Genomic DNA, 55,802 nt, shown 5'->3' with positions numbered 1-55,802 from the left:
CCAGGATGGACTCCAGCTCCCTGATGGCCACGGTGATGGTGGTCTGCGTGACGTAAGCCTTGGCAGCGGCCGCCGAGAACTGACCCGTTTCAGCCGCCGCCAGAAAATAGCTTATTTGCTTGAAGCTTATCTGCATTAATAATTTTCATCCAATAGCTGACTATTTTCCATTTTATGAAAATCCAGAGTCTTCATACAGTCGGCTTTAACTTTCGCCAAGATGCGCTTGCGATTGTATGAATAAAATTCAGCCACTACGGGAAAACCCTAGGAATCTCATGACCACGACCCCCTCTCCCGCATTGCTCCAGCCCTCGCCCGACGTGCTTGCCATGATCGAGCGGCTGATTGCGTTTCCGACGGTTTCCCGCGACTCCAACCTCGGCATGATCGAATGGATACGCGACTATCTGGCCGGACTCGGCGTCACGTCGCGCCTGACCTATGACGCGGCCGGCAAGAAAGCCAATTTGTTCGCCACGCTTGGAGAAGGCCGCAAGCCGGGGCTGATTTTGTCCGGTCACACCGATGTCGTGCCGGTCGACGGCCAGGCATGGGACACCGACCCCTTCAAAGCCACCATCAAGGAGGGCTTGCTCTATGGCCGCGGGTCTTGCGACATGAAAAGCTACATCGCCACCGCATTGGCACTGGCCCCCCGGTTTTTGGCCGCCAAGATGGATGCGCCGCTGCATCTGGCCTTTTCCTATGACGAGGAAGTCGGCTGCATCGGCGTGAAAAGCCTGATTGCCGATCTGCAGGACCTGAACCTGAAAACCGCCGGCTGCATTGTCGGCGAGCCGACCTCCATGCAGCCCGTCATTGCACACAAGGGAACCCATCGTTTTCGCTGCTGCGTCACGGGTCGGGAAGCCCATTCCAGCTACACCAATCTGGGCGTCAATGCAATTGAATACGCCGCGCGCATCATTGTCTATATCCGGCAAATGGCGGACCGCTTTGCGCAGCTTGAAACGCGCGATTACGGATTCACCGTGCCGTACACCACGATGCAAACCGGCCTGATTCGCGGCGGCCTGGCGTCCAACATCGTGCCCAAAGAATGCATTTTCGAATTCGAGGCGCGCACCATGCCGGGCACCGACGCCACCCACCTGCTGCAGGAAGTCGAGAGTTACGCCGCCAGGCTGCTGCCCGAAATGCTGCTGGTCGAACCCAACGCAAAAATTGCCTTTGAACGGCTGGCCTCTGCGCCCGGCCTGAGCACCCAAGAGCATGAAGCGATTGTCCAGCTGGCCATCGCCTTGTCGCGCAACAAGGCCACCGGTGCGGTCTCGTATGGCACCGAAGCCGGGCTGTTTCAGGGTGCTGGCATTCCAACCGTGGTGTGCGGTCCCGGCAGCATCGAGCAAGCCCACCGGCCCAACGAGTTTGTGCCTCTGGAACAAGTGGCGCAATGCGAGGCTTTTCTGCTTCGCCTGCTCGACCCTGTGCCCGCCTTCCCGCAATAAACAATCAGCCAGACAGACAGATCACCCGCCATGCCTGGCCGGCTTTTTTCCCAGCGCAATTCAGCGCTGCCGGCCGTGTTCGCATGACCCATGCGGTGCAACCCTAAAAGGATTTATCCATGAGCCAGACCTTGTCTCCGAACCTACACGCCAGCCGCACCGGGCAAAGTGCCGCTGCCGAAGCACCCTACAAGCAGCATCCGCAAACCTGGCGGGCAGTGATCTCGTCGTCAATCGGCAATGCGCTGGAATGGTTCGATGTGCTGATTTACAGCGCCATGGCGGTGACCATCGCCAAGCTGTTTTTCCCGACCGAGAACCAGACCGTTTCGCTGATGATCACCTTCGCCACGTTTGGCGTTTCGTTTTTCATGCGCCCGCTGGGCGCCATCGTCATCGGTTCGTACTCGGACCGCGTGGGCCGAAAGGCCGCCTTGACGCTGTCCATCCTGCTGATGATGATCGGCACGCTGATGATCGCCATCATGCCGACCTACGCGCACATCGGTTTGTGGGCACCGGCCGGCATTGTCATCGCGCGCTTGCTGCAAGGCTTTTCGGCCGGTGGCGAATTTGGCAGCTCGACCGCGTTTTTGGTCGAGCATGCGCCACACCGCCGCGGATTCTTTTCCAGCTGGCAGGTGGCCAGCCAGGGGCTGAGCATCGTCATGGCTGCCGTGTTCGGGGCTGTTCTTTCTTCGCAGCTCAGCACCGACCAGCTCGAATCGTGGGGCTGGCGCATTCCGTTCATCTTTGGCCTGCTGATCGGGCCTGCCGGCTACTACATCCGCAAGAACCTTGAAGAATCGCCAGAGTTTTCCCAGGCCGAAGCCACCAGCACGCCGTTGAGCGACATCATGCGCGATCAGAAAATGCGTTTGTTCATCGGCTCAGGCAGCGTCATCATGGCCACCGTGTCGGTTTACCTGGTGGTCTACATGCCGACCTACGCCGTCAAGCAACTGGGCATGACCTCGACCGCCGCCTTCAGCGCCACCATTCTGGCGGGCCTGATGATGATGTTTTTGTCACCGGTGGTCGGTCACCTGTCTGACAAATACGGCCGCACCCCCTTCATGCTCTGCAGCAGCGTGTTGTTTGTCTTGCTGACCTACCCGCTGTTTGCCTGGCTCTCGCTTAACCCGAGCTTTGTCAACCTGTTGCTGGTGCAGGGCGTCGTCGGCTTTTTGATGACCATGTATTTTGCCGCCATGCCCGCCTTGCTGTCAGACATCTTTCCGGTGCAGACACGCGGCACCGGCATGTCATTGAGCTACAACATCGGCGTGATGCTTTTCGGCGGCTTTGCGGCCCTGACCATCACCTGGCTGATCGCGGTCACAGGCAACAAACTGGCGGTGACGTTCTATGTCATTTTTGGCGCCGTCCTGAGCGTGATTGCCACCTTGGCCGCTCGCTACAAGCTGAACATGCGTTGAGGGTTTTGGGCGCCTCGTTGCGCTTTGGAATGTCAAAAGGAGCGCAGGGTTCATTTGAACCCTGCGCTCCTTTTTTTTCAGGCGTGCCGAATGAAGATGTTTCTTCAAAGGCCTGGGTCACAAAGGTGCGCAGGCGATGGGGGTATCGACGGAATCATCAAGGAAGACCGTTTTGGCTTGCTTGCTTACTTCCGTCCAGTCTGCCGCCAGCAAGCTGTTCCAGTGTGATTTAAAATGACTAGACAGGTGACTAGTTAAAGCAAGAGGTATTCTTATGAACAGATGGCCCGTTCAAGATGCAAAAGCGCGTTTTAGTGAATTCCTCGATGCTTGTCTGGCAGAGGGGCCGCAGATGGTTACCCGCCGGGGGGCTGAAGCGGCTGTGCTGGTGCCGGCGGCTGAGTGGAAGCGCTTGCAGTCGGCTGCCCGGCCGTCACTGAAAGAGTTGCTTTTGTCGGACGCTGCGCGCACTGAGGTTCTGGTGCCTCCACGTGGTTCTGCCCGTGGGCGGCGGGTTGCGGCGCTCGGATAAGCGCCGTGTATTTGCTGGACGCGAACGTTATTTCCGAACTGCGCCGCCCCAGGCCGCACGGCGCGGTGCTGGCGTGGTTTGAGTCGGTCGATGACCGGGATCTGCACATTTCAGCGGTCAGCCTTGGCGAGATTCAGGCGGGCATTGAACTCACGCGCGATCAGGACGCGGCCAAGGCGGCGGAGATAGAGCAGTGGGCCGATCAGGTGGCCGCGTCTTATAACGTGCTGCCGATGGATGCAGCCACCTTTCGCCACTGGGCAAAGCTCATGCACCGGCGCTCTGACACCCTGTATGAAGACGCCATGATCGCTGCAACGGCGATTCGCCATCAATTGAAAGTGGTGACGCGCAACACCGCTGACTTTTCCGACTTCGGTGTCGCGCTTTTCAACCCGTTTGAAACCGTTTTGCTAAAGAGATAAGCCCTCCTTAGCTTGTATAGACGTGACGATGACGCACCGCCTTGGGCGGCATCGTCGCGTCAAGCTTTTAGGCGCTGATGCGCAGCGCCTCGCCTTCGATTTACCCGCCTCCCTATGATCCTTCCGTTAAGGAAACAATAATGAACAAACTGACCCTGCATCCGTTGAACGACCAGGTGGTGCGTGTGCTGTCCAGCCAGGGCGAATGCGTGGGAAACCTCAAGCTGATCGGCGCTGTGTGGAAGTTCAAGGCCATCGGTTACGACGCCAGCGGCGCGGTGATTCCGGGGGGAGGCCCGCTGACCGACCGGCACAACACGCGCTTTGCGGCGCTGGATGAAGCTGTGGTCAGCGCCGCGTTGACAGGCTTGGGCTAACTGACTGGCTCGCTGGACGTTTTTCGATTTCTATTGTGTCGTTGCGGGCTTGACCGGCAATCCATGAACCCGCTGGGGGGAAAGGCATGGATCCCGGGTCGAGCCCGGGATGACAGAGGAGGAGGGGATGACAGGGGAAGAGGGGATCACAGGGGAAGAGGGGATCACAGAGGAATCGGGACAACACAGGGGGGGGTGACAACACACGAGGCGGAGATGGCACAGGAAGCCGGAGATGGCAGAGTAGGCTGGAATGACACAGTCGGCCTGGGCGGCAGACAAAGCCGCGATGACACATGGCGCCGGGATGACGCGGAAAGCGAGCATGCCAGAGGCGCCGAAGACCACGGTGGCACCCGCCATGGCGCGGTAACCTGAAAAGTGATCTGGGCAGTTACGGATTTTTAACCAAATAGGCTGTTTGCGCAATACCAGTATGCGCAAGCAGCTATGCTTTCAGGAGTATTTATCCGTCAGCGCGGAACCGTGAAGGCCAGCGGTCCGCCGTCGCACAGGCCGTCTGACAGCACCAGAAGTTTGTAGGCCGTGGGTGTTTCTTCCAGCACGGTGATGGCCTCGGGCTTGAGTTCCTTGTCGCATTGGCGCAGCTTGACGCCGCTCAAGTCGAGCGCCGCCAGCATCCTGGGTTGCACCACGCCGGCCGCCGCCTTGCCGTCCCACCATGCGACTGTCCAGCCTGCGCCTTGGTTCGCGCGGCTGTCGTCGGGCCCGGCGAGCAGCAACATGCCGGTCTTGACGGCCACCATGTCGCGGATGCCCCGGTGGGGGCCCAGCGCCAGGCGGGTGACCGTGGGCTTGGCGTCGCTGGCTGGCTGAGGGCTGAACAGTGCCTCGGCGTTCACGGCCAGCACGCGGGCCACGCCGTCCAGTACCGGGCCGCGAAAACCGAAATACAGCTGCCCGCCCTGTACCGCCATGCCTTCGATGTTCACGCCTTGCTGGCCGGCCAGTGTGGGTGCTTTGTCAGGCGGCTCGTCGCCCAGGCATTTGCGCTCGCCCACATACGGCGCCAGTTCGGGCTGTGCCTGCATCAGCGGCCACAGCCTGCCGCTGTCGGCATGCTCCACCAGCGCCCCGGTTGGGGAGCGCAAGGCGCGGCCCGTGGCCGGGTCCAGCCTGAAGCGGATCACGTGGCGGCTGCCGGGGTTGCTGGCGCAGTCGCCGCGCTTGGCGGAGTGCGAGCCGGCGACGTAAAAATAACGGCCGTCGGTGGCGGCGGCTTCGGCGTCCAGCTCCTCGGTGGTATCGCGCAGCAACACGGGCTCAAGGTCGATGCGCAAGGCTGGCGGGTCGATGGTGGCGTAACGCGCTTCGGCGCCTTCGTCAAACGCCAGCAGGCAGATGCGTTGCTGCGCGGCGTTCAGGTTGCAGGCAATGCCGCTGACGGACTGGCGGGTTTTTTGCAGCGGCTTCTTTTTCAGGTCAAAGTGAAAACCGGCGCCGCTGTCCCACGGTCCGCTGTCGGGCCGAACGCTGGGCGGCGCTGGCTGCGCAAGCACGCTGGCGCCGAGGCCAAGGCTCATGCTTATCAATAGCAGCAACTGAAACCATCGGGCCCTTGGTCGTGTCATGTTCATCGCGGCACTGTAGCGCAGTGCCGCGACTGCGTTCCCTGTACGTGGCGCATTGGTGCCTCAATGCCTGCGATAGCGTGACTTTTTTGGCAAGCCGCAAAGTCCCTTTGGCCTTCCCTTGTTTTCACCTGCCAGTAAGGTGGCGGGCCTGTCCATATTCAAAAAAAAGGAAACCACCGTGACGCCTTCAACCATTCCTGCCTTTGGCCTGGGCACGTTTCGCCTGAAAGACCAGGTCGTGATCGACTCCGTCAGCACCGCGCTTGAACTGGGTTACCGCGCCATCGACACCGCGCAGATCTACCGCAATGAAGCCGAGGTCGGCCAGGCGATTGCCGCCAGCGGTGTGCCGCGCAGCGACCTGTTCATCACGACCAAGGTCTGGACCGACAACTTTGCGGAAAAACGGGTGATTTCCAGCCTCAAGGAGAGTCTGGCCAGGCTGCGCATGGACCAGGTTGACCTGACATTGATCCACTGGCCGGCTCCTGGCCAGCCAGTGCCGCTGGAAGAAACCCTGGGTGCGCTGATGCAGGCCAAGGCACAGGGGCTGAGCCGGCTGATTGGCGTGTCCAACTTCAATATCGATTACCTGCAACGGGCCATCAACGCAGTGGGTGCCGACAACATCGCCACCAACCAGATCGAGTTGAGCCCTTATCTGCATAACCGCAAGGTCGTGGACTTTGCGCGCAGCCAGGGCATTCACATCACGTCGTACATGACGCTCGCCTATGGCAAGGTGCTGCAGGACCCGGTACTGGAGAAAATTGCGAAGCCGCACGGCGCAAGCGTTGCGCAGGTCGCGCTGGCCTGGGCCATGCAGCTGGGGTTCGCGGTGATTCCCTCGTCGACACAACGCGCCAACCTGCAAAGCAACCTGCAGGCGCAACAGCTTGAACTCACAGAGGACGAAATGGCGCAGATCGCTGCGCTGGACCGGGGCGGCCGCGAGGTAGATCCCAAAGCCCTGGCGCCCGTCTGGGACTGACGCAGAGAACGCTGGGTGGCGCCCTGTTCAGGGCCCGGCCAGCGACAGCGTCAGGCCGATGACCGCGGCGACGGCCACCACGGCGGTCACGCTGGCCAGCGCCAGCAGCCGCAGCCGGTTGACCTCGGCGCGCCGGATGAGCTGGGTGTTTTGTTCGGCCAGCGACTTGATGAGTTCCGACGAGGCGAGCATCTGTTCGTGCAGGTCCTGGGTGGCGTTTTCCAGCGTCAGCACACGCGCCTGGAGGGCGGCAATGGCCTGGCCTTCCGGTGAAGGCGGCACGCCGGTACCCGTGGTTTCGGCCGAAGGCGGCGTTTTATTGCCGACGGTCTGCCAGAGTTTTTTGGCCCCGTCAGCCACCTTGGGCGCGTTCTTGATCACGTCCGTCCAGGGAACCAGTTGCAACACCGCCAGCCAGCCAACCGCCATACGCGCCTTTTTTGAATTTCGGCACGGGTGATGGTCATCCGTGCCGGCCCGCAGGGGCGCAACCAGTTTACTTGCACCCGCCGCGCGCATCGGACGCTTGTGCAGACTGCGGCAGCGAATGGAGGCCAGATTTTCAGGTGCTGGCGACCGCTCGTGCGTCAGCCAGCCCGCGCTGAACGCCCTGCTGCCCTTTTTTTCAAGTCAAACAGGCGTTTGGCCCTTGATGGATAAGTGCAAGCCGCTACCGCAAGCATGGCAACCGGAGTCGCTCAGGCCTTGAGTTTCCAGCCGGTGCGGAAAATCCACCAGATCGTGCCCAGGCACAGCGCCAGAAAGCTCAGGATGGCGGCCACGCTGATGCCCACGTTGACATCGGCCACGCCGTAAAAGCTCCACCGAAAGCCGCTGATCAGGTAGACCACCGGGTTGAACAGGGCGACTTTTTGCCACAGCGGCGGCAGCATGTTGATCGAGTAAAACGCGCCGCCCAGAAAGGTCAGTGGCGTGACCACCATCAGCGGCACGATCTGCAGCTTCTGGAAGTTGTCGGCCCACAGCCCGATGATGAAACCGAACAGGCTGAAGGTCACGGCGGTCAGCAGCAAAAAGCACAGCATCCAGAACGGGTGCGCAATGCTGTAGGGCACAAACAGGCGCGCCGTCGCCAAGATCAACAGGCCCAGCAGCACCGACTTGCTCGCCGCCGCGCCGACATAGCCCATCACCACCTCCATCGCCGACACCGGCGCTGACAGCAATTCGTAAATCGTGCCCGACCACTTCGGCATGTAGATGCCGAAGGCCGAGTTGGAGATGCTTTCGTTCAGCAGCGACAGCATGATCAGGCCGGGAATGATGAAGGCGCCGTAGCTGATGCCGTCGATGTCGCCCATGCGCGAGCCAATGGCCGCGCCGAACACGACGAAATACAGCGATGTCGAGACCACCGGCGCGATGATCGACTGCGCCAGCGTGCGCAGGGTGCGCGCCATTTCAAACCGGTAGATCGCCCGGATGCCGTGCCAGTTCATGCCATCTCCTTGTTGCTGTTGTCGATGGTTGGCGGTTTGTCCGCATGCACCAGGCTGACAAAAATGTCTTCCAGCGAACTTTCGCTCGAATGCAGGTCCTTGAAGTCGATGCCGAGTGCGGCCAGCTGCTTGAGCAGCTCGCCGATGCCGGTTTCCTCTTGCTGGGTGTCGAAGGTGTAGACCAGCGTCTGGCCGCCCTCGGTCAGCTCCAGCGGCAGACCGGCCAGTGCCTCGGGCAGGGTTTGCAGCGGCGCGCGCAGTTGCAGCGTCAACTGCTTCTTGCCGAGTTTGCGCATCAGCACCGCCTTGTCTTCCACCACGATCAGCTCGCCCTTGTTGATGACGCCGATGCGGTCGGCCATTTCCTCGGCTTCCTCGATGTAGTGCGTGGTCAGGATGATGGTGACGCCGCTTTCGCGCAGGTTGCGCACCATCTGCCACATGCCCTGGCGCAGCTCGACATCGACGCCGGCGGTGGGTTCGTCGAGAAACAAGATTTGCGGCTCGTGCGACAGCGCCTTGGCAATCAGCACCCGGCGCTTCATGCCGCCCGACAGCGTCATGATCTTGCTGTCCTTCTTGTCCCACAGCGACAGGTCGCGCAACACCTTTTCAATGTGCGCCGGGTTTGCCGGCTTGCCAAACAGCCCCCGGCTGAAACTGACGGTGGACCAGACGGTTTCAAACGAGTCGGTCGAGAGCTCCTGCGGCACCAGCCCGATCTTGGCGCGCGCGGCGCGGTAGTCGCGAACAATGTCGTGTCCGTCGGCGGTCACGCTGCCCGAACTCAGGTTGACGATGCCGCAGACGATGTTGATCAGCGTCGTCTTGCCGGCGCCGTTGGGGCCCAGCAGCGCAAAAATCTCGCCGCGCCGGATGTCAAGATCGACCGACTTGAGGGCTTGATACCCCGAGGCATACACCTTGCTCAGCTTTTGAATGGAAATAATCGTTTGCACAGGGAATTCTTATAAAAAAAGGCCGGTAGCGCAATAACCACGGGCGCTGGCAGCTATTGAAAATGGAGCATCTGCAGAACGCGGCGCGGCACTTGCCAATGTACCGCCGGGCGCATGGCAGTCATCAGGGCTTACCGGGACTGCGTGCGGCGACAGGGTGTGCGAGTTTAGCGGTCGCCTGTTTTTGCACTTTTCCCCAACCGTGATCACATGGCGGGGGCAGGGCGTTTGGCCATCGTCGGCGAACCCGTGACTTCCGTGTTAAACATCTGCGGTTTCCCCTGCCGCACGGCGATGGTGCGGCGCTGCATCAGACATGCCGATGCACGCGCGCCCTGGCCTCTTCGCGCGGCAGGTGTTCGGCGCGCTCATGCAGCGCCTGCATGATGCGGCATTGCGGCCCGGTGCCGTCGCAGCGGGCGCGCAGGTCCTGCAGGTCTTGCTGCAGCGCCTGCAGTTCGGCCAGCCGCTCGCCGACATGCGTGATGTGCGATTCGAGCGTGGCATTGGCGGCGACGCAGTCGGCTTTTTCTGCCAGGTCCAGGTTCAGCAGCGTCCGGACTTCTCCCAGTGACATGTCCATGGCCCGGCACAGCCGGATGAACCTGAGCTGGTGAATGTCGCCGCTTGAATAGCCCCGGTAGCTGTTGGCCGCGCGCGTGCCGGGCGCCAGCAGGCCTTCCTTTTCATAAAAACGGATGTTGGCGGTGCTGACGCCGCTCAGCGCGGCGGCTTTCCCGATCAGGTGCAGGGGTTTTTCAACAGGCATGGCTTGACCTTCAAGTGGCTTCATGGTTTGTAATGGTCGCACAGGAAAGAAAACCATGAACGATTGCTGCGATCACACCGAAAAAAACAACGATATTCCCTCGGCCGCCACAGGGCCCGTGCCCGCAGGCGTCAAACGCTTTCGCATTCCGTCGATGGACTGCCCGGTGGAAGAAAACGACATCCGCCGCGTGCTGGAGCCCATCAAGGGCATCCGCTCGCTGAATTTTCAGCTGGTGGCGCGAACGCTGGCCATTGATGCGCCGGACGACGCCTTGCAGGCGGCTGTCGCGGCGATTGGCCAGGCGGGTTACAAGCTGCAGCCGTTTGCCACCGCCGCAGCCGCTGGCGGCGCGCATGGCGGTCACGACGACCACGCCGGGCATGACCACGAACACGACCATGGCAGCGTGCCTTCGGGCCTGCCCCGGCTGGTCGGCGCGCTGGTGCTGGCGGGCGTGGCCGAGGCCATCAGCTTTCTGGCGCCCGAAGGCCTGCCGTGGACGCTGGCCGGCATGGCCGTGGCGCTGGCCGCCATTTACCTGGCGGGGCTGGAGGTTTACCAAAAAGGGCTCACCGCCCTGTTCAAGCGCCGGCTCAACATCAATGCGCTGATGACGGTGGCCGTGACCGGCGCCTTCCTGATCGGCCAGTGGCCCGAGGCGGCGATGGTGATGGCGCTGTATTCCATCGCCGAGCTGATCGAGGCCATGGCGGTGGACCGCGCCCGCAACGCCATCAAGGGCCTGATGGCGCTGGCCCCCGAAGACGCCGACATGCGCCAGCCCGGCGGCGGCTGGCAGACCGTGGCATTGAATGACGTGCCGCTGGGCGCCACGGTGCGCGTCCGGCCGGGCGGCCGCATTCCGCTGGACGGCACCGTCACGGCCGGTGCCAGCGCGGTGAACCAGGCGCCGGTCACTGGGGAGAGCCTGCCGGTCGACAAGGCCGTGGGCGACAGCGTGTTCGGCGGCACCATCAACGCAACCGGCGAACTGGAGCTGACAGTGACCGCCGCGGCGCAGGACAGCACGCTGGCGCGCATCATCCATGCCGTCGAGCAGGCGCAGGGCAAGCGCGCGCCCACGCAAACGCTGATCGACCGCTTCGCCGCCGTCTATACGCCGACCGTGTTCGTGATGGCGCTGGCGGTGGCGCTGCTCACGCCGCTGCTGCTCGACTGGACCTGGCTGGAGGCGCTGTACAAGGCGCTGGTGCTGCTGGTCATTGCCTGCCCGTGCGCGCTGGTGGTGTCCACGCCGGTGACGGTGGTCAGCGGCCTGGCAACGGCGGCGCGGCGCGGCATTTTGATCAAGGGCGGCACCTACCTGGAAGAGGCGCGCCGCCTCAAAGCCGTGGCGCTCGACAAGACCGGCACCCTCACCCAGGGCACGCCGTCGCTGGTCGACTGGCAGGCCTGGGGCGACGCCGACCGGGCGGAAGTCGGCGCTATCGCCGCCCGCCTGGCCGACCGCTCCGACCATCCGGTGTCCAGGGCGATTTTCCAGGGGCTGGCCGACAGCCGCAGTGAATATGGTGCGCCGGTCGAAGCGTTTGGCGCGGTGGCGGGGCGCGGCGTGCAGGGAAGCGTTGATGGCCACCTTTATGTGCTGGGCAACCACCGGATGATGGAAGAACGCGGGCAATGCGCGCCCGCGCTGCAAGCGGCGCTGGCGGTGCATGAAGCGCAGGGCCGCACGGTCACGCTGCTGGCCGGGGCGCAAGGCGTGCTGGGCTTTTTTGCGGTGGCCGACACCATCCGGGACGGCTCGCGCGAAGCGGTGGCCGAATTGAAGGCGCTGGGCGTGGTGACGGTGATGCTGACCGGCGACAACGCCGCCACTGCCCGGGCCATTGCCGCGCAGGCCGGCATCGACGACGTGCGCGGCAACCTCTTGCCCGAGGACAAGCTCACCGCCATCCGCCAGCTGCAAACCCAGTACGGCCCGACCGGCATGACGGGCGACGGCATCAACGACGCCCCGGCGCTGGCGCAGGCCGACATCGGCTTTGCCATGGGCGGCGCGGGTACCGACATCGCCATCGAGGCGGCCGACGTGGTCATCATGAACGACAGCCTGCGGCGCATTGCCGAGACCATTCGCCTGTCGCGGCGCACGCATGCCGTGCTGTGGCAGAACATCACGCTGGCGCTCGGCATCAAGGCGGTGTTTTTCGTGCTGGCCGTGTTTGGCAGCGCGACCATGTGGATGGCGGTGTTCGCCGACATGGGGGCGAGTTTGCTGGTGGTGGCCAACGGCCTGCGGTTGCTGCGCCGCTAGTGCGGTTTCGTTTTAACCAGAAAGGGAACTGAGAACGACCAGGTCGGTCTGAGGCTGATTTGAAGGTCATTCATCATGTCTTGGCGAAATGGACAAGCCTACGCACAGGATTTACGCGACCGGGTGCTGGCCACGCCAGGCGTGCTGCGCGAGGTCGCCGAGCGCTTCGGCGTGAGCCAAGCTTATGTGTGCCGGGCGCGGGCATGTCGCGAAAAGCCCGGCCAGAGCCATCCGGGCGCGCAGTGCAATTACCGGCCGTTGCGCGAGCAGGTCGCCAAAGCGTCAGCGCACACGCTACGCGAGTTGTGTCAGTGGGTGCAGACCGAGCACGGCATTCAGGTGGGCATCACGACGATGTTCAAGACCCTGGGCCGGTTCGGGCTGACGCTAAAAAAAATCACCTTGCACGCGTCCGAGCAAACGCGGCCCGACGTCGCGCAAGCCCGCCAGGACTGGAGCGCCCGACAACCGGACCTGCCTGCCGCTCGGCTGATCTTCCTTGACGAGACGTGGGCGACCACGCGCATGGCCCCGACGCCAGCGCTGCCGGGGCTTTGCCCCGGCGGGCCACTGACGCACCACCACGTTTGTCTGCGCGCTCAGTACCCGGGGTCTGCGCGCGCCCCTCGTACTCGACGGCCCCATCAATGGGCCTGCCTTTCGCGCCTGGGTGGAGCAGTTTTGGTGCCCGAGCTGCGCCCCAGCGATATCGTGGTGATGGACAACCACAGCGCCCATCAAGTCGCTGGCATCCAGGCGGCCATCGAGCGCGCGGGTGCGACGGTGAGGTACCTCCCGCCCTACAGCCCGGACTTCAATCCGATTGAGCAGGTCTTTGCCAAACTCAAGGCGATGCTGCGAAAGACCCAGGCTCGAACGGTAGATGCCCTCTGGAGCGTCATTGGCCAGTTGCTGGACCGCTTTGACAGTGCTGAGTGCGAGTGCTACGTTCGCCACTGCGGCTTTTGCCGGTCAGAGTGAAACCGCTCTAGCGGGCGGGCCGCTGGGCGGGCGATCGCCGCAGACCATGAAACGCAGTTTTTGCTATTGGATCAATAGCTGCCTGCACATATCAGGTCAGCGCAAGAGACCCTTTTCTCTTAAAAATCCCGCAAGGCCCGCGCTCACGTCACCTTGACGGCCCGGCCGATGAACTGGATCGGACCGGTGGGACGGTTGGTCGGCGAGCCATTAACGGGCTCCAGCGTCAGTTCAAACAGCTGGTTAGGCTGCAACGGCGGCAGCTTGTCCAGCGGTATGCGCACGGTTTCTCCGGGCTTGACCAGACCCAGCGACACAGGGCCTTTCCAGTTGTCGGCCTTGGTCCAGAACTGCAGTGATTTTTCAGCCGGTACGTCGCTCTGTCCCAGCGGAATCAGGCTCAGCGATTTCGGGCTGCTGGCCTGAACCACCCAGCCCGGCGCCTTGTCCTGCGGCGCCACCAGCACGACCAGGTACTGCGGCGCGGCAGGCGGCAACGCGTCCAGACGCGTGACCAGCACGAAGGCCAATACCGCAGCCACGGCGAAACCGCTGCCAGCCAGGCCGCGCCAAAGTTTCACGCTGTGCCACCAGCCGGCTTCCTGCAAACGCCGGGAGCGGCCGGGCGGGTTAGCGGCGGCGAGCGGTGGCAACGGTACGGCATTGGCGTCAATGGCCTCAAGGCTGGCTTCAATCCGGCCCCACAGCCGAGCAGAAGGCTCTACCGGATCAGCCAATGCCGCCAGTGGCAACAACTGTTCGTGCCAGCGCTGCACGGCTTGGCGCAGGTCTGCGTCGCCGGGCAGGCGTTGCTCGACGTCCCGGCGACGCGCGGCCGACAAGGTGCCCAGCACATACTCGCCAGCCAGTTCATCACGATCAAGCGGATTCATACAAAGCCCCTGCGCACCAAGCACTCAGGAATTTGCGTTGGAATAGACGAACAGTTCATGCCATGCACTCCCGCAGGCTGCCCATGCCGCGCTTGATCCAGGCCTTGACGGTGCCGAGCGGCGTCTGGGTGCGTTCGGCAATTTCGCCATGCGAGCAGCCATCGACATAGGCATACAAAATGCAGTTTCGGCGCGCCGGCTCCAACCGCGACAGACAATCGTTCAGCCGGCCCAGGCTGACGTGCATTTCAAACGCATCGGCCAATTGATGATGCGCCTGCATTGAAGTTTGCGCATCGAGCGCTTCGGCGGTTTCCTCGTCGACCGACACTTCGCGCGCGCCGTTACGCACGCTGTTGAGGGCCAGATTGCGCGTCACGCTGTAGATCCAGCCACGGCCCGAACCGAGCGTGGCGTCGAAGCTGGCAGCCTTGGTCCAGATGGCCACGAAGGCATCATGCAGCACGTCTTCCGCCTGTTGGCGCTGGCGCACGATGCGCAGCGCCACGCCGAGCAAATAGCGACTTTCGTGCCGGTAGATGTCCTGCAATGCCTGGCGGTCGCCCCGGGCGCAGTTGCGCAAGCACTGCTCGTAATCAAAGGAAGCGGGGGTGTCGGGCGCAATTGTCACAGGCGGGCTCGCGGTCGGCGTTGACAAGGAATGAAACGGCTGCAGCTGCCTCTTAAGACGCCCGCCGCGACAAATTTTCGTTCGATGTTAGCCGACGCACAAAACGGCGCCCTGCAGCAGCATTCAGGCCGCTTTCCAGAAAATGTAGTCAGCCTGGTACTGCACGATTTCCCGGGCACCCTTGCTGGCGGGGCTGCATGCGCTGGCGGGTGCCACGCCCCCTTTGATGGCGACGCGCTGGATGTGCGTCACGCCGGTCATCGCACCTGAGCCCATCGCTGGATTCGCCTTGACCAACTGGTAAGGAATATTGCCAGCCCCGGCAGGCGCAACCGCCAGTTGCGTGGCGGTCAACTTCGAGCCGTCCATCGACTCCCAGGTGGCAGGCGGGCCGTAGTACTTGCCAACCTGCTTGCCGTTGCGGTCATTGAGCGCCGCATTCGGGCCGACAAATACCCACTCGGTCATGCCGGGGGCGTTGGCCTTGTCGCGGCACTCGTAAGTAATCTCGCCCACGCCCACAGTTTCCATCGCCACCTTGTGGCCGGCCGGCACCTTGACCGCGTCCGGCAGGCTGTCCTGCATGAACATGGACGACGCCATCGGCTTCATCGGGGCCATGGAACCGCAGGCGCCCAGCAGCACAATGGCGGAAACAGCGGCAAGAGACAAGGCAAAGCGTTGGGTTGACATGGTGATTCTCCAAAAATGTTGAGCAGTTAACACAGTTTTCAGCAGCTTTTCTGCGCTGCTACAGGTACTACACGCCAGCCACTGTTTTGGATGCAGTGGTGCTGAAGTATTTTTTTGAAGAAGATGTTTGGAAGGCAGGATGACCGAAAGAGGGCAGCGTCAAACTACTATCAATTCAGTAGCTGCTCACGCAGGAAAATATTGCGCAAAAGGCTTGTTTGATATAGAAATTCGCTTGCAGGTCAGCGCGGATGGGCGCCTGCGAGAAATGCAAGTTACCGGACTTCCTCGGGAAACCTGTTGTTTGGCGTACTCGCAACGATGCATCGAACATGCTCCAGTTCAGCGATCAGCTCGTCCATTCCGGCCAGGAAATCGTCGCGGCTGGCATGCGGAAAATTGTTGACCAGCGCCGACGAATGTTGGGCCAGTTCCTGCGCCTCGGCCTGGCGTGCCCAGCGCCGAACCTCGCAGTAGGCCAGCAAGGCAAGCCGCCCCAGGTCGCCTTTCCTGCGCGCGAACCGCAGGTCGCCCAGGATGTCTTCGAGTCCATTTTGAAGGGATAAGGAAGAAACGTTCATGTTGCACTGCAGCATGGATCGTTTAACTTACTCGAAACTTACGCGTCAGACATCATTTGACTTTACAAGGCTTGCAAGCCAGCGGATGCCAACCCGCGTTAAAAATGATGACTGCGCTGTTTCGCCTTGCATTCCCCACCGCGCGGCTTGGCGATGAAAGGCCAGCCCGATACAGACAGCATGACAACGCATCAGACACTGTGGCGCCGCAGTCACGGTGCCCCATGCATAAGCCATGTGCACCTTATGGATTCATGGATGGTGCGGGTGACCCGCTCAGGACGATCTCATTAGACTCTCGCGCTTTACCCCCTTTTTGAAAATTCCATGGAACTACTTTCCGACCCGAACATCTGGATCGCTTTTTTTATGCTCGCGGCCCTGGAGATTGTTCTGGGCATCGACAACATCATCTTCATCAGCATTCTGGTGGGCCGCCTGCCCCCTGAAAAGCGGGATGTGGCGCGCCGCCTGGGGCTGGGCTTTGCCATGGTCTCGCGCATTGGGCTGCTGTTCAGCCTGGCCTGGGTGATGACGCTGACCACGACGCTTTTTACCGTGCTGGGCCAGGAAATCAGCGGCCGCGACCTGATCCTGCTCGGCGGCGGGTTGTTCCTGCTGTACAAGGCGTCGCACGAGATTTTCCAGGAAGTCGAAGCGCGTGAGTCCGACGCGGTCAGCGCTGGGGTTGACAAGGTCAAGGCCGGCGCCACCTTGTTCTGGGGAACGATCGTGCAGATCGGCATCGTGGACATTGTGTTTTCGCTGGACTCGGTGATCACTGCTGTCGGCATGGTCGACAACATCAGCGTGATGGTGGCCGCCGTCGTCGCGTCCGTGGCCGTGATGATGTTTGCGGCCAAGCCGATCGGCGAATTTGTCGACCGGCACCCGTCCATCAAGGTGCTGGCACTGGCTTTTCTGACCATGGTGGGAACGCTGCTGGTCGCCGAAGCCTTCGACGTGCATGTGCCGAAGGCTTACGTTTATGTGGCCATGCTGTTTTCCCTGAGCGTCGAGGCGCTCAACATCCGGTCGCGCACCAAGCGTCTGGCCAAGGCACAGGCCGCAACGCCTGCAGCTGGCAGCGTCGTTGGTTCGTAACGGGGTCACGTCTGAGGGCGCAGCCTCGGCAAACTTGCATCGTACGCAAGCATGAGGGCTTTTTGTGCAGGTAGTGCTGCCTTTACCGGCAGGCAGTCTACGGTTTGACGCTTTCAAAACGTCCAGGCCGCCCTTCCCCGCATGACGTTTTTTCAGACCAGCGCAACGGTCAGTCTTTCAATCACTGCGCGGGTGTCCGGCCGCACGCCACGCCACCATTCAAAGGCTTCGGCTGCCTGCTCGGCGAGCATGCCGACGCCATCGGCCAGTTGCTGCACACCGGCGTTTTGCGCCAGGCGCAGGAAGGGCGTCAGTCCCTTGCCGTAGGCCAGTTCATAAGCCAGGCAACCGGGCGCGAAGACGCTGGCGGGCACCGGCGGCATTTCGGCGAGCAGGCTGGCCGAGGTGGCATTGAACACCAGGTCAAAGGCCTGCCTCTCCAGGTCTTGGTACGTACAACCGCGCACCGGGCCAGCGCTTGACGCCATGGCGATCCGCACCAGTTCCTGCGCCTTGCCCAGGCTGCGGTTGGCAATCACCAGCTGGGCAGGCTGCTGCGCCAAAAAAGGCAGCAATGCGCCCCGGGCGGCACCGCCCGCGCCGAGCATCAGCACGCGCTTGCCCCTGAGCGGGGTGTTCAGGTTGTGCACCACGTCGCGCACCAGACCGATGCCGTCGAAGTTCTCGGCCAGCACCCGGTCGCCGTCAAACTTCAGGGCATTGGCCGCGCCCGCCAGCTCGGCCCGCTCCGAGCGCTCGGTGGCGTAGGCAAAGGCGTCGAGCTTGAACGGCGTCGTGATGTTCAGGCCCCGTCCGCCGGCAGCACGGAATGCATCGACCGCACCGGCGAACCCGCCCAGCGCGCCTTCGATGGCGGTGTACTGCATGTCCTGGCCGGTGGTCAGCGCAAACAGGCCGTGGATCAGTGGTGATTTGCTCTGGTGAATGGGGTTGCCGATCACGGCGTAGCGGTCTGTCATGCCTGGGGCTCCGGATAAAGCACACCGTCCCGCTCCGTGGCGTCGATGTGGCTGGCACCAAATGCTACACGCTCGGGGAGGTGTTGCAGCCGGGCAAGCGGAACAGCGGCGGCAGGCCTGCTTTTTCTTGAATCTGCGTAACTACTTGCCTTGCTGCAGGTCAACGGCTTTACCGTTATTTGGTGTTGTCCTTGCTTTGCTTTGCTTTGCTTTGCTTTGCTTTGCGATGCGATGCGATGCGATGCGATGCGATGCGCGATGCGCGATGCGCGATGCGCGATGTGCGGGGCTGGGTTCCTTTTTGCGGGCTTCTCTGGAGTTTTTTGGTGTAGAGCGCCTTCCCGGCGGGGGGTAACTTTCTTTTCTGGCAAAAAAGAAAGTCACCAAAGAAAGTTGCCTTGGGGGAGGGAGCGGATCAGAGCTGAACGCTCTGACGGGCCATTGCTTCGCTCGGCCCTTGGCACCTGGATCTCAGGGTGGTTAGCAATGTCGGAGGTTTGCTGGTTCTACCGCTCGTTCGCTAACAGCTTCACGCTCTGCTTGATCGGCTCCTTTGTGCTTCAAGCATTTCTGGCAGATGCTTGTCCTGTCTTTTTTTAGTCAGGGCAGGCCGGGGGCTGATAGCGGACAGTGAAAAGTGCAATGGTGGTTCGACACCCGACAGCTGTGAAAGAAAAAAATAGCGCAGCCGACAGCAAATATGAAATAGCCGAAAGCGACGCGCGTAGCGCAAGCCAAGCAAGCCAAGGCGATAAAGCAGACAAAGCAGACAAAGCAGATAAAGCAGAGCGTGAAGCTGTTGGCGAACAAGCGGTAGAACCAGCCAGCCACCGGCATGGGCGACTGGCTGCCGATCAGAGAACCCAGGGCCCAGCGAAGCGATGGCCCGTCAGAGCGTTCAGCTCTAACCCGCTCCCAGGCAACTTTCTTTGGTGACTTTCTTTTTTGCCAGAAAAGAAAGTTACCCTCCGCCGGGAAGGCGCTCACCCCTCAAACCACAAAAGAAACTGCCCAAAGCCAAAAAAACAGAAAACGCAGCGATCAAAACAGCAGCGTTAGCAGTTACGATTTTTTTTCCAAAAAATGCTTTCTGCGCAAGCTGCGAATGCACGATAAGCTATCGAATCAATAGCAAGTCATAGGTGCCTGGACCCTGCATGTCGCCCTGCGCCGGGATCAGCCCGCCAGCCCGCGCTCAATGCCCTTGATGCAGGCCACCAGCGTCCGGTTGACCGGCGTCGGCACGCCGACCTTTTCGCCCTGGCGCACCACCGCGCCGTTGATGAAATCGATCTCGGTGACCGAGCCTTTTTCCAGGCTTTGCAGCATCGACGGCTTGAACTCGAAGGGCAGGCCGGCGCCGGCCATGTGCCAGGCATCGACCGGCTCGGCAATGCCCAGCGTGATGCCGCTGGCCCGGGCGACGGCCATCGCCTCGGCCACGGCCGCCACGCCGCAGGCCTGCAGCTCGGGCGACTGGTACAGCAAGCCATAGGGCAGGCGGCTGATGGCGCTCAACGCGCCTGTTGCCACATTCACCAGCAGCTTGTCCCAGATGCTGTCCATGATGTGGTCGCTGACAGTGGTGTCCAGCCCGGCCGCGTTGAACAGCGCGGCAATGCGCAACACCCGTTCCGACACGCCGCCGTCCGGCTCGCCTATCAGCGTCAGTTTGTTCACCGTGCCGGCAATCACATGGCCGGGCGCGAGTTGTGTGCCGCCGACATAGGTCTTGCCGGCCAGCAGCCGCTGCCGGCCGACGATGCCGGCCAGCACGTCTTCATGCCCCAGGCCGTTTTGCAGCGACAGCACCGTGGTGCCGGGCGCCAGCAGCGACATGGCCGCCTGCATCGCCTCGGCGGTATGGAAGGACTTGACCAGCACGATCACCAGCTCCACCGTGCCCACCGGCTGGGCCGTGGTGGCTGCGCGCACGGCTACGGTGCGGTCCACGCCGCCGGTGCGCAGGATCAGCCCGCGACGCGTCATGGCCTCGACCTGGTCCGCATGGCGGTTGATCAGCCAGACCTCATGGCCCGCTTCGGTCAGCACGCCGCCCATGGCACAACCCAATGCCCCCGCGCCCAGAATTCCAATTTTCACAGCTTGCTCCTTGCCAATAAGTGAAGGGATTCTGGCGCAGCCTGGTCATGGCGTCCATGCAATGGCAGCCATGTGAGTCATTCAGTTTTTCTTTGTCTTTGATGACAAGGCTCGTGAAAATCAGGATGCATGTAAGCTATTGCTACTGAATTAATAGCTGCCAACGAAGCCGGGATAAGCGCCTGAAGCCTGTTTCACGCCAAAAGCTAGTTGGGCACGCTGCCCTGGTCCGGCGCGTCAGGCCGATGCATGGCCAGCTTGCGGGTCTGCTCGATGCAGTAATCCAGCAAGGCTTCGAGTTCGGTTGATTTGTCGAAAACCGCATCGGCTCCCAGCGCCACCGACTGCATCCGTATTTCGGGCGTGGCGTAATTGGTCAGGATCACGACCTTCTGGAAAGGCGCGCGCTGGCGGCATGCGGCCAACACCCCCAAGCCACTTCCCTGCTTCAGAAAGAGGTCGACGATGGCCAGATGCCAGTCCGAATGGCGACCAAGCCACTGGCTGGCTTCGTTCTGGGTGGCCGCATGCGCGGTAACTTTCAGCTGCGCTATTTCGCCAAGGGTTTCGATCAGGTTGGTGCGAATGGTGGGGTTGTCTTCAACCAGATAAGTAATTAATGGCTGCATAGAGCACCTGTGTGTTTGACTGACAGCTGCTACTGCCCATCAGGATATCTCCCCTTTTCATGGAAACACACCAGCGAAAACGTTGCCGCCATCCGATGGCTTTAGCGAAAGTAGGACAAGGCGCGTCAAGCACCTGCCGGCAGGGCTTGACGTCCTTCAGCCGGGCAAGGACCGTGCCGGCTCCAGTGCAGTCGCGCCAGGTTCAGGCCGCTCCTCGGCGCCGTCAGGATGCAGCGCGAAGCGGCTGGATTCGCGTCCATGCACCGGCGCTGCATCAGGCCACGGCCAGCCGCCAAACCGTGTCCGCTGGTAGTCGGCAAACGCCTGCCGGATTTCGGTTTCGGTGTTCATCACGAACGGACCCTGCTGCGCCACTGGCTCGCCAATCGGCCGTCCCTGCAGCAGCAGGAATTCAGAGGCTTGCGGGCCGTTGACCAGTTCGACAGGCGCATCGGCGCGCAAGCCAATGGCGCTGGACTGGCGCACCGGCTGACCGGCCACGCTGACGGATTCGCCCTTGAAGAAGTACAACTGGCGCCGGGTGGTTTTGCCCACGGCGGCAGGCAGCGTCCAGCGCGCGCCGGGGGCCATGCGCAATGTCCAGATCGCCACATCTGCATCTGGCTGCGCAGCCCAGGAATCGGGCGGCGGCGGCAAGGGCGCGGCCACGTCGGCGTTGGGGTCGTTCAGCCTGCCGGTGATGACCGCCACGTCGGTCGTGCGTCCTTCCCTGTCAGTGGCGGTGAACTTCGGAATGTCCTGCGCCCAGAACATGGTGAAGTGCGGCGCGGCCATCTTGCGGGCCGCCGGCAGGTTCAGCCAGATCTGGAACAGCTCCAGCGGGTTGGGGCCGCCCTGGTCGAGCAATGGAAACATTTCCGAATGCACCACGCCCTGGCCGGCGGTAAGCCACTGCACGTCGCCACGGCCGAAGCGCGCGGTCGCACCCAGTGAATCGGCATGGTCGATCAGCCCCTTGCGCACGATGGTCACGGTCTCGAAACCCCGGTGCGGATGCGCCGGAAAGCCCGGCACCGTGCTGCCGTGGTACATGCTCCAGCCGTCCTTGCGGCTGAAGTCCTGGCCGATGTCGCGTCCGTCAAGCGGCGCCGCCGGGCCGTTTCGCGCATTGGCGGCCGGGTAGGCGTCGTCGTGGTAGACGCAAAACAGGAAAGGATCCACCGTTGGCCACGGGAATCCCAGCGGCTCGACACGCAGAACGGGCGAGCCTGACGGGGTTGGAGCGTCAACGGGCAAGGAGGACATAGGAGCGCTTTCTTCTCAAAAAATACAGGTAAGGCCAATGCGCTCTGATTCAAGCAAAAAGCCCGGCGGGCTGGTGCAGTGGGCACCTTCCTGCCGGGCTTCAGGCCCACTGCCGCAAACGGAATTCAGCGCTGGCCGGTCATGCTTTCCCAGCCGTGCCGGACCGCCTGCTTGGTCTTTTCCCAGGTGCTGTTACCCGCAGGGTTGCGACGGGTCCAGTCGTCACGGGCATCGGCTTCGACCTCGTCCCATGAACGCTCGGCGTAACGTGGGTTGGAGCGCAAGGAGTATCCGTACTGGTAAGCCGGCGCATAGTCATCGTAGCTGCCGCCCATGGACGCCATGTTCGCCTGGTAATGGCTGCGGTAATCTGGCTCAGCCATGCCCGTATCGGCGCTCATGCCCATGTTGATGGTGTCGGCATTGCCCTTGTCCACATCGACCACGGTGTTGCGCAGTTGCTCGGTCACCGTTTCGGTCCGGGTGCTGGCTTCGGTGCCAACGACCACTTCTTCCACCACACGGGCGGTCTTGCTGACCACAGGCCTTTCGGCGGTTTCATGGATTTCGATCGAGCCGCCCTCGAAAGCCTTCAGGTCGGCTTCAGAGGCAGGGCGGTCCACGGTGCGGCGCTCGATGTCGGCATGCTCTTCGCGCAGTTGCACCTGTTCCTCGACCGGCCGGGTCTCGGTGCGCGAGAAGACACGGACTGTTCCGAGGTCGACTTCACGCTTGCCCACTTCCAGTTCCTCGCGCACCACGGGCAACACCGTGCCCTGGTCAACCTGGCGGCTGCCGTCAGGCGTCATGACGTCCTTTGACGCGCTCAGGTTGTTGTTCTGGTAGCGGCTGCGCTCGGCAGCAATCTGGTCAGGGTGGTAAGGCTGGGACGACGGATCGAAACCCTCGTAGCCTTCTTCGCGCCAGCTTTCGCTGCGCTTGTCGATGTCCACGGCACCGGCGGCCGCCAGAATGGAGCGGACCTCCTCAACCCGGCCCGGTTCGGTCACCGTCACGGTCACCACGGTGCTGCCCCGGCGAACGGCTTCCGAATAGTGGCCGGCATGTTCCGTGTCGTCGCTGCTGAACAGGTCACTGAAAAAGCGGCCAATGCCTGCCATGAAGCCTTCATCCTCGTGGCGCGGGTCCGTGCCTGTGCCTGTGCCTGTGCCGGTGATCGTGCGGTCGGTGGTGGTGACCGTATCGCTTGCCTGCGCTGCCGGATTGGATTGCAGGCGAACCTCGCTGGCATCAAAACCGCTGTCCAGAAGCACCTCGCTTGCGTCCTGGGCCTCACCGGGCGTGTCAAAAACACCTACTACTGTCTGCATGGCTTGTCTCCTAAAAATGATCATGATTGATCGGTTACAGATAAAACCCGGTTCTCAACGCGCCTGTGCAACCCACTCCCCAGTGACCAGGTCCAGGCGCTCCACCACCACTTCTTCGCGCCGCAGGGACGTTCCCACGGTGTGCTCGAAGGCTTCGCGCCGGCGGCGCACATGAATCTCCTCGACCAGCACCAGCTGACTGACCAGCCGCTCCGCATACACCGGAATGACCAGCAAGTCGCCCAGTGTCCTGGGCGGCTCGACCGCTTCAACCACCTGATCGACGGGTACACGTGTTGTCTCGACAATTTCGCGGTAGCCTGTGGCAGCCATGGGTTCGGTGACCTGGTGCACCACCTTGCGCACGCGCACGGTGCCGGTGTGTTCGCGTTGCAGGTGAACCTGGGCGTGCTCGGCCAGCACCGGAATGACGATGCGCTGGTTCGCCTTTGCAGCATCCGCAACGCTGTTGATGTGAGAGGTTTCGGGCGTGACAGGGTTCATGTTGTGTAGTGGACCGGATGAACCTCCATCCTGCAGTTTTGCCGCACACCGGTTGAAAGGACTTCGTGGTAAATGCCGTCAGCCGATACCTACAGAGGTGTTCAGTCAGCGCCTGGTAAAACAAGCCGGCGCGGATCGAAGGTGCAACAAGACACCAGCGGCTCAAAGGCGACAGCAGCTTGTGAAACCGTCCTACACCGCGCAAAGAACTAGTTCGATAAATTACCGTTACAGCTTGTCAGCGACTGTTAAATGTTGCGGCAAGATAAAACTGTGAACGCACACGCTGGATTCGATGTGCGGCTTATTCTTCACTTCAGAGGTCTTCCCATGAAACATTCTTTACTGCTTGCCGCTCTGGTTGCGATGCTGGGCCTGACCGCCTGCGAAAAAACCACGGTCGCCCCGCCTGCCGCCGCACCGGTGGTCGTGGTTCCAGGCCCGGCCGGTGCGACAGGCGCGACCGGTGCCACGGGTTCGACCGGCTCAACGGTTGCCGTTCCCGGCGCCACCGGTGCGACAGGTGCCAAGGGCGCGACCGGCAATGACGGCGCCATGGGCTCGACAGGTTCCACGGGCGCAATGGGTGCAACCGGTGCCGACGGCACCAAGGGCGACACCGGAAAAACCGGTGGCGACACGGTCATCGTCGTCCCGCAGAAGTAATTTTTTAATTTTTCCACTTCAAACGCAGATGGATTTCCATCTGCGTTTTTTTATGGTCACTTGCAAATTTTAAAGTTTACGAAATATGCATTTTGCGCATGCTCTGCAAGCGCTGGTAGCTATTGATTCAGGAGCATTTGCATCTGTCAGGCTATTTCAGCCAGTCTGACGGCACTGCACCAGCCGCTGGACGATGTCGGCAAACAGCGGGCGCTGGTGTGTCAGGCTGCGCGCAGTCGGCTTGCAGGCCAGCCAGCGATTGCCGTAGCGCGTGCGATCCGGCTGGCGCCGGGCAGCACGTCAGCAGTTCTTCCAGCAGGCAGGCAAACGCCCGTGCCTCGATGCGCTGCAGGGCCAGCGCCAGCGGCAGGTCATCCGGCGGAAAAAACGAGGCTGCGCCAAAGTCGCCGAGCAGCGCCTGGCCGTCGTCCGTACACAAAACATTGTGCCCATACAGGTCGCCATGCAGGATGCCGCGCGCATGCAACTGGCCAGCGGCCGACGCCATGCAGAGCATCAGCCGCAGCATGGCATCCGGCGTGAAACGCGCCCTGGCGTCATACACGTCGCGGGTGCACGAGTCCAGGCTGGGCGGCGCAGCCAGATTGCAAAATTGTGGCGCCACCAGCGCCATGACCAGCCCGTCGCTGCCTGCCGGATGGCCGGTGACGCGGCCATGCACGGCAATCAGGCCGGGATGCGCGCCGGCGCCAATGCACGCCGCCATTTCATGCCGGGGCAGGCCGTCGCTGGTCAGCGCACCCTTGAACAACTTCACCGCCACCGGCAATGCCGTGTCGCCGCGCTACCACAGCGCCAGGCGGATCACGCCCGATGCGCCTTCGCCCAGCAGCGCGCCGGGCTGCAGGCTGGCCCAGTCAATGCGGGCCAGTGGCGCACCGGCCTGCGCGGCGGTTTCGCCTGCGTCGGCCAGCGGGTTGCCGGCAAACGCCAGCCAGGCCAGGCGCGGCAACGCCAGCAGCCAGCCAGGCAGGGCGGTGAAGCGGTTGGCCGGGATGCGCAGCAGCTCCAGCCGGGTGCAGGCGGCCATTTCAGGCGGCAGGCTGTGCAGCTGGTTGCCGGCCAGCATCAGTTTTTGCAATTGCGTGCAGCGGCCCAGGGCGGCCGGCAATTCGGTCAGCTGGTTGTCGGTCAGCACCAGGGCGCGCAGGCGCGGCGGCAGTGCGGCGGCCGGGACGTGGCGAATCTGGTTGGCCCGAAAGCCGATCATCTCCAGTTGCACGCACTGGCCCAGCACCGCAGGCAGTTCGGTGAAGCGGTTGTTCGAGCAAAAAATGATGCGCAGCCGGTGCAGCCGCGCCAGGTCGTCGGGCAGGGCGCTCAGCGCATTGCCCGAGAGGTCAAGGATTTCCAGCGTGTCGGCCAGCGTGAAGATCTCGGGTGGAAAGGTCTCCAGCCCGCAGCACAGGCTCAGGCGGCGGCTGCCGGCCAGTGCGCCGGCGCGCAGCTGGCCCAGCATGTCCAGGTCGGGAAGGGTCTCGGTGCCGTGCGGTGGGTTCATCCTGGGTATTGGACACGAAGCCGGGCGCAGGCCATCGGGCTGGAGCCGTGCGGAAAACCGGCTCAACGCCGGCGGCCGCTGCGCCTGGCCTTATCCCGTCAGTCGTTTTGCATCAAATAAGGGGTTTGCGCAGGTGCATCAAACGCTGGCAGCTATTAAAAAAATAGCGTTTCAGGTTTTTCACAGGTCAGGCGCTTGCGGAATCACCACGGAAAAGGTCGTTACGCCCTCGGGCGTCGAAGTGACCGACACCCTGCCGCCGTGGGCCTTGGCGATCTCACTCACGATGAACAGGCCCAGGCCCACGCTGCGCCCGCTGTTCACCTGATCGCAGCCCCGCACCATGAGTTCGAACAGTCCGTCCATGATGTCGGCGGGAATGGGCAGGCCCTGGTTCTGCACCGAGAGCGAAAAAAATGCATTTTCCCGTGCCGAGGTGACGACCACCGGCGCGCCGGGCTCGCCGTAGGCCATGGCGTTGGACACCAGGTTGCCAACCAATTGCACCAGCCGGTCGGCATCGGCGATGCACCGGCTGGGCCCCTGTTGCACATGGCGCAGCACGCTGTCGGGAAACACCTGCGACAACTCCTGTACCGCCCCGGCCACCGCGGCGTGCAATTCCATCGCCGCTGGGGACACCGACAGGCCGCTGCCCAGCCGCACCTGGGTCAGGTCCAGCAGATTGGCAATCAGGCGGTTGGCCCGATCGCCTGCCCTTACGATGCGGGCCAGCACATCCGACTGGCGCGGGGTGACGCCGCACTTGCCCAGCAGTTCGGCGCCCATCAGCATCGCCGCGATCGGATTGCGCAGGTCATGGCTGACGATGCCGACCATCTGCTCGGCAAGCATCGCCCGGTCGCTCGCTTGCGCCTGCAGCTCATTGGCATGCGCCACCATTGCTTCAAGCTCGGTTCTCGCCCGCACCAGTTCCTTTTCATACTTGTCGCGGTCCTGCGCGACAAACAAGGCGTATTCATCCGCCATCCCGCCCTGCTGCGCGTGCCGGCGCACATTGAGCAGCATGGGCAGTCTCTGGCCGTCCTTGCACAGCATCTGAACCCGCACCTCCGACACAGACCCCTGCAACTGCAGCAGGGGCAGCGAATGCGTCTGGTGAAAAATGCGGCAGCCCGTGGTCAGCAGGTCCTGCAGCTTGCGCTGGCCGACCAGTTCGCCCGGGGTGTAGCCCAGCCATTGGCAAAACGTCAGGTTGGCCTGGCGCAGCAGTCCCTGGGCATCGGTCTGCACCAGCCCGCAGGGAGCCTGGTCGAGCAGGTCCTGCGCTTCGCTGGCCCTTGTCGAAGGGCTGGCGTTTTGTGTTTCCAGTCCCTGGCTGGTCAGGAAGGCATCGATCGCCTCGGTGATTGCGCCGGGCGCGGTCAGGTGCGGGTAATGGCCCGTGTTGTGGATAATCTTCAGCGTGCCGTGCGGCAGGACCTGGTGCATGTAATGGCCCACCGAGACCGGGGCGATCAAATCGTCGCTGCATTGCAGGATCAGCGTGGGCGTCATCAACCGGGGCAGTTGTGCGCGGTGGTCGGACAAAAAGGCGACGCGGGCAAACTGCCTCGCAATGTCCGGGTCGGTGCGGCAAAAGCTGCTGGCGAGTTCCGCGCCGAGTTCAGGCCGGTCGGGCGCGCCCATGAGGACCGGCGCCATCGTGCCAGCCCAGACAAGGTAGTTGTTGTCCATCGCGCTGAGCAGTGCATTGATGTCCGCGCGCTCAAAACCGCCGTTGTAATCCCCGTCGTTGACGTAGCACGGCGAGGGGCCGATCATGACGTGGGCGGCGATGTGGCCGGGCGCCTTCAGGTTGGCCAGCAGGCCGATCATGGCGCTGACCGAATGGCCAACGAACATCACCGGACCCTGGCCGAATTGACTGATCAGTTCCAGCACGTCATCGGCATAGGCTTTCAGGGAACTGTATTTCTGGGGGTCATACGCCGACAGGTCGGACTGGCCAGCGCCCACCAGGTCGAAGGTCACGGTGCGAAAACGCCGGGCGTAGGCCGGTTGCACCAGCCGCCACATGGTCTGGTCACAGCCAAAGCCGTGGGCAAAGAAAAGGGTGACCGGACCGCTTCCGGCTACCTGAACGTGATGGCGCCGCTCAACATTCATGGCATGCATCCGGTGCAGAAAAAGGCCTTCAGGGCAGGAGAAAAGCATAGGTCTGAAAGAATCCTCGCACCAGAGACATTCCTGACGAATTCGTTAGAACACGTGTTGAGCTTGAAAGCAGCAATTCCCATGCCTGCCAGACCTGCTGCAGCCTTCGTATGGATGTGTTTTCAAGCAGCCAGCGTCGGGAAGCATGCACTGCGCCGGCTGCACCACCGTAAGGACAGGCTTCGCCAGATGCCCTAAAGTGGCGCTTCCAAGTTCACAAATTGAAACATCATGAACCCACACAACCTGCTTTTTCTGCTCGCCAGCCCGCTATTTCTGGCAGCTTGCACTTCAACGCCCATTCTGCCCGGGCCCGAAGTGCTTGAAAACTCGCTGGGCATGACCTTCGTCCGGCTGCCCGCCGGAGAATTCCTGATGGGCAGCGACGAAACCCCGCAGGCGCTGGCGCGTGACTATCCGCAGAACGAGGCGTGGCGCTTCGCCGAGCTGAGCGACGAGGCGCCGGTGCATCGGGTGCGCATCAGCCGGCCTTTTTTCCTTGGCCAGCATGAGGTCACGGTCGGGCAGTTTCGCCGGTTCGTCGAGGCTTCGGGCCATGTGCCTGAATCAGTGGCTGACGGCACCGGTGGCTATGGCTACAACCCCGCTTATGACCCGGCGGCCTCAAAGCGCGGTGACCTGTTTGAAGGCCGCGACCCGAAGTATTCGTGGCGCAATCCGGGCTTTGCGCAGGACGACACACACCCGGTGCTCAACGTCACCTGGAACGACGCCGTGGCGATGAGCCGCTGGCTGAGCCGCAAAGAAGGCCGCCGCTACCGCCTGCCGAGCGAAGCCGAGTGGGAATACGCCTGCCGCGCCGGATCGACCTCGCGCTACTACAGCGGCAATTCGCCCGGGTCGCTGCTGCAGATCGCCAACACCTTTGACGCCGATGCCGCCGCTTATTGGCCGGCGTTGCGCGCCCAGGCGCAGCCAGGGTCAGACGGCCATGCCTTCACTGCGCCGGTCGGCAGCTATCGGCCGAACGCCTTCGGCCTCTACGACATGCTGGGCAATGCCTGGGAATGGACCGCCGACTGGCATGACGAGGCCTATTACGCCGCCTCGCCAGCCGTCGATCCGCCCGGCCCTGCCGATGGCTCGGTGCGCGTGCGCCGGGGCGGTTCGTGGCACACCTGGGCACTGTATTCGCGCTGCAGCTACCGCAACTGGAATTCGCCGCAGACCCGCTATACCCTGGTCGGCATGCGGCTGCTGCTGGAAGCCGGCAGCGCAGACCGCTGAGTGCTGAAAAAATGGACGGATTTGATTCAATGACATGCCATTTTCCAGGAGCGCCCCATGAACCGCATGAACCGAAGCGATGCCGACCGCCTGGCCCACGCCACTTCCCTTTGGCAGCACGTGGGCCGCGAACGCCCGGCGTTTGCGCTGCCGACGAAGGCGGGCCAGGAATCGGTCTGGGACTATCCGCGCCCGCCCCGGCTGGCGGCTGACAGCCGCGAAGTGGTCGTGATGGCCGGCAGTCTGGAAATTGCCCGCAGCCGCCGGGCGCTGCGCCTGCTGGAAACCGCCAGCCCGCCGGGCTTTTACCTGCCGAAAGAAGACGTTCGCATCGACCGTCTGGTGCCGGCGGGCGGCACGTCGCACTGCGAATGGAAAGGTGAGGCGGCCTATTGGTCGGTGCCGCTGCCCGGCGGTGTCGCGCTTGACCGCGTGGCCTGGTCGTACACGCAGCCGATGGCGCCATACGACGCGCTGGCCGGCCATTTCGGGTTTTACCCGCAGCACCTGGAATGCTTCGTGGACGGCCTGCGGGTGCAGCCGCAACCGGGCGGTTTTTATGCCGGCTGGATCACGCCCGAGGTGGTCGGGCCGTTCAAGGGCGGACCGGGTTCAGGCGGCTGGTGAACGGTAAACGGCAAACGACCTTCAGCCGTCGGACTGAAGTGGCCGTGCGCCGGGTGGGCAATTCAGCGCGCTGACCTGTCCCGTTTCGCCACCCGTCGCGTGCTGTGCGGCCGACGCGGGCGCATCGCCCACATCAGCCCCAGCCCGACCGCGCCGGCCAGCGCCACGGCGGCCACCGGCATGGCGCGCACCGCCAGCGTGCGGTGGCCGCCGTCGATGGTGTGCACACGCGACGGCTCGAACAAGTTGCCGTTGGTGACCGGCGCCGGGCCGGCGCGCTCGAGCGCCCGGTCGGTCAGCCAGCGTGCAAGGCGGCCGGTCAGCCCGGGCGCGACGGCATGCGCCAGCCGCCCGGGGATCGCCACGCTGCCAATCGCCGTCACGTTGCGCGGCGTCCGGCTCAGCGCCACCAGCGCTTTGGCCACCGTGCGCGGGTCCAGCACCGGCGGCGGCGGGCGAAGGCGCTTGCCGGTGTAATTGGCGCCGTGGAACAGGCCCGGCGTGTCGACAAATGTCGGGTAGACCTCGCAGACATGCACATCGGGCAGGTTGCCCAGTTCGGCCCGCAGCGCCTCGGAAAAGCCGCGCAGCCCGAACTTGCTGGCGGTGTAGGCCGCGGCATACGGCGCCGGAACCCAGCCGCCCGACGAGATCATGTTGATCAGCGTGCCGCGCCCGCGCTGGCGAAAATGCGGCAGCACTGCATGCGCGCCGTTCATGTGGCCCAGCAGGTTGGCCGCGATCACGCGCTCGTGCGCTTCCATCGGCGTGGCGTCAAACGCGCCGATGGCGCCGATGCCGACGTTGTTGATCCAGACGTCGATGCGGCCAAAGCGCTGGAGGGCCGCCTCTGCCAGCGCCTGCATGGCGTCGGCATCGGTCACGTCGGTCGGCACGGCCAGCGCCTGCGCGTCCAGCAGCGCGCATTCGGCCGCCACCTTGTCCAGCGCCTCGGGACCGCGCGCGGCCAGCACCAGCTTGGCGCCTGCACGCGCAAAGGCCAGCGCAGCAGCGTGGCCAATGCCGCTGGAGGCGCCGGTCAGGACGACGACGGGCGCCGGGAAGGGATTGGCTTGGGTGTGGGGCATGGGGCTGGCCTGGAAGTAAGGAGTGGTCGATGGGTTGAATCGTCCGGTGCAAAAAACCGGCTGTCAATCGGCGAAGGTGCCGGCCCGGGTCAGGCGGCGGCTGGTGTGTACCTGAAGCGACTTGTCTGTTCGGGTTGGGCACACACGGCGAGCAGGCGCAGCAAGCATGGATAACAGAGAAATCAGCCCTTTGCGCAAGCAGCGTAAGCACAAGCAGCTATTGATTCGATAGCTTATAGCGCGTCGTCAGCCCTCACGCCTACGGCGAATCCGCATGCTGGCGCCAGAATGCCGCATCGGGCACGCCGCCCCGGCCTGCCGCCAGGTTGTCCTGCCTGTGCCTGGACCGGCCGGTGCCTGGAATCGCGCAGGTCACGGCCGGGTGGCTCAGCACGAATTTCAGCAGCACCTGCGCCCAGCTGGTGCAGCCGATGTCCGGTGCCCAGCCGGGCAGCGGCTTGCCCGCGAGGCGCCGCAGCCAATGACCGGCAGCGCTTCGCCGGTTGAGGGAATCGGTCGGGTGTTGATGGGGGCTGTCATGGGCAGGGCCAGCGATGGCGCAGGTCGCACGGGTTGGGCCAGCGCCCCTGCCCACCAGGGCGCGGCTACGGACAGGGCGGCGAGTGCGCGTGCGGACAGGCGCAAGGCGGTGCGCCGGTCTGCACCACGGGAGGGAAATGGCGGAATAAGCATGCGCCAAATTTGCCTGAACTTCATAAGCCACGCAAGGCAAGGGCAATGAATCCGCGGACCCCTTACGGCAAACATGCCTTCTTTTTGTCTGGTGGCAACCGCCACTGCCGCAGGTCAGCCGTGCGCTGGCAGGGATGGCTTTTCAGGAAACAAAGCCAGAGACAACCGCGTATTTTTTTATGCAATCGTCAAGCTCGCTTACCCCGGTAAGTAGTCATACGGAATTGAAACGCCCGATGTTGCAGCCCATCATGCGAATGGCTTCAACAGTTTGCTCGGCATTTTTGCGGACTGCTGAAGGTCCGCACCCCTGAAGGGCAAGTTGGCTGCAAGCCGAAGTTGTTGAGAAACAGGTGTGCGTCGCGCGCAGGTGAATGAACAATTCAACATAAGAAGGCGAGACATGACCATTGCATCCAAGAACACGACTTTGAAACTGACCACGCTGGCCGCTGCCATACTGGCGCTGAGCGCCTGCGGCGGCAGCGACAACCCGGCGCCACCGCCGCCGGCGCAGGTCGCCAAGACTTGCACCGAACTCAATGGCTTGACCATTGCGGCCGCTTCGATTGGCTTGCCGACGACCGGTGCTGTCGTGACCAGCACCGTGCTGGTTCCCGCAGCCGGGACCGGTGTCGCAGCCGTGGCGGAATATTGCAAGGTGCTGGGCGACATCAATCCGGTGGACACCAACGCACCAAAAATCAAGTTTCAGGTGAATTTGCCTGTGAATTGGAACAGCAAGGCCATGATGTTTGGGGGTGGCGGATACAACGGCGTCATTGCCACCGGCGCTGGCAACGTTCCCGCCGGGCCGATCGACAAGCCGACGCCGCTTGCGCGCGGATACGCCACCTTTGGCAGCGACTCTGGCCACCAGGCCAATGCCAATGGCAGCCGTGACGGCACCTTTGGCGCAAACGACGAGGCACTGAAAAACTTTTCTTCCGATGCGTTGAAGAAAACGCGTGATGCCGCCATCACGATCATCCAGGCGCGCTATGCCGACACCGTGAAAAAGACCTATTTTGCCGGCGGTTCCACGGGCGGACGGGAAGCCTTGATTGCGGTGCAGAACTGGCCGCAGGATTTCGACGGTGCCATCGTTTTGTATCCCGCCTGGAATGCCGCCAGCCTGGACCTGCAATTTGGTCGCATCACCAGGGAGCTTGCCAAGCCGGGCGCCTACCCAAGCCGGGCCAAACGCAAGGTGTTGTATGACGCGTCGCTGGCCGCGTGTGACGCGCTCGATGGCGTCACCGACGGGCTGATCAGCAATGTCAAAGCTTGCAATGCAAGCTTTGACCCCGCCACGGCAACCCTGAACGGTACGCCGATACGTTGCGTTGGTGGTGCCGATACCGGGGATACCTGCCTGTCCGATGCGCAGATCACCGCGTTCAATGTCACCAACACGCCACTTGCCCTGAACTATGCGCTGGCCAGCGGTGAAACCACCTACCCGGGCTTCAACACCTGGGGAACCGATTTTGGAATTCCGGGCACCAGTCCGCTACAGCCGACCGTTCTGACGCTGTCGTTGGGAACCGAGCAGCCTGCCAATCCCATGCCTTTGATCACTGCGACCACCAGCCCACCTTACGGCAGCACCTTCTGGGACCAGTGGGTGCGGTTTTTCGTGACACGCGATCCGACTTTCAACTCCTTGAGCCTGGACCCGCAAAATCCCGGCAGCCTGCAAGCGCGGATTGTCGAACTGACAGGCATCCAGGACCTCAACAAGTCCGACTTGTCGGCCTTCCAGGCCAAAGGTGGCAAGATCCTGATGGCGCACGGATCGCATGATGCGCTTGTCAGCACCAGGGCGACCGAGCAGTACTGGGACCGCATCCGCAACACCATGGGGGCGGCCAAGGTTGACAGCTTTGCCCGGTATTACGAGATTCCCGGTTACGGGCATGCCGTCAGCAGTGTGTTCAATGCGTCCTGGGACTCGTTGACCACGCTTGAAAACTGGGTTGAAAAGGGTGCGGCTCCGCCAAATCAGGTGGTGGCCGACACGGCCGGCGTTCCGGGCCGAACCCGGCCGCTGTGTGACTACCCGTCCTGGGCAAAGTACAAAGGCGCAGGTGACATCAACGTGGCCCCGAGCTATGCCTGCGTCACGCAATAACGAATAACGGGCCTCACACCGTCGGGCGCTGTTCCGACGTCATCAAATAAAAATTCCCGTTCCTGAACGGGCGTTTTTGTATCGTTTTGTACTGGCACCAGTGCTTTGGAAACGCTACAGCCTGCAACACGCATCAAGTACCAGAAATCACATTACTTCAAAGCCGCGCTGCCGGATTGATTCGATTGGTCATTCGCCAGGCCTTCAACCGCCGTCACCTCGACCTGCATGTCGTCAAGCTGCAGCGGCTGCAGCCCATAGTCCGAGATAAACGCCACATCGGCCGCGTCATGGCCATAGCCCAGCACGATGCGGCCGCCGCGCGGTGCGTCCTGCGTGGCGTCAAAGGTGTACCAGCGTCCGCCGACAAATGCCTCGAACCACGCATGCAGGTCCATCGGTTTGAGCCCGTACAGGTAGCCGACCACCATGCGCGCCGGAATCTGCAGGCTGCGGCACAGGCCGATGCCCACATGCGAAAAATCACGGCACACGCCTGCACCATGCTCCAGCGTGTCGAGTGCATCAGTGCTTGCCGTGCTGACGCCATAGCGGTATTCAAGGTTGTCGTAAATCCAGGCGCGTATCGCTTCGACCTGCGCATAGCCGGGCAGTGCCAGTCCGACCACGGTCAATGCCTGATCCTGCATCATGTCCGACGGGCAGTAGCGGCTTTGCAGAAGATAGTGCAGCACATCGGCCGGCAGTTCGGTGATGGGGGTCTTGGGCGCGTCGTGCGCAATCGCGATGTGGTCTTCGACTTCCATCACCACTTCAACGTTGATCTGCATCTGCCCCTGCGGCACGACCAGACGCTGGCACAGGTTGCCATAGCCGTCGGCAAACTCGTCCACTGGCACCCAGGGGTCGAGGTCGTAGCGTTCGCTGACGACCCACTGAGTCTGGCCACTGCGTGGGCGCAGCATTGCCACCATGGGGCAATCAGAGGCAGCGGTCACGCTGATGGAACAGGCAGCTTTGAGCTTCATGGAAAAAAAGTAAAAAATTACATTGATGTCGCCGGAAGCTCTAGCTTAGCGTGCCTGCAATGTCCGGCTTGTAGTCCGAAACCCGACTGCGGTGCAGGTGCGCTCTGTTTTAGCCAAAAGTTCAGATCGGATAAATAAAAATTTCATCAAAAAAGGCAATGGCGCACAACCAGCATAAGTTTAATGCTATTTAAAAAGTAGCAAAAAATCTTCTTCGCCCTGACGCTCGTCCTGACTTGCCAGCCGATGAGCCGGCGCGCAGGAGGGTAAATCTACCCATGCTGACAAGGCAGCGTCTGACAAACGCCAGCATGCGGCTGCTTCAGAATAAAAGCAGACGACAGCGCTGCTGCGACGCTTCAAGGAGGCAGCTTGTGCATCACAACGCAGCACCGACTCAAAACACCACCGCCAGGACAGGATTTGCACCATGAACCAGCAACGCGTTGAAGGGCAGGCAGGCCAGGTTGCCGTACCTTGCGTCAGTCCGGCCTTTGCCCAATTGCGGGACAGTTTCCAGTTCCTTCGCGGCTTTGTGCGAAATCCGGCCCAGGTCGGCTCCATCATCCCGAGTTCACGACAGCTGGAGCAGCGCCTGGTGCGCAGTGCGCGCATCAGCGACGCGCGCATGGTGGTTGAACTGGGGCCGGGCACCGGCGGAACGACCTCTGCGTTTTTGCGCGCCATGATGCCCACCGCGCAGCTGCTGGCCATCGAGCTGGACACCGAGTTTCACCATCGCCTGCATGCGTCCATTCACGACCCGCGTTTCAGCCTGGAACTAGGCAGTGCAGAGCGCCTTGACGAGTTCTTGAAAGCGCGCTGGCTGCCTGCGCCCGATGCCATCATCTCGGGCATTCCGTTTTCCACCATGCCGGCCGGGGTTTCGGACCGCGTGGCGTCCAGCGTGGCCCGAGTGCTTCGTCCTGGCGGACGCTTTGTTGCCTACCAGGTGCGCGCGCATGTTTCCGGTTTCATGTCGCCTTACCTTGGCACGCCCGAAAAGAAGTGGGAAATCGCCAACGTGCCGCCAGTCCGCGTGTTCACCTGGACCAAACCCGAGGCGTGAGCCGGGCAGGGCAGGAGCCCCGCCTTTCGGATTCCGCGCTTCAGCTTCAGGGACGTTTTGGAATGCCCAGTCCCTTGACCACCGCCGGCCGCTCCCCGAAAGCCGCCAGCACCCGCTTGACCTGTGTGAAATCGTCGAAGCCCACCAGTTCCCCGGCCTCGTAGAAGCCAATCAGGTTGCGAATCCAGGGAAAGGTGGCGATGTCGGCAATGCTGTAGTGCGCGCCCATGATCCAGTCGCGGCCTTTCAGGCGCCGGTCCAGCACGCCGAGCAGGCGGCGCGCTTCGGCTACGTAGCGATCGCGCGGGCGCTTGTCTTCGTAGTCCTTGCCGGCAAACTTGCTGAAAAATCCCAGCTGGCCAAACATCGGGCCGATGCCGCCCATCTGGAACATCAGCCACTGGATCGTTTCGTAGCGCCCGGCCGCGTCCTGCGCCATGAACAGGCCGGTCTTGTCGGCCAGATAAAGCAGGATGGCGCCCGACTCGAACAGCGCCAGCGGCTTGCCGCCCGGACCGTTCGGGTCCAGGATTGCCGGAATCTTGTTGTTCGGGCTGAGCGACAGGAACTCTGGCGTCATCTGGTCCTGCGTTTCAAAGCTGACCAGGTGCACTTCGTAGGGGAGCTTGATTTCTTCCAGCATGATCGACGCCTTCACGCCGTTGGGCGTGGGCAGTGAATACAGCTGAAGCCGGTCAGGGTGAAGGGCGGGCCATTTTTGTGTCACGGGAAAGGCGGCAAGATCGTTCATTCGTGTTCCTGGAGGATGAACGCAGGACGAAGGCCCCACGGGAGCCCGCATTTTGGCCTGAAGGCCATTGGCCTATAGCGGCGCATCGCAAGTCCACCCTGGAAACGCAGGTGGATCAGTCACGGGAAAAAAACAGCCGTCAGGCGGTATATATGCGCTTTGGCGCTTTGTGCTTTTTTTCTGAAAATTCAAGGTGGGTTGTGCACTTTTTGGCGCAACCGAGCTGGCAGCGTGGATTAGCGCCCCACCACCGACCAGCCGGCTTGCTGGTTGGCGCGGTTGTTCTCGTACTCCCAAGCTGTGCCGCAGCGGTCGCAGCGGTAGCTGGTGAGGGTGACCAGACTGGCGCCGCGCTTTTCCTGGCGGTTGCCGCCCTGCACCAGTTCGGGATGGCCCGGTGCCTTGCGCCAGTTGCGCTGGATGCCGGCGCACGATTCGCACAGCGCCATCTTCTTCAGTTCGTTTTTTCGGTTCAGGTCTTCGGTCATGGTGTGGCTGCTTTTCTGGTGAGGCGAGGTTGCCTTGGGGTAGGGGACGATTGTCGCCGACGCCAACTTGTCGTCAGGCAGCAGCGCCGCTGCCGCCTGGCAAGCGCAGGCTGCGCAATCGCTGGTGTGCCGTGTCATCCGCGTCCACGGGCAATTGCTGGCGGGCGTTCAGGTAATGGCCGGTGAACACATCCAGGTAGGCCTCCAGCGTCTGTGCTGCATGCGTCTCGCCGGCCAGTTCCAGGCACAGACCAGCGACTTCCGAGGTGCAAAAATGGTCTGCGCGCTTGGCGCGGCGCAGCCGGTAGCGCGAAAGCTGCTCGCCTTGCAAGCTGAGCACCGGCAAGTGGTCGAGGTAGGGACTCTTGCGAAACATTTTGCGCGCTTCGGGCCAGGTCGCATCCAGAAGAACAAACAGCGGCCGCTTGCCGTCAGGCGGATCGGCCGATTGCAGCTGTGACACCACACGCCCGCCCGCCACGAATTCACCCGGAAACACCAGGTAAGGCTGCCACTGCGGGTCGGCCAGCAGCGCCAGCAGCGCGGGGTCGACCTCGGTGCGCGCCCAGCCAAAGGCAAAGGTGTCGGCCACCACATCGGCAATCAGCCAGCCGGTGTTGCTCGGCTTGAGCGGCTCGATGTCGGCCATGAGCAGGCACACCCCGGCGCGCGTGGGCAGTTCCGGGCGCAGGGCGCACAGGCAGTGGCTGTGAATCAGGCGGCAACCGGCGCAGCGCTCGCCGCGCGGCCCGCCACGGGCCAGAAAAGGTTTGGAACTGCGCGCCAGTCGCGCAGTGCGCAGGCGGGAAACGGCGTGGGGCATGGGCAGAAGTCTAGCGCAGCAAGGCCGCCGGCAAGCCGCGCCGCCCCACCGCCCCACCGCACATTCCGGTCTGCTGGCGCGCTTCGATCCCCAAGCTGATGGGCTGCAAATGGCTCGGTGGCCAAACGGGTTGTTGGCACGCACCACGCCACCACAGGGCCATACTGCGTAGACTGGTAAATCACGATGAATTCGCGCTGTCAGACAGTTCGGCTTCCCCAGGGATGTTCATGACGGGTAAGAAAATCGTGTGAAGCCAACTGACGTGACAGGTCTGTTATTTTGGGTTACTTCCCATCACCACGTCACAGGAGTCAACATGAAACGTCGCAAAATCCTGCAAGGCTTAGCCCGGGCTGGTCTGGGTTGGGCCGTGTTATCCCAAAGCAAGCTTTCCATGGCAATGACCAAACTCATGAAATCCAAATCCGATTGGCAGCAACAGTTGCCCGCCGCCAACTACGCCGTGCTGTTCAAGGACGGCACCGAGCGCGCTGGCAGCAGTCCGCTGAACGACGAAAAGCGTGCCGGAACCTATGTCTGCTTTGCCTGCAATTTGCCTTTGTTCAAGAGCGAACTTAAATTCGACAGCGGCACCGGCTGGCCGAGCTTTTTCAATGTGATTCCCGAAGCGGTCGAGACACGCCGTGATTTCAGCATGATCTGGCCACGCACCGAATACCACTGCGCCCGCTGCGATGGCCACCAGGGCCACCTGTTCAAGGACGGCCCGCAACCCACCGGTTTGCGCTATTGCAACAACGGCGTTGCGCTTCAATTCATTCCCGCAGGCGAAAAACTTCCGGAGTTACGCACATGAAAACCTGGCTTCAATCGCTGGCCACCGTGGCCCTTTCCCTGCTGATCGGCCAGGCCGGCGCGCAGACTTCCGCGGCGCCAGCCGCAGCAGGCCAGACCGCCACGGCTATCTTTGCCGGTGGCTGCTTCTGGTGCGTGGAAGCCGACTTTGAAAAACTGCCCGGTGTGATCGCCGCCGAATCGGGCTACACGGGCGGCAAGACTGCCAATCCCACCTATCAGACGGTCAGCGCGGGCGGCACCGGCCACACCGAGGCGGTTCGCCTGACCTATGACCCGCGTGTCGTCAGCTACCCGGTGTTGCTCGACTTCTTCTGGCGCCACATTGACCCGACCGTGAAGGACCGGCAATTTTGCGATGTCGGCGACCAATACCGAAGCGCCATCTACTACAACAGCCCGGCACAAAAAGCAGTGATCGAAGCCAGCAAGGCGGCTATTTTGAAGTCCGGCGTGCTAAAGGAAATCCATACCGAGATTGCACCGGAATCGGCCTTTTACCTGGCCGAGGACTACCACCAGAGCTACTACAAGAAGAACCCGCTGCGCTACAACTATTACCGCCTGACATGCGGCAGAGACAGCCGCGTTGCCGAAGTCTGGGGCACGAAGCCCTGAGCGGTTGCCGCCTGGCTTATTTGGCCGGGCGGTGCAACGCGCAGAGCTTGTTGCCGTCAGGGTCGCGCAGATAAGCCAGGTAGATCCTGCCAACTGCGCCATCCCGAAACCCCGGTGGCTCTTCACAATCCGTGCCGCCATTGGCGATGCCGGCGGCGTGGAACGCGTCACCTTGTTCCGGCGAAGCCATGTCAAACCCGATGGTGCTGCCATTGCCGTGTGTCGCGGGCTCGCCATTGATGGGCGTTGTGATGGCAAACGTGCCTGCAGGGCTGCGGTAGAAATAGCGGTTCTTGTTGGCAACCCCCGGGGCAATCCCCAGCGTGCCCAGCAGCGCGTCGTAAAACTTCCTTGAAACTTCCAGATCATTCACACCCAACATCACATGACTGAACATTGCTTGCTCCTTTAAAACCCAAAATTGGGCGAAATATATTCATAAGATGGTAGTGGCAATGGCCAGCGCTTTCCGTCCCGCGCTTGACAAGCGAGCCGCCGGTGCATTTCGCACTCCTCGCTCGCACTGGCTGCTTGCGCCACTCAGGGTTTTCGTTGTCTCGGTATCGGCACGGCCCATCCGGAATGCAGAGGTGGGCATGGGCGCGCTGGTGCAGCGGGATTGGCTGGACCCGCCAGTTAATATGCGAGGTCCAACATGCAGTCAATGAGAAAGACAACGGTATGCGCAAGAACTTTTGGCCGGGCACCACGCAAGTCATTCGCTCAGTTCGATCCGGTTTGCTGGCCGTGCTTGTCGGCGCGGCGGTGGTGGCTTGTGGCGGGGGCGACGGTGGCGGCGCCACGCCTACGGTCTTGCAGGCCAACCCCACGACACCGTGGGAACTGATGACTGCAGGCGATATTGCGCAGTGTTTTTTGCGGCCTCCGCGCGACACGGCTGCCGAAAAGACAGCCAAGCTGGTCGAGCGGCAACTGGCTGACGCCGGCAGCAATTCCAACGTGCTGACGCTTGGCGACAATGCCTATTTTGTGGCCGGCTCCAACCTTGGCTACACCGATTGCTATGAAAAAACCTGGGGCCGGTTTATCGCCAAAACCTTCGCGATTCCAGGCAACCACGACTATGAAGGTGGCGACAGCAACGATTACTTCGGTTATTTTGGTGCCAAGGCCAACCCCGATGGCAAGCGCACCGGTTACTACCGGATTGACCAAAACGGCTGGACTGTGTTTGCGCTGAACAGCAACATCGATGCGACAGCCGCTTCAGTTCAAGCACAGTGGCTCAGGCAGGAACTGGCCAGCGCGCAGCCCTGCGTGGCGGCGGCCTGGCACCACGCCCGGTTCACCTCGGCCCCCGATGGTGACAACACCAAAATGACCGCGATGTGGGACATCCTGGACAAGGCCAAGGCCGATGTGGTGCTGCAATCCCACGAGCACCAATACGAGCGCTTTGCCCCCATGACCGCAGACGGCACCCTGTCCGCCACCGGCGGCATGCGCTCATTTGTAGTGGGCACCGGTGGTGCAGAAACTTACGCGCACGCCACGGTGCGTGCGGGCAGCCAGAAGCAGTTGGAAACCTTTGGCGTGATGCGTTTGTCGCTGTCGGCAGGCAATGCCAGGTGGCGGTTTATTGACGTGGACGACGCCGTGCGGGACGAAGGCGCGTTTGACTGCCGCAAGAAGCAGTAAAAAAAGCGGGTTGCGGCCTGTGTCCACGGCGGGCCATGCCTGCAGGACGCGCCCTCTCGCGCCCGAGCCCGTCCTGTCAGGCGGGCCTGTGCATGTGCATGTGCATGTGCATGTGCATGTGCATGTGCAGATCTTTTCGCCCTCAGGGTCGTGCAGACAAGCCAGATACTTCCCTTGCGCCGCGCCTTCGCGAAACCCCGGCAGGTTTTCAAAAGTGGTGCCGCCATTGGCGATGCCGACCTCAGGAAAAACGTCAACCTGCTCAGGGAACTGCGCAGCCAACGCGGTTGAACTTGCTGACAAATGACCCTGTAAGCCAGCCCGAATCTTTCTACTACTTTTTCACCCATGCGCCTCCTTCACACTTCGGACTGGCATCTTGGCCAGCATTTCATGGGCAAGAGTCGTCAGGCCGAACACCAGGCCTTGATTGACTGGTTGCTGCTGCAGGTCGAGGCGCATGCGGTCGATGCGGTGCTGGTTGCAGGCGATATCTTCGACACCGGCACGCCGCCCAGCTATGCACGCGAGTTGTACAGCCAGCTGGTGGTGCGCCTGCACGGGGCTGGCGCGGCTTTGCTGCTGCTCGGCGGCAACCATGACTCGGTGGCCACACTGGGCGAAAGCCGGGCGCTGCTGGCCTGCCTGAGTTCCACGGTCGTCGCCGCAGCCGGACAATCGGAGGCACAAGTCGTGGTGTTGCCGCAACGCGGCGCGCCGGGCGTGCAAGGCGAAGCCGGCTGCGTCGTCTGCGCCATTCCCTTCATTCGCCCGCGCGATGTGCTGCAAAGCCAGGCCGGGCAAAGCGCCGACGACAAGCAGCACGCCTTGCAGCTGGCGATTCAGGCGCATTACCGCGCCGTGTTCGATGCCGCCAGCGCCCGCCGCACTGCGCTGGAGCGCGAACTGGGCCGCAAGCTGCCGCTGATTGCCACCGGCCACCTGACGACTGTGGGCGCCAGCACCAGCGAGTCGGTGCGCGAAATCTATGTCGGCGCGTTGAACGCCTTTCCGACCAGCGCCTTTCCGCCGGTCGACTACATCGCGCTGGGCCATATCCATCAGCCGCAATCTGTCGGTGGGCTGGACCATATCCGCTATTGCGGCTCGCCGATTCCGCTCAGTTTTGACGAGGCGGGCCAGCAAAAACAGGTGTTGCTGGTGGACCTGGACGCCAGCGGCCTGCACGCCATCACGTCCTTGCCCGTGCCGCGTTTTCAGGCGCTGGCTTCGGTCACAGGCAACCTGGCCACGCTGGCCGAAGCGATTCGCACTGCCGCCGCCGACGGCACGCCCGAACGCCCGGTTTGGCTGGAGGTGACGGTGGTTGAAGACGACTATCTGGCCGACTTGCCGGTGCGCATTGAAGCACTGACCGCCGGACTGCCGGTCGAGGTGCTGCGCATTCGCCGCCAACGCGGCAACGAAGCCGCCCGGCTGGCCGCCCAGGCCAGCGAAACCCTGGACGAGTTGAGCCCGCACGATGTGTTTGACCGCCGCCTGTCGCAAGAAGAACTGACGCCAGATTTGCAACTGGCCCTGCGTGAACGCTACCGCGCCATCGTCACCGGTTTGCAGGAAAGCGACGCATGAAAATCCTCAGCCTTCGCCTTAAAAACCTCAATTCGCTCAAGGGCGAATGGAAAATCGATTTCACCCAGGCTCCGTTTGTGGACAACGGCCTGTTTGCCATCACCGGCCCGACCGGCGCGGGCAAATCGACATTGCTCGACGCCATATGCCTGGCGCTGTACCACGAGACACCGCGACTCAAAAGCATCTCGGCCTCAGCCAACGACATCATGACGCGCCACACCGCTGACTGCCTGGCGGAGGTGGAATTCGAGGTCAAGGGCATCGTTTACCGCGCCTTCTGGAGCCAGCGCTGCGCCCGCGACAAAGTGGGTGGCGCGCTGCAAGCGCCAAGAGTCGAACTGGCGACTGGCGACGGCACCATCCTCAGTGATAAAAGCGGCGAAAAGCTCAAACTCATTGCGTCCATTACCGGCCTTGACTTCCCGCGCTTCACCAAGTCCATGCTGCTGGCGCAAGGCGGTTTCGCGGCGTTCCTGAACGCCAGCGCGAACGAGCGGGCCGAACTGCTGGAAGAGCTGACCGGCACCGAAATCTACGGCGATATTTCCAGAAAAGTGTTTGAGCAGGCGCGCGACGCCCGGCAGCAGCTGGACCAGCTCAAGGCACGCGCGCAGGGCATGGAGCTGTTGTCAGCCGAGGCGCGCGAAGCCATGCAGAACGAGGTGATTCGCCTTGGCACCCAACTGGGCGACGTGCAACGCCAGCACCAGAACACGCAGGCCCAACGGCAGTGGCGGCTCGACTTGGCGCAGAGCGAACAGGACGCCCAAGCGGCTGAACAAAACCGCAGGGCAGCCGACGCCGCGCTCGAAGCCGCCGCCCCGGAATTGCGCCGCTTGGCCGACAGCGAACCGGCGCAGGCGTTGCAACCGCTGCATCAGGCGTGGCAACACGCTGAAATCGCCTGCAGCACCAGCGAAACCAGGCTGCAGGCGCTGCACGGCGAGCACGAAAGCCAGCAGGCCGCGCATGACCAGCAGCATCACAGCGCCCACGCCATCGCCAGCCGCATCGCCGAACAGGCGCAGGCGCAATTGGCACTGACAGTGCAAAAGCGCCAGCAGCTTGACGACTTTTGCGCCGCTCATCCGCAACGCGCCAAGCTGGGCGCGCACCTGGGTGCCTGGCGGCAACAGTTTGACCAACGCCAAAAGCTGCAGCAGGCCGCGGCTGCGCAGCAATTGGCCGCGAAAAAACTGGATGACGAACAGGCCGAGCGCAGCCGCCAGCTCGTCACCCGCAACGCGGCGGTGACTACCGCCGAACAGGCCAGCACCGACGCCGACACCGCGCACCAGCAGGCCGAGGCAGCACAAACCCAGCGACTGGCCGGGCAAACGCCGGCCGGATTGCGCCAGCAGGCGCAATCCGGCCAGAACCGCCTGAACCATTGGCAGCAGCTGGAAACCTTGGCGCGGCAATGCCGTGAACTGGCTGGCCAGCAAACCACGCGGGCAACGCAGCTGCAAGACTGCCAGATCAAGATCGACCAGCAAGAAAAAACACGGCTTGCCTTGCTCGAACAGCATAAGGACATGAAAGCGCAGGTGCAAGACAAGCAAAAGCTGCTACATCAAGAGAACCTCATCAAGAAATTGGAAGATCATCGCCGGGCGCTGCAGCCGGGGGATCCTTGCCCGCTGTGCGGCGCACAGGCGCATCCCGCCATTGCCGAGTACCAGGCGCTGGATGTTTCTTTGACAGAAGCAGCCTTGAAGGAAAAGCAGGCCGCTTTGGATGCCCTGGTTACGCAAGGCCAGGATGCAAGAGATGCGCTGGCCGCCAGCCGCGCCACGCAAGCCGGCTGGCTGATCCAGCAAGAAAAAAATACCCACGATATCGCCGACAGCCAGACGCAATGGCGCGAACAGGTGGCGCTGATCAGCCCCAGCCCCTGTGAACCGCTGCCCGGTGCAAGCGACTGGCAAGATGCTTCTGGCCTGCGCGCCCGGCGCGAAGCCATTGAGCAGGCGCTGGCCGGGCTCGCCCGACAAGTAGAGGCCGCAGAGCAGGGCGAAGAGGCCGTCAACCGCGCTCGGCAAGCCTGCCACGCCCAAGCCCACGGCTTGCAAACCGCACGGAACGCGTTAGCCCTGTTGCAGCAAACGATAACGACCGGACAGGAACGGCAAGCCGAACTGCGGGCAACCGCGCAAGCGCGTCAGCTGGAACTGTCCGAACTGGAAATGGGCCTGACCGCCTCGCTGGACGAAGCCGGTTTCAGCATGCCGCCAGAACCCGCACCGTGGTTGCAGCAGCGTGAAAACGAATGGCAAGACTGGCAATCGACTCAGACCCAACTGCAAACCCTTGCGCAAACCCTGACGCGCCAGCAAAGCCAGTGCGAAGCCGCGCAGGAAAAAGCTGGCTTGTGGCAAGCGCAATGGGAAAGTTTGCGCGCCAGCGCTGGCGAACAGGCCACGCCGTTGGCCGATTTTCCCTTCGGTGTCGCCGATGACTTGCCCGCCGCCCTGGCGCTGTGCGCCAGGGAAGTCAGCCGCCTGCAGCAAACGATGGCCGCACTGCAAGGCCAAAAAACCCAGGTCGATGCCGACCTCGTCCGGCAGCGCCTGACATCGACCGAAGCGGCCGCGACGTGGCAAGCGGGACTGGCCACCAGCCCGTTTGCCGGCCTGGCCGCTTACATTGCCGCATTGTTGCCGCCTGAAGAACGCCAGCGGCTGACGCAATTGAAGGAAGCGCTGCACACTGCCAGGCAGCAGGCCGATGTGCTGTTGCGCGAAGCGCAAGGCAAACAAGCGCGGGTGGCTGCGCAAGCGCTCACGCCATTGCAACTGGAGGAAATCGTGACAGCGCTGGCCGCGCTGGAAACGCAGCGCAACATGCTCAGCGAACAAGTCGGTGCCCGGCGTGAAGAGCTGGCCAGCGACACGAAGCGCCGTGAAAGCCAGCAAGCCCTGTATGAAGAAATCAGGTTGCAAACGGCAGAAACCGACCTCTGGCAACGGCTGGACGGCCTGATTGGTTCGGCCCGTGGCGACAAATACCGCAAGTTTGCGCAAGGGCTGACGCTCGACCATTTGTTGCTGCTTGCCAATCGCCATCTCGCGCGCCTGCATGGCCGCTACCTGCTGCGCCGCAAGGCTACGGGCGAACTGGAACTCGACATCGTCGATGCCTGGCAGGGCGAGGTGGCGCGCGACACGCGCACGCTGTCAGGGGGCGAGAGCTTTCTGGTCAGCTTGGCGCTGGCCCTGGCGCTGTCTGACCTGGTCAGCAACAAGACGTCCATCGACTCACTGTTTTTGGACGAAGGCTTTGGAACGCTCGACGGCGACACGCTGGAAATCGCGCTCAATGCGCTCGACACGCTGAACGCCAGCGGCAAGATGATTGGCGTCATCAGCCATGTCGAAAGCCTGAAAGAGCGCATTCCCGCGCAGATTCGGGTCGAGAAGGGCGGCGGCGTCGGGCATTCGCGCGTGGTGGTGGTGTAGTGGGTTGCGGGGCTTGGCCGCCGTGGTCAAAGGCTGCACGCGCGGAAACTGCGGTTTCAGATTGATGCGCGTCAGGCGCAGGGCTGAACGGCGTCCATGAAAGCGGGGCTGCTTCATGTATGTGGTGTTCATCGAAACAGTGCAGGGGAAGTGCCCCCAGCGCGCCGGGCGCGGCAGGGCTGGTGTGCCAGGGCCAATAGCTGTCGGGCGTTGCCGTTGGCCCAACAGCCCGGCTTCAGGCAGTCTTCGCGTTGCCGGTGGTGTGTGACTCGGCGCTGTCGAGGAACTCGTGGCGCGTGGCAGACGTCAGCGTCACGTTGCGCTGGATTTCAGTCAGTAGCAAAAACTCTTTCTTGATGGCTTTTTCCAGATTTTGCAGTGCCAGCACCTGTTCTTCCAGCGCCGGCAATTGCGTGGCTTGCAGGGTCGATGCAGCGGCTGGACGGGCTGACAGTGCAGGCGCGGCCAAGGCGGCAGTGCTGAGTTTGAGGGTGGCGTTTTCCTGCTCCAGCGTCAGCACACGGGCCTGGATGCGCTTCAAGGCTTCGACGGATTCTGCCGATTGTTGGTTGATCGTGTTTTGGTTCTGGCTTTGCAGTGCGGCCAGTTGGGCTTGCAGTGCGGGCACCTGAGCGGCCTTTTGGGCGGCGAGGGCCTGCTCTTTCTGGGCCATGTCCAGCGCTTGGCGCAGCTGGTCGGTCTCCCGCTTGAGCGCTTGGGCGCTGATGGCGGCGGTTTGCTGGTTTTTTTCCAGCGAGCGGAAATAGTCTTTGGCCTGGGTTTGCTGAGCCATGGCTTCGGACCTGGCCTGGGCGGCATCGGCGCGGCTGGCCTGTTCCTGCGCTTGCAACACGACCAGTTGCACCTGCAGGGCCGCGATCTGAGCTTCATGTTCGGCCGGGAGCACGGTGTCTTTCCTGACCGCATTGGTCACGCTGCGCGCCCGGGCGGTTTCGTGCTTGAGGTCTTCGTAGTTCTTGATGGCCAGCTTGCGTTCGTCATCCAGTTGGCGGATGCGGCCCTTGGCCTGCGCCAGTTCTGCCTGCTGCAGCATGGCCTGCGGTGTTGGGGCGGTGCTGCGGCCACGCATGAGCAGCCAGCACAACACCGCGCCTCCAGCCAGGCCGGTGACGGCGATCAAGACGGTAAAACTTGCGGAGTCCATGTGCGTGCCCTTGCCTGAAAAGAATCGAAACCTGCCAGCACTGCATTATTTGCCATAAAACCGTTTCTGGCTTCACGTCTTGTTGCAAAAGTAACTGGATTTTGATTCCTGGTCATGCACCGACTGTGGTTTGCAAGGGATTTAAGGCGCGTATCGCGCGCGCAGGCTGGCTTGCTTGCTTTTTGGCTGGCGTGGCCACCGCGCCTTGCCTGGCATGCGGTGTCGGCAGCGTTTTGCGGGACATGGCTTTCAATCCGGAGGCACTGTGTTTTTTGACTTTTGCCGCAGCCCGATAGCCTGCCGTTGGCCATCGACGCCGTGCGTTTCGTGCACAGGTTGTCAAAACTGTTTCCGTTCATGACCGTCAGCGCGGCAGCCATGGTCTTGTGCTTTGTGTCGGCCCCGATGGGCAGCTTGCTTTTGCGTTCAGGACAGCGCGGAATCAGACGGTGAAATGGCGACGGCATCGACGTACATGAGTTCCCACAAATGACCGTCCAGGTCCTGAAAGCCATGCTGGTACATGAAGCCATGGTCTTGTGGCGGATGGGGCGTCGTGCCGCCTGAGGCAATGGCCTGGCCGACCATGTCGCTCACCTGTTCCCGGCTGTCGCAGGACAGGCAGATCAGCACTTCGGTTTGCCGGCGGGCATCGCAGATTTTCTTGGACGTGAAGGTCTTGAAGAAACTTTCGACCAGCAGCATCACGAAGCTGTCGGGGCCAACGATCATGCAGGTGGCGTTGCTGTCGGTGAACTGCGGGTTAAAGGCAAAGCCAAGACGCGTGAAAAAGTCGATCGACTGGTCAAGATCCTTGACAGGCAGGTTGACATACATCTTGGTCGCCATGCGGTCCTTCATCTTCAAATGGCGCGAGTATCAGCGTGGGTCAGCAGACCGGCGTTTCCAATTGCAAGCGACCGGATGCAGGGCGGCAGGTGGTTTCAGCGGGGCGGCGCGACAACGAAACTGACCGCCAGCCCCTGTGGCGTGACGGTGATGCTGCCGGGCTGCAGCCCCATGGCGTCGGGTAGCGCCAGGTCCTGCGGGCGCAGGGTGTGCAAGACGACTTCGCCCAGGGCCTGCCCGGCCAGCGCGGGTCCGTAAACCTCAAGCAGCGCCGAGGGTCCCGGCGGCAGGTCAGGAAAACGCAGCGTATTGACGCGCAACCGGTGCGCCCGGACGGTGCGGTCGCGCGCTTCATAACGCAGCGCGAAATCCAGATCGAACGTGCCGCCGTAGCGGCGGCCCAGCGCCGGACCGGCGGCTTCGACCGGCATCTCGGCGCCCAGCCGGTTCAGTTCCGGCAGCAGGCGCAGGCGCGGCGTCAGCAGCGTCAGGTCCAGCAGCCCGCCGGCCGGGTAACGCAGCGGAAACCGCTCGGCAACGACCTGCTCCAGCTGGCCGATGGACACGGTGTAGCCGGGCCGGTCCGATGCGTGCGCCACGAAAAAGCCCGGACCCGCCGCGCCGGTCGCCAGCAGCCAGGCGGGGAGTGTCAGCATGCGTCTGCGATTCATCCGTTTCCTTGTGTTTGGGAGCCATGCGGTGTGCAAGCGCCGCACTGTGGTGCCTGTGGCCTGCGGTTTTGCACCACTATTTCATTGTCAGATGCGCTGCGGCCGGGTCGGTTCCACTGAACAGGCGAATGCGTTGGCAGCCATGCACGGGTTTTGAATCAAAAAGGCGATTTGCGCAATAGACATAAGCATTTATTGCTATCAATAAAGAGTTTATTATCCCGGCAATAATCTACATCTGGTAACGACAAAACATGCATTGTTGACAGACTCGCATTGCTGCGAAACGTCGCCAGACCACAATGCATTGGCTTGTCGTTTATGGCGGGCATGTGACGGGAGAGCTTTCATGAAAACATTTTTAGCGCTTTGCGCGGCTGCAACCCTGAGCGGCTGCGCCGTGTACCCGTCGCCGGGCTATGGAAGCTACGGCTACGACGTACCGGCGCCCCAGGTGATCCAGCAGCCGGTGTACATCCAGGGCGGCGGCACGATTTACCGCTCCGATGGTTACGGCTATGGCTACCCACGGGGCTACAGCCGTCCGTTCCCTCCGTCGGTGCTTGTCGTGCCGGGGCCGCGTCCGGGTCGTGGCCACGGCGACCGGGACGGCGACGGCATTCCAGACCGCTTCGACCGCGACCGGGACGGTGACGGCGTTCGCAACCGCCTGGACCGCCGGCCCCACAACAATGACGTGCCCAACCGTGGGGAGCGCAGCCACAGGCGGGACCGTGACGGCGATGGCCGCCCGGACCGCCGCTAGCCCGCGCGCCACAAGGGCGACAGGCAGGCCGGGCGGCTTGCGTTAAGGTGCGTTCTGCCCCTGAACCCTGTTTCCCCACTGCGGAGCCCTTCCTTGCCTGACACCATCCACTTTTACGAACCACGCAACGGCCACGGCCTGCCGCATGACCCGTTCAACGCCATCGTCGGGCCGCGTCCCATCGGCTGGATTTCGTCGCGCAGTTCGGCCGGCGGCCTGAACCTGGCGCCCTACAGCTTTTTCAACGCCTTCAACTACACGCCGCCCATCGTCGGCTTTTCCAGCGTCGGCTACAAGGACACGGTGCGCAACATCGAGCAGACCGGCGAATTTGCCTGGAACCTGGCAACGCGTCCGCTGGCCGAAGCCATGAACCAGAGTTGCGCCGCCGTGCCGCCCGAGGTCAATGAATTCGAGCTGGCAGGCTTGACGCCGGTGCCGTCACAGGTGATTTCTGTGCCGCGCGTGCAGGAAAGCCCGGTGTCGTTCGAATGCCGCACCACGCAGATCGTCCAGCTCCAGGGTGCCGATGGCGTGCAAGTACCGACCTGGCTGGTGCTGGGCGAAGTGGTGGCGGTGCACATTGCGCAGCGCCTGCTGAAAGACGGCGTGTACGACACGGCGGGTGCTGAACACATCCTGCGCGGCGGCGGGCCGGGCGACTATTTCAGCATCGGCCCCGAGCAGTTGTTCAGGATGTACCGGCCGAAGTGAGGCGGGGTTGCAGGCTGGATTTTCAGGCCGGGCCGCCGGGTTTTCGTGACCTGCGGGCTTCTTCGACCCGAGGCATTCCTTTGTTTTCTGTCATTGCGGGCCTGCCCCGCAATCCACTGCACCGGAGCCATCCGAAGCCAGTCAGCTCCTGGAATTTACAGAGCGGTTGACTGCGCACAAATGGATTGCGGGTCGAGCCCGCAATGACAGAGGGAAAAATGTTTCCAGCGACCGAGCTGGGCAAGGCTGCTTTCCGGCTCCCTCTCCCTCCGGCAGCGGGTTGGGGCGAGGGCTCCCTGATGGGGATTTTTGCGACTGTGCCCCTTGTGTGCCGACCCATTTCAACCCTGAAGGGAAGGCGTCATGCGTACTCGATGCCAGGGACAGCGGGCATACTGAAATGCCTGAATTTTTTGATCAAACAAGCCGTTTGCGCACGATCAGTAGGTGAATTAAGCTATTAAACTAGTAGCATAAAGGTTCAGGCCGTGACGCGGTGCACCGGCCCCGGCAAGAGCGTGAACGCCAGCGCGCCGGCCACCAGCAGCGCGGCAATGCTCGCCAGCACGGCGGTAAAAGGCTCGATGCCCTGCGCCAGGGCGACGGACGCGACGATGCCGGTCAGCCACTGCATGCCGGCCACGCCCAGAAACATCGCCATGGTGAACACCGCCATGGCACGGCCGGTGATTTCAGGCGGGTAGGCGGCGCGCACGTCGGCATACTGCAGCACCGTGTAGCCCGACAGCAGGCCAATGACGATGGGGCCGCCCACATCCACCAGCGTGCTGTGGCCCATCGCAAACGCGGCAAACAGGCCGGCCAGCACCAGCGTGAAGCCGACAATCCAGCGGCGCCGGTGCCTGGGGCCCGGATCAAAGCGGCCAAACAGCGGCGCGCCGATCAGTGAGGTCAGTGACATCGCCAGCGCCACGTTGCCCGCCTGCACCAGCGAAAAGCCGTGGCGCTGCATCAGCATCGGCCCCAGCCACAGGCCGCGCAGCGAGATGAAGGACGCATAGCCCACGGCCGCCAGCAGCACGATGCCCAGCGTGTGCGGCAGCAAAAACAATGCGCCGAACTTGCCGATGGCCTGGCCCAGCGTTTCCCGGCCTTGGGCTCCCCGGGCCTGCGCCGTGGCGGCAGGCAGCGCCGGTTCGTGCACCAGCACATAAATCAATCCCCAGGCCAGCAGGGCGACAGCGCCCAGCACCCAGAAGCCCATGCGCCACGAGGTTGCCTCGATCAGCCAGGCCAGCGGCGTGCCGGTCAGCAGCATGCCGATGCCGCCCAGGCCCAGCGTGAGCCCGGAAATCGCCGCGAACCGGTCGGCGGGCAGGTGCCGTGCAATGAACACGGTGCACACTAGGAAAGCCGGCGCGCAGCCCATGCCGATCAGCACCTGGCCGGTAATCAGCATCGGATACGACGTGGCCAGCGCCGACACGGCAGAGCCGGCAATCGCCACTGGAAACGCCGTCAGCATGGTGCGCCGCACGCCATGCAGGTCGATGCCGATGCCCATGAACAGCTGCATCGCGCCAAAGGCAAAGTGAAAAGCGCCGGCAAACAAGCCCAGCGCCTGCGCGCCCAGGTGAAACTCGGCCTGCAGCGGCGCGGCCATCAGGGTGGCGACGGTGCGGTAGGCCTGGCTCATCGCAAAAGCAGTGGTCAGGGCGAACAGCACCGCCCAAAGCGAGCGCAGGGGCGGGGCTGCGGGCCGTTCGGCAACTGAGCGGGCGGGCGGTGAAAGTGGGTTCATGGCGTTGGTGGGCGTTGAGGGTACACCGGCTGGCGGGGCGGCGTTGTTGCCCCTGTCCGGGTTGATCCGCGCGGCAGAACAACGGCGTGGCTGATTCGACATCAAAACAGCCAATGGCGCATGCTGGACGAGCGAAAGCAGCTATTAAAAAAAGAGCATTGGGAAACCGTTGAGGACTCAGGCAGGCATTTGCCCCGCGCACCGACACCGTTGCAACACGGCAGGCTCTGCGCGTCAGGGCGCCTTGTGGCCGGCCGCCATGGGGTCGGCCATCGTCTTGCGAAAGACCCGGACCAGCGTGTCGGAGACATAGGGTTTTTGAATCAGCTCGAAGCCGTTCGTGCCGTACTCGGCCATGGCTGCGTTGTAACCGCTGGTGAGCACCACCGGCAGGCCAGGATAGCGCTGGCGCACCAGCTCGCCAAATTCAATCCCGCTCATGCCCGGCATGAGCACGTCGGAAAACACCAGGTCAAAGCGGCTGGCGTCTTCGGTCAGCAGCACCAGCGCGGCCGCTGCGTTGGCCGCCCAGGTCGTGTGGTACGCCAGGGTATTCAGAATCCTGCACGTCATTTGCCCCAGCACTTCGTTGTCTTCCACCACCAGAACGTGCATGCCGTGTCCCTCGACCTCCGGCTTGGCAAGCGGCTCCGTTTCTGAGGAGCGCGGGCGCTCGGCGCGTGCCAGGAACAGGGTGAAAACCGAACCGCCGCCCAGCTCGCTTTTCACGTCGACTTCGCCGCCCGACTGCTTGGTAAAGCCAAATACCTGGCTCAACCCCAGGCCGGTGCCCTTGCCCACTTCCTTGGTGGTGTAGAAGGGCTCGAATATCGCTTCGAGCTTTTCCGCCGCGATGCCGCAACCCGTGTCGGCCACCGAAATGGCCACGAAATCGCCTGACCGGTGGTCGCGGCCTGGGCCTGCCGGCACATTATCGACCCGCTGCACCCGGATGCTGAACTGGCCTTTGGCGTTCATGGCGTCGCGCGCGTTGACGGCCAGGTTGACCAGCGCGGTTTCGAACTGGCTGATGTCCGCTTCGACGAAACAACTATTTTCCCCGCAGGGCTCAAGATCGATCTGCACCTGCGAGCCCATCAGGGGGCGCACCAGGTTGATCGTGCTTTGCACCTGCTGGTCCACGTCGAAAACCTCGGGATTCAGCGGTTGCCGCCGGGCGAAGGACAGCAACTGGCTGGTGAGTTTGACGGCCCGCCCGACCGTGTCGAAAATCTGGTCCAGGTAGTGGCTGCGCCGCGCCCCGGGAAGTTTGTCCAAGCGCAGCAACTCGACCGAGGCGCTGATCACCGCAAGCAGGTTGTTGAAGTCATGCGCCACCCCGCCTGTGAGCTGCCCCAGCGCTTCGAGCTTTTGCGCCTGGCGCAGTGCGCTCTCGGCGCGCAGCAGTTCGGCCGTGCGTTGCTGCACGCGCTCTTCCAGGCTGGCGTTAAGGCGCAGGACTTCTTCCTGGGCCCGCAGCCGCTCGGTGATGTCGCTGAAAAGGACCGCAACCCTTGAACTCCCCGGTCCGCCAAACCGAAAGGCATAGACATCGAACCAGCGGTCGTCCAGCCCTTTTGCCTGGTTTGAAAAGCGATTCGACTCGCCCGTCAATGCGACCTTGCCGTAAGTTTCAAACCAATGCACTTCCAGGTCCGGAAGAAATTGGCGTACCCGCTTTCCCACCGCGTCGCGCAATCCCGTCTGCCTTTCAAACGCGGGGTTGACTTCTAAAAATCGGTAGTCAATGGGCTTTCGATGGACATCGAACAGCATGTCGATGATGCAAAAGCCTTCATCAATCGAATTGAACAAGTGGTGATACCGCTCCTCGCTCGTCTGCCGCGCCGTTTCAGCACGGCGGCGGCTGGTCAGTTCCCAGCGGAGGACCATAAACATCAGCAGCAAGGCGAGACTGCCCAGGGAGCCGCCCAGCAACACGGATTGAGTCGTCCTGCGGGCGTTTTCCTGTTTTGCGGCAACCCGGCTTTCCAGAAGTTGCGCCTCCTGCGCTTGAGCCTCGACCACCAGCCTGCGAATCTGGTCCATGAGGCGCTTGCCCGACGCCATCAAAACAGCTTCGGTGGCGGCCGTAAATCCTTTTGTTTCACGCAGCGCAATGCTGTCCTTGAGTTCCGCCAGCTTGGCCGCGACCAGTGGCGCGAGGGCGGCGAGCCGCCGTTGCTGATCGGGATTGTCCGAAGTCAGGCGACGCAAGTCGGCCAGAACAGCCGGGGATGTCTGGAGACTCGCGCGGTACGGCTCCAGATAAGCGGCCTTGCCCGTGATAAGAAAGCCGCGCTGTCCGGTTTCCGCATCCTTGAGACTGGACATGAGATCGCTTAATTTCTGGATAACCACATGCGTATGCGCTTCCCACTGCGCAGTCTCGGTCATGGCATGCATGTTTCGATAAGAAAGCCAGCCGACGCCGACCAGACAGGCCAGGACGAACACGATCAGCGCGTCCACCAGCCGGCGCTTTTTATGGTCTTGTGCTGCGCCCGCACCAAGGCCGCTTGCCATGCCCGGGCGCTGTCCCAAGGCATCCCCTGCCTGCGAATCAAGAGGAGCGGTCAAACCGGCCTCCGTTAACAAAGTGATCGTTCATCAGGTGGAAAAATTTTTTCAACGCAATGGGATCGTTGGAATCCGGCGCCCTATATTGCCAGCCTTTGCCACTACAACGGCGAGTTGCCCGGCCACAACTTCGCCATATTCCAAAGACATTCAGGCAAGCTTGATTGCCCGCTAATTTGCTGCGAAATGAATAGCTGCTTGCGCAACAGACACGCGCGCTTGAGTGGTTTTTCGCATAAAGATTCCGTGCCTTGGTGCAGTGCAACCCGCTTGACGGAGATTGACAAATCTTTTTCATGATGTGGCCAGAAAGTTACCTGGCTCCAGGTGTTGCAATTTCTGTAAGCCTGCTTTGCTGCCGGAATAAAAAACGGCGTAAGACACTGTCCGGCTGCCTGCGCGTCAGGGCGCCTTGCGGCCGGCTGCCATGTGCTCGGCCATGGTCTTGCGAAAGACCCGCACCAGCGTGTCGGAAACATAGGGTTTTTGAATCAGCTCGAAGCCGTGCCTGCCGCGCTCGGCCATGACCTCGTTGTAGCCGCTGGCCAGCACCACCGGCAGGCCGGGGTAGCGCTTGCGCACCAGCTCGCCAAATTCAATGCCGCTCATGCCCGGCATGATCACGTCGGAAAACACCAGGTCAAAGCCATTTCGTTATACACAAGTCCCCTGAGCCTGAAGCTCGCGTGAGAACCTGATGCCGGCGGCAAAGTCCAGGATGCGCTGCATGCCCAGCCAGATGGTTTTCACGCCCGGCTCACCATCACCCGTGCGCGCTAGAAAGCCACCGAGTCTGGCAACCAAGCGCACCACCTCGTTGAGCGTGGGCGGCTTGCTTGGCAGCTTCTGCTTGTTCAGGATGTAGGCGGCTTT

Annotated in this window: 55 protein-coding genes and 2 pseudogenes (1 of these 57 running past the window's edge); 23 read left to right on the top strand and 34 right to left on the bottom strand. The window is 62.5% G+C overall.

Annotated elements, in window-relative coordinates:
• Positions 1-136: the 5' portion of a LysR substrate-binding domain-containing protein gene (locus IWX87_RS05455; RefSeq protein WP_196862510.1), read on the bottom strand. 791 nt of this gene lie to the left of the window's left edge; only the first 136 of its 927 coding nucleotides appear in the window; its start codon is at positions 134-136; its stop codon lies off the left edge, out of view.
• Positions 137-278: 142 nt separating this feature from the next.
• Between IWX87_RS05455 and argE the strand changes: the two genes are divergently transcribed.
• The 5 genes from argE to IWX87_RS05430 all read left to right on the top strand — a co-directional run bounded on the left by argE (position 279) and on the right by IWX87_RS05430 (position 4,245).
• Entirely contained in the window at positions 279-1,472 is a 1,194-nt protein-coding gene (argE, locus tag IWX87_RS05450; RefSeq protein WP_196862509.1) for an acetylornithine deacetylase, read from the top strand.
• A 119-nt stretch (positions 1,473-1,591) separates the two neighbouring features.
• Positions 1,592-2,911 (top strand): MFS transporter, encoded by a 1,320-nt coding sequence (locus IWX87_RS05445; protein WP_196862508.1) that lies wholly within the window; start codon positions 1,592-1,594, stop codon positions 2,909-2,911.
• A 274-nt stretch (positions 2,912-3,185) separates the two neighbouring features.
• Positions 3,186-3,443: a type II toxin-antitoxin system Phd/YefM family antitoxin gene (locus IWX87_RS05440; RefSeq protein ID WP_196862507.1), complete on the top strand. Its 258-nt coding sequence runs from the start codon at positions 3,186-3,188 to the stop codon at positions 3,441-3,443.
• A gap of 5 nt (positions 3,444-3,448) precedes the next feature.
• Complete coding sequence (locus tag IWX87_RS05435; protein WP_196862506.1) at positions 3,449-3,868, top strand: type II toxin-antitoxin system VapC family toxin; 420 nt, start codon at positions 3,449-3,451, stop codon at positions 3,866-3,868.
• Positions 3,869-4,008: 140 nt separating this feature from the next.
• Positions 4,009-4,245, top strand: a complete 237-nt coding sequence (locus IWX87_RS05430; RefSeq protein WP_196862505.1) for a hypothetical protein — start codon at positions 4,009-4,011, stop codon at positions 4,243-4,245.
• Positions 4,246-4,718: 473 nt separating this feature from the next.
• On the opposite strand, the gene IWX87_RS05425 is transcribed toward IWX87_RS05430, so the two are convergent.
• Positions 4,719-5,789 carry a DUF3616 domain-containing protein gene (locus IWX87_RS05425; RefSeq protein ID WP_196862504.1) on the bottom strand — a complete coding sequence of 357 codons (1,071 nt, stop codon included), beginning with the start codon at positions 5,787-5,789 and terminating at the stop codon, positions 4,719-4,721.
• A gap of 229 nt (positions 5,790-6,018) precedes the next feature.
• Between IWX87_RS05425 and dkgB the strand changes: the two genes are divergently transcribed.
• Entirely contained in the window at positions 6,019-6,831 is an 813-nt protein-coding gene (gene dkgB, locus IWX87_RS05420; RefSeq protein ID WP_196862503.1) for a 2,5-didehydrogluconate reductase DkgB, read from the top strand.
• 27 nt (positions 6,832-6,858) lie between these two features.
• Here the strand turns inward: dkgB and IWX87_RS05415 are convergent, their stop codons facing one another.
• The 4 genes from IWX87_RS05415 to IWX87_RS05400 form a co-directional block, all read right to left on the bottom strand.
• Positions 6,859-7,260: a hypothetical protein gene (locus tag IWX87_RS05415; protein WP_196862502.1), complete on the bottom strand. Its 402-nt coding sequence runs from the start codon at positions 7,258-7,260 to the stop codon at positions 6,859-6,861.
• A 269-nt stretch (positions 7,261-7,529) separates the two neighbouring features.
• Positions 7,530-8,291 (bottom strand): ABC transporter permease, encoded by a 762-nt coding sequence (locus IWX87_RS05410; RefSeq protein ID WP_196862501.1) that lies wholly within the window; start codon positions 8,289-8,291, stop codon positions 7,530-7,532.
• Complete coding sequence (locus IWX87_RS05405; RefSeq protein WP_196862500.1) at positions 8,288-9,250, bottom strand: ABC transporter ATP-binding protein; 963 nt, start codon at positions 9,248-9,250, stop codon at positions 8,288-8,290. The genes IWX87_RS05410 and IWX87_RS05405 overlap by 4 nt, the downstream gene beginning before the upstream one ends.
• Before the next feature lie 310 nt (positions 9,251-9,560).
• The gene (locus IWX87_RS05400) at positions 9,561-10,043 is read right to left on the bottom strand and encodes a MerR family transcriptional regulator (RefSeq protein ID WP_231374612.1); all 483 of its coding nucleotides are present in this window, start codon (positions 10,041-10,043) and stop codon (positions 9,561-9,563) included.
• Between the two features lie 31 nt (positions 10,044-10,074).
• Between IWX87_RS05400 and IWX87_RS05395 the strand changes: the two genes are divergently transcribed.
• Together IWX87_RS05395 and IWX87_RS05390 are read left to right on the top strand one after the other, a co-directional pair.
• Positions 10,075-12,300 carry a cation-translocating P-type ATPase gene (locus tag IWX87_RS05395; RefSeq protein ID WP_196862499.1) on the top strand — a complete coding sequence of 742 codons (2,226 nt, stop codon included), beginning with the start codon at positions 10,075-10,077 and terminating at the stop codon, positions 12,298-12,300.
• 75 nt (positions 12,301-12,375) lie between these two features.
• Positions 12,376-13,281: an IS630 family transposase gene (locus IWX87_RS05390; protein WP_196862498.1), complete on the top strand. Its 906-nt coding sequence runs from the start codon at positions 12,376-12,378 to the stop codon at positions 13,279-13,281.
• 143 nt (positions 13,282-13,424) lie between these two features.
• Here IWX87_RS05390 and IWX87_RS05385 read toward each other — a convergent pair whose 3' ends face one another.
• The 4 genes from IWX87_RS05385 to IWX87_RS05370 all read right to left on the bottom strand — a co-directional run bounded on the left by IWX87_RS05385 (position 13,425) and on the right by IWX87_RS05370 (position 16,079).
• Entirely contained in the window at positions 13,425-14,174 is a 750-nt protein-coding gene (locus IWX87_RS05385; protein ID WP_196862497.1) for an anti-sigma factor domain-containing protein, read from the bottom strand.
• A 55-nt stretch (positions 14,175-14,229) separates the two neighbouring features.
• Entirely contained in the window at positions 14,230-14,805 is a 576-nt protein-coding gene (locus IWX87_RS05380) for a sigma-70 family RNA polymerase sigma factor (RefSeq protein ID WP_196862496.1), read from the bottom strand.
• A 123-nt stretch (positions 14,806-14,928) separates the two neighbouring features.
• Positions 14,929-15,498 carry a DUF3455 domain-containing protein gene (locus IWX87_RS05375; protein ID WP_196862495.1) on the bottom strand — a complete coding sequence of 190 codons (570 nt, stop codon included), beginning with the start codon at positions 15,496-15,498 and terminating at the stop codon, positions 14,929-14,931.
• A gap of 275 nt (positions 15,499-15,773) precedes the next feature.
• Positions 15,774-16,079 carry a hypothetical protein gene (locus IWX87_RS05370; RefSeq protein ID WP_196862494.1) on the bottom strand — a complete coding sequence of 102 codons (306 nt, stop codon included), beginning with the start codon at positions 16,077-16,079 and terminating at the stop codon, positions 15,774-15,776.
• A 327-nt stretch (positions 16,080-16,406) separates the two neighbouring features.
• Between IWX87_RS05370 and IWX87_RS05365 the strand changes: the two genes are divergently transcribed.
• Positions 16,407-17,183 (top strand): TerC family protein, encoded by a 777-nt coding sequence (locus IWX87_RS05365; protein WP_196862493.1) that lies wholly within the window; start codon positions 16,407-16,409, stop codon positions 17,181-17,183.
• Positions 17,184-17,335: 152 nt separating this feature from the next.
• Here IWX87_RS05365 and aroE read toward each other — a convergent pair whose 3' ends face one another.
• Positions 17,336-18,163: a shikimate dehydrogenase gene (gene aroE, locus IWX87_RS05360; RefSeq protein ID WP_196862492.1), complete on the bottom strand. Its 828-nt coding sequence runs from the start codon at positions 18,161-18,163 to the stop codon at positions 17,336-17,338.
• Positions 18,164-18,304: 141 nt separating this feature from the next.
• The gene (locus IWX87_RS05355) at positions 18,305-18,550 is read right to left on the bottom strand and encodes a hypothetical protein (protein ID WP_196862491.1); all 246 of its coding nucleotides are present in this window, start codon (positions 18,548-18,550) and stop codon (positions 18,305-18,307) included.
• 448 nt (positions 18,551-18,998) lie between these two features.
• Here IWX87_RS05355 and IWX87_RS19575 point away from each other — a divergent pair, with 448 nt between their 5' ends.
• A complete protein-coding gene (locus tag IWX87_RS19575; protein ID WP_231376520.1) occupies positions 18,999-19,295 on the top strand; it encodes a hypothetical protein in 297 nt (98 codons plus the stop codon).
• A gap of 44 nt (positions 19,296-19,339) precedes the next feature.
• On the opposite strand, the gene IWX87_RS05350 is transcribed toward IWX87_RS19575, so the two are convergent.
• The 5 genes from IWX87_RS05350 to IWX87_RS05330 all read right to left on the bottom strand — a co-directional run bounded on the left by IWX87_RS05350 (position 19,340) and on the right by IWX87_RS05330 (position 23,996).
• Positions 19,340-20,266: a ketopantoate reductase family protein gene (locus IWX87_RS05350; RefSeq protein WP_196862490.1), complete on the bottom strand. Its 927-nt coding sequence runs from the start codon at positions 20,264-20,266 to the stop codon at positions 19,340-19,342.
• 206 nt (positions 20,267-20,472) lie between these two features.
• Entirely contained in the window at positions 20,473-20,895 is a 423-nt protein-coding gene (locus IWX87_RS05345) for a response regulator (protein ID WP_196862489.1), read from the bottom strand.
• A 156-nt stretch (positions 20,896-21,051) separates the two neighbouring features.
• The gene (locus tag IWX87_RS05340; RefSeq protein ID WP_196862488.1) at positions 21,052-22,161 is read right to left on the bottom strand and encodes a pirin family protein; all 1,110 of its coding nucleotides are present in this window, start codon (positions 22,159-22,161) and stop codon (positions 21,052-21,054) included.
• Between the two features lie 125 nt (positions 22,162-22,286).
• On the bottom strand, positions 22,287-23,492 hold the full coding sequence (locus IWX87_RS05335) for a YsnF/AvaK domain-containing protein (protein WP_196862487.1): 1,206 nt from the start codon (positions 23,490-23,492) through the stop codon (positions 22,287-22,289).
• 54 nt (positions 23,493-23,546) lie between these two features.
• The gene (locus tag IWX87_RS05330) at positions 23,547-23,996 is read right to left on the bottom strand and encodes a YsnF/AvaK domain-containing protein (RefSeq protein WP_196862486.1); all 450 of its coding nucleotides are present in this window, start codon (positions 23,994-23,996) and stop codon (positions 23,547-23,549) included.
• A 330-nt stretch (positions 23,997-24,326) separates the two neighbouring features.
• Between IWX87_RS05330 and IWX87_RS19940 the strand changes: the two genes are divergently transcribed.
• Positions 24,327-24,662, top strand: coding sequence for a collagen-like protein (locus tag IWX87_RS19940; RefSeq protein ID WP_196862485.1), 336 nt, complete (start codon positions 24,327-24,329; stop codon positions 24,660-24,662).
• A gap of 156 nt (positions 24,663-24,818) precedes the next feature.
• Here the strand turns inward: IWX87_RS19940 and IWX87_RS05320 are convergent.
• Positions 24,819-26,142: pseudogene (locus IWX87_RS05320) on the bottom strand (leucine-rich repeat-containing protein kinase family protein).
• A 222-nt stretch (positions 26,143-26,364) separates the two neighbouring features.
• Positions 26,365-28,314 carry an alpha/beta fold hydrolase gene (locus IWX87_RS20015; RefSeq protein WP_348535215.1) on the bottom strand — a complete coding sequence of 650 codons (1,950 nt, stop codon included), beginning with the start codon at positions 28,312-28,314 and terminating at the stop codon, positions 26,365-26,367.
• Between IWX87_RS20015 and IWX87_RS05305 the strand changes: the two genes are divergently transcribed.
• The 3 genes from IWX87_RS05305 to IWX87_RS05295 are packed head-to-tail and all read left to right on the top strand — an operon-like array spanning position 28,294 to position 30,237.
• Positions 28,294-28,560: a hypothetical protein gene (locus IWX87_RS05305; RefSeq protein WP_196862484.1), complete on the top strand. Its 267-nt coding sequence runs from the start codon at positions 28,294-28,296 to the stop codon at positions 28,558-28,560. The two genes, IWX87_RS20015 and IWX87_RS05305, sit on opposite strands and share 21 nt — an antisense overlap.
• 33 nt (positions 28,561-28,593) lie before the next feature.
• On the top strand, positions 28,594-29,610 hold the full coding sequence (locus IWX87_RS05300) for a formylglycine-generating enzyme family protein (protein ID WP_196862483.1): 1,017 nt from the start codon (positions 28,594-28,596) through the stop codon (positions 29,608-29,610).
• Positions 29,611-29,667: 57 nt separating this feature from the next.
• Positions 29,668-30,237 (top strand): DUF427 domain-containing protein, encoded by a 570-nt coding sequence (locus IWX87_RS05295; RefSeq protein ID WP_196862482.1) that lies wholly within the window; start codon positions 29,668-29,670, stop codon positions 30,235-30,237.
• A gap of 62 nt (positions 30,238-30,299) precedes the next feature.
• On the opposite strand, the gene IWX87_RS05290 is transcribed toward IWX87_RS05295, so the two are convergent.
• The gene (locus IWX87_RS05290; protein ID WP_196862481.1) at positions 30,300-31,325 is read right to left on the bottom strand and encodes an SDR family oxidoreductase; all 1,026 of its coding nucleotides are present in this window, start codon (positions 31,323-31,325) and stop codon (positions 30,300-30,302) included.
• Between the two features lie 259 nt (positions 31,326-31,584).
• Positions 31,585-31,833: pseudogene (locus IWX87_RS05285) on the bottom strand (aldo/keto reductase); the annotation flags it as partial.
• A 588-nt stretch (positions 31,834-32,421) separates the two neighbouring features.
• Here IWX87_RS05285 and IWX87_RS05275 point away from each other — a divergent pair.
• Positions 32,422-34,152, top strand: a complete 1,731-nt coding sequence (locus IWX87_RS05275) for a tannase/feruloyl esterase family alpha/beta hydrolase (protein ID WP_196862480.1) — start codon at positions 32,422-32,424, stop codon at positions 34,150-34,152.
• A gap of 152 nt (positions 34,153-34,304) precedes the next feature.
• On the opposite strand, the gene IWX87_RS05270 is transcribed toward IWX87_RS05275, so the two are convergent.
• Entirely contained in the window at positions 34,305-35,141 is an 837-nt protein-coding gene (locus IWX87_RS05270) for a transglutaminase family protein (RefSeq protein WP_196862479.1), read from the bottom strand.
• A 430-nt stretch (positions 35,142-35,571) separates the two neighbouring features.
• Here IWX87_RS05270 and IWX87_RS05265 point away from each other — a divergent pair, with 430 nt between their 5' ends.
• Positions 35,572-36,210 (top strand): class I SAM-dependent methyltransferase, encoded by a 639-nt coding sequence (locus IWX87_RS05265; protein ID WP_196862478.1) that lies wholly within the window; start codon positions 35,572-35,574, stop codon positions 36,208-36,210.
• 46 nt (positions 36,211-36,256) lie between these two features.
• Here the strand turns inward: IWX87_RS05265 and IWX87_RS05260 are convergent, their stop codons facing one another.
• From IWX87_RS05260 to IWX87_RS05250, 3 genes are all read right to left on the bottom strand, one after another.
• Positions 36,257-36,961 carry a glutathione S-transferase N-terminal domain-containing protein gene (locus IWX87_RS05260; protein WP_196862477.1) on the bottom strand — a complete coding sequence of 235 codons (705 nt, stop codon included), beginning with the start codon at positions 36,959-36,961 and terminating at the stop codon, positions 36,257-36,259.
• 236 nt (positions 36,962-37,197) lie between these two features.
• The gene (locus IWX87_RS05255; RefSeq protein ID WP_196862476.1) at positions 37,198-37,449 is read right to left on the bottom strand and encodes a hypothetical protein; all 252 of its coding nucleotides are present in this window, start codon (positions 37,447-37,449) and stop codon (positions 37,198-37,200) included.
• A 73-nt stretch (positions 37,450-37,522) separates the two neighbouring features.
• Positions 37,523-38,272 (bottom strand): tRNA-uridine aminocarboxypropyltransferase, encoded by a 750-nt coding sequence (locus IWX87_RS05250; protein ID WP_196862475.1) that lies wholly within the window; start codon positions 38,270-38,272, stop codon positions 37,523-37,525.
• 415 nt (positions 38,273-38,687) lie between these two features.
• On the opposite strand from IWX87_RS05250, the gene msrB reads away from it, so the two are divergent.
• Both msrB and msrA read left to right on the top strand, forming a co-directional pair.
• A complete protein-coding gene (gene msrB / locus IWX87_RS05245; protein ID WP_231374610.1) occupies positions 38,688-39,092 on the top strand; it encodes a peptide-methionine (R)-S-oxide reductase MsrB in 405 nt (134 codons plus the stop codon).
• On the top strand, positions 39,089-39,709 hold the full coding sequence (gene msrA / locus IWX87_RS05240) for a peptide-methionine (S)-S-oxide reductase MsrA (RefSeq protein ID WP_196862473.1): 621 nt from the start codon (positions 39,089-39,091) through the stop codon (positions 39,707-39,709). The genes msrB and msrA overlap by 4 nt, the downstream gene beginning before the upstream one ends.
• A gap of 16 nt (positions 39,710-39,725) precedes the next feature.
• On the opposite strand, the gene IWX87_RS05235 is transcribed toward msrA, so the two are convergent.
• Complete coding sequence (locus tag IWX87_RS05235; protein ID WP_196862472.1) at positions 39,726-40,106, bottom strand: VOC family protein; 381 nt, start codon at positions 40,104-40,106, stop codon at positions 39,726-39,728.
• A 284-nt stretch (positions 40,107-40,390) separates the two neighbouring features.
• On the opposite strand from IWX87_RS05235, the gene IWX87_RS05230 reads away from it, so the two are divergent.
• The 3 genes from IWX87_RS05230 (at position 40,391) to sbcC (ending at position 46,422) form a co-directional block, all read left to right on the top strand.
• Positions 40,391-41,368, top strand: a complete 978-nt coding sequence (locus tag IWX87_RS05230; protein WP_196862471.1) for a metallophosphoesterase — start codon at positions 40,391-40,393, stop codon at positions 41,366-41,368.
• 348 nt (positions 41,369-41,716) lie between these two features.
• Positions 41,717-42,961: an exonuclease subunit SbcD gene (gene sbcD / locus IWX87_RS05225; protein ID WP_196862470.1), complete on the top strand. Its 1,245-nt coding sequence runs from the start codon at positions 41,717-41,719 to the stop codon at positions 42,959-42,961.
• A complete protein-coding gene (gene sbcC / locus IWX87_RS05220; protein WP_196862469.1) occupies positions 42,958-46,422 on the top strand; it encodes an exonuclease subunit SbcC in 3,465 nt (1,154 codons plus the stop codon). The genes sbcD and sbcC overlap by 4 nt, the downstream gene beginning before the upstream one ends.
• A gap of 235 nt (positions 46,423-46,657) precedes the next feature.
• Here the strand turns inward: sbcC and IWX87_RS05215 are convergent, their stop codons facing one another.
• The 4 genes from IWX87_RS05215 to IWX87_RS05200 form a co-directional block, all read right to left on the bottom strand.
• Positions 46,658-47,587: a hypothetical protein gene (locus IWX87_RS05215; RefSeq protein ID WP_196862468.1), complete on the bottom strand. Its 930-nt coding sequence runs from the start codon at positions 47,585-47,587 to the stop codon at positions 46,658-46,660.
• A complete protein-coding gene (locus IWX87_RS05210) occupies positions 47,560-47,967 on the bottom strand; it encodes a hypothetical protein (protein WP_196862467.1) in 408 nt (135 codons plus the stop codon). The genes IWX87_RS05215 and IWX87_RS05210 overlap by 28 nt, the downstream gene beginning before the upstream one ends.
• Before the next feature lie 46 nt (positions 47,968-48,013).
• Positions 48,014-48,436, bottom strand: a complete 423-nt coding sequence (locus IWX87_RS05205; RefSeq protein WP_196862466.1) for a VOC family protein — start codon at positions 48,434-48,436, stop codon at positions 48,014-48,016.
• A gap of 95 nt (positions 48,437-48,531) precedes the next feature.
• Positions 48,532-49,092, bottom strand: coding sequence for a DUF1439 domain-containing protein (locus IWX87_RS05200; protein ID WP_231374609.1), 561 nt, complete (start codon positions 49,090-49,092; stop codon positions 48,532-48,534).
• 364 nt (positions 49,093-49,456) lie between these two features.
• Between IWX87_RS05200 and IWX87_RS05195 the strand changes: the two genes are divergently transcribed.
• Together IWX87_RS05195 and IWX87_RS05190 are read left to right on the top strand one after the other, a co-directional pair.
• Complete coding sequence (locus IWX87_RS05195) at positions 49,457-49,873, top strand: hypothetical protein (protein ID WP_196862687.1); 417 nt, start codon at positions 49,457-49,459, stop codon at positions 49,871-49,873.
• A gap of 93 nt (positions 49,874-49,966) precedes the next feature.
• Positions 49,967-50,587: a flavin reductase family protein gene (locus IWX87_RS05190; RefSeq protein ID WP_370583775.1), complete on the top strand. Its 621-nt coding sequence runs from the start codon at positions 49,967-49,969 to the stop codon at positions 50,585-50,587.
• Positions 50,588-51,068: 481 nt separating this feature from the next.
• On the opposite strand, the gene IWX87_RS05185 is transcribed toward IWX87_RS05190, so the two are convergent.
• The 4 genes from IWX87_RS05185 to IWX87_RS05170 form a co-directional block, all read right to left on the bottom strand.
• Complete coding sequence (locus IWX87_RS05185; protein WP_196862465.1) at positions 51,069-52,349, bottom strand: MFS transporter; 1,281 nt, start codon at positions 52,347-52,349, stop codon at positions 51,069-51,071.
• A 234-nt stretch (positions 52,350-52,583) separates the two neighbouring features.
• On the bottom strand, positions 52,584-54,929 hold the full coding sequence (locus tag IWX87_RS05180) for a CHASE3 domain-containing protein (protein ID WP_196862464.1): 2,346 nt from the start codon (positions 54,927-54,929) through the stop codon (positions 52,584-52,586).
• Between the two features lie 402 nt (positions 54,930-55,331).
• Positions 55,332-55,565 carry a hypothetical protein gene (locus IWX87_RS05175; protein WP_196862463.1) on the bottom strand — a complete coding sequence of 78 codons (234 nt, stop codon included), beginning with the start codon at positions 55,563-55,565 and terminating at the stop codon, positions 55,332-55,334.
• An 18-nt stretch (positions 55,566-55,583) separates the two neighbouring features.
• Positions 55,584-55,802: IS4 family transposase (locus IWX87_RS05170; RefSeq protein WP_304609483.1), on the bottom strand; the 219-nt coding region annotated here is incomplete at its 5' end.

This window comes from Polaromonas sp. CG_9.7 (assembly GCF_015752205.1).
In the GTDB taxonomy this organism is placed as follows: domain Bacteria; phylum Pseudomonadota; class Gammaproteobacteria; order Burkholderiales; family Burkholderiaceae_C; genus Polaromonas.
The sequence above is the reverse complement of the archived record's forward strand: the minus strand, read 5'-3'. Positions and strand labels throughout refer to the sequence as shown.

Bases quoted from the DNA above. Each gene is read 5' to 3' on its own strand.
- IWX87_RS05290 (WP_196862481.1), bottom strand. From the start codon at position 31,325: ATGCCCCACACCCAAGCCAATCCCTTCCCGGCGCCCGTCGTCGTCCTG.
- IWX87_RS05300 (WP_196862483.1), top strand. From the start codon at position 28,594: ATGAACCCACACAACCTGCTTTTTCTGCTCGCCAGCCCGCTATTTCTG.
- IWX87_RS05235 (WP_196862472.1), bottom strand. From the start codon at position 40,106: ATGTTCAGTCATGTGATGTTGGGTGTGAATGATCTGGAAGTTTCAAGG.
- IWX87_RS05265 (WP_196862478.1), top strand. From the start codon at position 35,572: ATGAACCAGCAACGCGTTGAAGGGCAGGCAGGCCAGGTTGCCGTACCT.
- IWX87_RS05260 (WP_196862477.1), bottom strand. From the start codon at position 36,961: ATGAACGATCTTGCCGCCTTTCCCGTGACACAAAAATGGCCCGCCCTT.
- sbcD (WP_196862470.1), top strand. From the start codon at position 41,717: ATGCGCCTCCTTCACACTTCGGACTGGCATCTTGGCCAGCATTTCATG.
- IWX87_RS05215 (WP_196862468.1), bottom strand. From the start codon at position 47,587: ATGGACTCCGCAAGTTTTACCGTCTTGATCGCCGTCACCGGCCTGGCT.
- IWX87_RS05385 (WP_196862497.1), bottom strand. From the start codon at position 14,174: ATGAATCCGCTTGATCGTGATGAACTGGCTGGCGAGTATGTGCTGGGC.
- IWX87_RS05425 (WP_196862504.1), bottom strand. From the start codon at position 5,789: ATGAGCCTTGGCCTCGGCGCCAGCGTGCTTGCGCAGCCAGCGCCGCCC.
- IWX87_RS05305 (WP_196862484.1), top strand. From the start codon at position 28,294: ATGGCGCCGCTCAACATTCATGGCATGCATCCGGTGCAGAAAAAGGCC.
- IWX87_RS05250 (WP_196862475.1), bottom strand. From the start codon at position 38,272: ATGCCCCACGCCGTTTCCCGCCTGCGCACTGCGCGACTGGCGCGCAGT.
- IWX87_RS05200 (WP_231374609.1), bottom strand. From the start codon at position 49,092: ATGCTGACACTCCCCGCCTGGCTGCTGGCGACCGGCGCGGCGGGTCCG.
- argE (WP_196862509.1), top strand. From the start codon at position 279: ATGACCACGACCCCCTCTCCCGCATTGCTCCAGCCCTCGCCCGACGTG.
- IWX87_RS05330 (WP_196862486.1), bottom strand. From the start codon at position 23,996: ATGAACCCTGTCACGCCCGAAACCTCTCACATCAACAGCGTTGCGGAT.
- IWX87_RS05270 (WP_196862479.1), bottom strand. From the start codon at position 35,141: ATGAAGCTCAAAGCTGCCTGTTCCATCAGCGTGACCGCTGCCTCTGAT.
- IWX87_RS05185 (WP_196862465.1), bottom strand. From the start codon at position 52,349: ATGAACCCACTTTCACCGCCCGCCCGCTCAGTTGCCGAACGGCCCGCA.
- msrB (WP_231374610.1), top strand. From the start codon at position 38,688: ATGAAATCCAAATCCGATTGGCAGCAACAGTTGCCCGCCGCCAACTAC.
- IWX87_RS05375 (WP_196862495.1), bottom strand. From the start codon at position 15,498: ATGTCAACCCAACGCTTTGCCTTGTCTCTTGCCGCTGTTTCCGCCATT.
- IWX87_RS05415 (WP_196862502.1), bottom strand. From the start codon at position 7,260: ATGGCGGTTGGCTGGCTGGCGGTGTTGCAACTGGTTCCCTGGACGGAC.
- sbcC (WP_196862469.1), top strand. From the start codon at position 42,958: ATGAAAATCCTCAGCCTTCGCCTTAAAAACCTCAATTCGCTCAAGGGC.
- msrA (WP_196862473.1), top strand. From the start codon at position 39,089: ATGAAAACCTGGCTTCAATCGCTGGCCACCGTGGCCCTTTCCCTGCTG.
- IWX87_RS05335 (WP_196862487.1), bottom strand. From the start codon at position 23,492: ATGCAGACAGTAGTAGGTGTTTTTGACACGCCCGGTGAGGCCCAGGAC.
- IWX87_RS05295 (WP_196862482.1), top strand. From the start codon at position 29,668: ATGAACCGCATGAACCGAAGCGATGCCGACCGCCTGGCCCACGCCACT.
- IWX87_RS05400 (WP_231374612.1), bottom strand. From the start codon at position 10,043: ATGAAGCCACTTGAAGGTCAAGCCATGCCTGTTGAAAAACCCCTGCAC.
- IWX87_RS05205 (WP_196862466.1), bottom strand. From the start codon at position 48,436: ATGGCGACCAAGATGTATGTCAACCTGCCTGTCAAGGATCTTGACCAG.
- IWX87_RS05445 (WP_196862508.1), top strand. From the start codon at position 1,592: ATGAGCCAGACCTTGTCTCCGAACCTACACGCCAGCCGCACCGGGCAA.
- IWX87_RS05410 (WP_196862501.1), bottom strand. From the start codon at position 8,291: ATGAACTGGCACGGCATCCGGGCGATCTACCGGTTTGAAATGGCGCGC.
- aroE (WP_196862492.1), bottom strand. From the start codon at position 18,163: ATGACAGACCGCTACGCCGTGATCGGCAACCCCATTCACCAGAGCAAA.
- IWX87_RS19575 (WP_231376520.1), top strand. From the start codon at position 18,999: ATGGGCGACTGGCTGCCGATCAGAGAACCCAGGGCCCAGCGAAGCGAT.
- IWX87_RS05365 (WP_196862493.1), top strand. From the start codon at position 16,407: ATGGAACTACTTTCCGACCCGAACATCTGGATCGCTTTTTTTATGCTC.
- IWX87_RS19940 (WP_196862485.1), top strand. From the start codon at position 24,327: ATGAAACATTCTTTACTGCTTGCCGCTCTGGTTGCGATGCTGGGCCTG.
- IWX87_RS05230 (WP_196862471.1), top strand. From the start codon at position 40,391: ATGCGCAAGAACTTTTGGCCGGGCACCACGCAAGTCATTCGCTCAGTT.
- IWX87_RS05255 (WP_196862476.1), bottom strand. From the start codon at position 37,449: ATGACCGAAGACCTGAACCGAAAAAACGAACTGAAGAAGATGGCGCTG.
- IWX87_RS05390 (WP_196862498.1), top strand. From the start codon at position 12,376: ATGTCTTGGCGAAATGGACAAGCCTACGCACAGGATTTACGCGACCGG.
- IWX87_RS05340 (WP_196862488.1), bottom strand. From the start codon at position 22,161: ATGTCCTCCTTGCCCGTTGACGCTCCAACCCCGTCAGGCTCGCCCGTT.
- IWX87_RS05440 (WP_196862507.1), top strand. From the start codon at position 3,186: ATGAACAGATGGCCCGTTCAAGATGCAAAAGCGCGTTTTAGTGAATTC.
- IWX87_RS05275 (WP_196862480.1), top strand. From the start codon at position 32,422: ATGACCATTGCATCCAAGAACACGACTTTGAAACTGACCACGCTGGCC.
- IWX87_RS05195 (WP_196862687.1), top strand. From the start codon at position 49,457: ATGAAAACATTTTTAGCGCTTTGCGCGGCTGCAACCCTGAGCGGCTGC.
- IWX87_RS05370 (WP_196862494.1), bottom strand. From the start codon at position 16,079: ATGAACGTTTCTTCCTTATCCCTTCAAAATGGACTCGAAGACATCCTG.
- IWX87_RS05430 (WP_196862505.1), top strand. From the start codon at position 4,009: ATGAACAAACTGACCCTGCATCCGTTGAACGACCAGGTGGTGCGTGTG.
- IWX87_RS05395 (WP_196862499.1), top strand. From the start codon at position 10,075: ATGAACGATTGCTGCGATCACACCGAAAAAAACAACGATATTCCCTCG.
- IWX87_RS05345 (WP_196862489.1), bottom strand. From the start codon at position 20,895: ATGCAGCCATTAATTACTTATCTGGTTGAAGACAACCCCACCATTCGC.
- IWX87_RS20015 (WP_348535215.1), bottom strand. From the start codon at position 28,314: ATGAATGTTGAGCGGCGCCATCACGTTCAGGTAGCCGGAAGCGGTCCG.
- IWX87_RS05210 (WP_196862467.1), bottom strand. From the start codon at position 47,967: ATGGCTGCCGCGCTGACGGTCATGAACGGAAACAGTTTTGACAACCTG.